Raw genomic sequence first — 50,600 nt, 5'->3', positions numbered from 1 at the left:
GGCGAGTTTGACGGCGGCGAGGCCGCGGACCAGGTGCATGTTGGTGGAGAGCGGCTGGCCGGTGATGGGGAAGTTCTCCACCGCACGGAGCGTGTGGACGCCCCAGTAAGCGCCCGCTGGGACATCGCGATCACCGAGCAGGTCATGCTCGGACCGGACACTCAGGTCTTGCGCCTCCGGCAGGGGCAGGGTTTCGGTCATGTGCAGTCCTTAGTTGGCGTCGTTGGCAGGGACGGAGTCGTTGCCGGGGAAAGGAGACAGGAAATCAACGGCCTGGAGCAGGCCCACGGGCCGGCCGCCGCCGAGGACAGCGCCGGTGGCGATCCGCGCGAGCGGCGCGGTGTCGACGTCGAGCGCTTCCAGTGCGCGGACGGTGACCGGCAGGCGGGCGCGGTCGCCGCCGTCGGAAATCTTGATGACGAAGGCACGGCCGTCCGGCAGCCCCACGGCCTGGATGCCCTCAAAGCCGTCCTTCGCCAGCAGGCCGGGCATGAGGCGCATGAGCTCGGTGACGTCGCGGCCTTCGCCCGCCACCATCTCCGGATGGTTCCGCATGGCGTGCGCGACGGCGGCTTCCGGACTTGCCGGGGCGGACGCACCGTCGCAGGACGTGCCGTTCGGCAGTCCTGCGGACGCCAGCCGGCCGAAGGCGCGGGCCATTCCGGCGAGGGTCAGGGCGAAGAGCGGGGTGCCGCAGCCGTCAGTGCTGAGGCCGGACGGCTCCTCCCCGGTCAGCTCGGCCACGGTTTTGGCCACGAGCTGCTGCAGCGGATGCCCGGGATCGAGGTAACCCTGGACCGGCCAGCCGTTGATGACGCAGGTGGCGGCCATGGCTGCGTGCTTTCCCGAGCAGTTCTGCGTGATCTGCGTGGCCCGGCCGCCGTCGCGCAGCCAGTCCTCGCGTTCACTGGCGCCGTAGGGGAGGTCGGTGGTGTTTTCGAGGGCAGCAGCCGTGAGGCCGTGCAGTTCGAGGATGCGGGCAGCGCCGTCGCGGTGCTCGGCCGCTCCGGAGTGGCTCGCGGCGGTGAGGGCCAGGAGGTCGGCCGGAAGGTCGAGCCCTGCGCGGACCAGGGCCACGGCCTGCAGCGGCTTGAGCGAGGAGCGCGGATAGAACGAAGCCTGCGGCTCACCGGCGGAGAACAGGACGCGGCCGTCCGGCGCGGTGGCGATGAGGGAGCCATAGTGGATGCTTTCCACGAGGCCGTCGCGGGTCTGGACGGCAACCGGTTCGTGGCGCGGCAGCACTGCTGCTGAGGCGCTGCTCTTGGCGGGCACGGCTGCGGCGGGCGCTGTGAAGGAGGGGCTTGCCGGCATGGCGGGGGAGGGCATGGAGTCCTTGTGGTGGTGGATAGCTGCTTGAGGTTACTGCTTGAGGATGGCGTCGAGGGCCTCGCCGACGGCACGGAGGTGGGCGCTCATGGCGGCGCTGGCGTCCGCTGCCGAACCTGCTTCGATGGCGTCGAGGATGGCCTGGTGTTCCACGTTTGAGGCGTGCTGGCGGTCTTCCGTGACCAGGTTCAGGGTTTCGGACTGGTGTGTCAGGGCGTCCCGGATGTCGGCGACGACGCTTTCGAAAACCTTGTTGCCGCTGGCGTGGGCGATGGCGGCGTGGAAGCCGGAATCCAGCACCACCCAGGCTTCGGGGTCGGTTTCCACGGCCATCGAGGCCACCATGGCGCGGAGGATATCCAGGTCCTCGGCAGTGCGGCGTTCGGCGGCGAGGCCGGCGGCGGGGACTTCGATGTGCGGCCGGGCCTCGGTGAGGTCGCGGGCGGAGAACTGGCCGAGGACCAGGTCGTTCGCCACGTGGTCGGCGACGACGAAGGTGCCCCGTCCGGTGCGCGTCACTGTCAGGCCCAGGGCGGTGCAGGAGCGGAGGGCCTCGCGGATCACGGAGCGACTGACACCGTACTGCTGCGCGAGGGCAACCTCGGAGTTGAGCTTGGCGCCGATGGCGAGACTGCCGCCTTCGATGTCGCTGCGGATGGCGTTGAAGACCGCCTCGGCGGCGCTGAGGCGGGCAAGAGGGGAGGCAAGTCCTCCGCTTTGCTGTCCGGCTGTCCGGCTGTCTGACAGGTTCACGGTTAAGAATATGGCACGGGTCACACGGGGGTGTCAACCCTGCAAAACTTCGGCACGCGACCTGGCGACCCTAAGCGCAGGATCGACCCTGCGGATCCAATACGAACGGCCAATCCCTCGCCATGTGATCGCCCCGGTACGTTCGTGCCGATTTGGCCCTATCCTTTCTCCACTAACGGGTTTAGGCTGGGAAATATCCACAATCGGTACGAACGTGCCTATGAGGGAGCCCCAATTGGCTGAAAGTTTTCCACGGATGCTTGCGGCGCAAGTCCGCACCCGCCGCGCTGCGCTCCGGCTGAGCCAGCAGGACCTCGCCGACATGGCCGGAGTCTCCGAGCGCTTTGTCCGGTTCGTGGAGCAGGGCAAGCCCAGCGTGCAGCTGGATTCCCTCCTCGCCGTGCTGGAGACGCTGGGCCTGGAGCTGCGGCTCGCCACCCGGGCGAGGGAAGCGGCCCGCGCGCTGGTGAGCCAGCCGCCGTCGGCCGTTCCGCCGTCGGACGTTGCGTCAGACGCGGCAGCCGCGGCCGACGCCCGGGGGGAGAGGCGGCCATGAGGCACCGGGTCGCCGACATCTACAAGCGGGGCGTCTTGGCCGCGCGGCTGGAACGGCACGACGGCGGCACCAGGTTCAGCTATCTGCCCGCGTACCTGCACAACGGCGGTCCCGCCGTCGCCAGCTCGCTGCCGCTCACGCCGGAACCGGTGCTGTCCGCGGCAGGGGCGGCCCCGCCCTACTTCACCGGGCTGCTGCCGGAGGGACGCCGGCTGAACGCCCTGCGCCGGTCCATCAAGACCAGCGCGGACGATGACCTCTCGCTGCTGATTGCCGCGGGCGGGAACCCGGTGGGCGACGTGCAGATCGTGGGGCACGGCGAGCCGCTGGATCCGGAGGAGCACGCCGTCGAGGTGGATCCGCGGAAGCCGGTGGACTTCGATGAGCTGCTGGGGGACTCGGGCCTGATCGATCCCGTGGCCCTCGCGGGTGTGCAGGACAAGCTATCCGCCGGGATGATCTCCATGCCGGTGGCCAGCGCCGGCCGGCGGTTCATCCTCAAGCTCAACGCGCCGGAATTCCCGCACGTGGTGGAGAACGAATTCATCATGTTCCGCTACGCGGCGAAGCTGCGGATTCCGCTGAGCCGGGTGCAGCTGATGCGGGACGTGGCGGGCCGGCCGGGGCTGCTCGTGGAGCGGTTCGACCGTGTGCCCGTGGCGGGCGGCGCCGACCAGGTGGCCCGCCTCGCCGTCGAGGACGGGGCGCAGGTGCTGAAGCTGTACCCGGCGGACAAGTACAACGTGGGGTTCGGAACGGTGTGCCGTGCCCTGGCCGAGTACTGCGCCGCGCCGCTGCCGGCTCTGCGGAACCTGGCCATCCAGGCCGCCTTCGCGTGGCTGAGCGGCAACGGGGACCTGCACGCGAAAAACGTGTCCATGGTGCAGCAGCCACACGGGGAGTGGTCCATCGCGCCCGTGTACGACATTCCCTCCACCGTCGTGTACGGCGACAAGACCCTCGCGCTGACGCTCGGCGGCAAGCGCAGCGGCATCTCGCGGAAGCATTTCCTGGGCTGGGCCACCAGCCTGGGCCTGACGGAACGCGCGGCGACGCAGGTGGTGGAGCTCGCGCTGAAGGCGGCGGGCCCGCTGCCCGCGGACCTGGACGCCGGCACGGCTTTTGCGTCAACGCACGACGGCGGCGGCTCGCCTTTTCCGGACATGGTCACCAGGGCGTGGGTGAAGGAGCTGAAGCACCGGCGGAGGCTGCTGGAAGGGTGAGGGCACTGACGAGGCGCCCCGGCGGCCTCCCGCCGTCGTGTTTTGGCTTTGTTGCTACAGGTGCTGAATGCCCGCCCGCTGCATGGCGTCCTTGTAGATGTCCACGCTCTTGGCGAGGAGCTCTTCCTGCTTGGCCTCGGAAACAGCAAAGGCCCGCCCGCCGAGCGCGCTGGCCTTGTAGATTTTGATGCCGTTGTTCTTCAGGGACGAGTGGTAGGTCTTCTCAAAGAGGGTCAGGAAAGTGGAGGCATCCGTGCCGTGGGCAATGATGGCCGAGACCCGTTTGTTGATTTTCAGGAACTGGCGGAAGGGGCGCAGTCCGTCGGTCTTTTCCTGGACGTTGAGCGCTGACGGCATGTCCGCGTCGCGCACCCAGGGGTAGGCGTTCCACGGCATGACGTAGCGGGGTTCAAGTTCCGCGAGCTCGTAGATCTGGGTGGCCCGGCGGGCGGCTTCATCGTCGTTGAGGTGCGAGACAAACCCTGATTCGGTGCCCTTACCCGGGCTGACGTGCAAGCTGACGATCCGGCACTCATCCTCGTCATGGATGGGATCGATGTAGGGAACGATGGATCCCGGCTTCTTTTCCATGAGTTCGTCGCACAGCTGCGTTACCGCCGCGATGTTCGGTTCCTGTAGCAGGGCCTTTTTTTCGTCCCAGTCAATCGTCACGATCTCTCCCTCAGCAGCAAGGCGTCCAGAATCAGGCGTCTTGTTCCACTGTACGCTTTTGCCGGATTGGGTGCGCGGCGAGATTCTGTGGCCGGGCCCACCGCGAGGGTGAAGCCCTCGGAATATCTGACGCCCCGTGAAAGGATGACGGGGTGAAGATCACCCGACAGATTGTCGTTTTCGATGCGGCGGATCTTACCGCCGAGAGCACCTTCTGGGCCGGACTCCTGGGTGGCACGGTGGAGACCGATGACGACTGGCACACTGTGTACGTCGGCGAGGAGCCGCGGCTGGGCTTTCAACTCGCGCCCAATCATGTTCCGCCCGACTGGCCCGACGGAACGCAACAGCAGATCCACCTCGACTTGTACGTCGATGACCTGGCAGCCGCCCATGATCACGCCATGTCACTGGGCGCCCGGCTGCTGAGGCCGGCAGATGACACCGAATCGGCTGAAGGCTTCCAGGTCTACTCGGATCCGGCAGGGCATCCGTTCTGCCTCTGCTGGGGCTGATTATTCAATCCCCGAGGAGGCGGCGTTCGTGGGCAAACGCCACCAGTTGGAGGCGGGTCCGGAGGCCCAGCTTGTCCAGCACGCTTCGCAGGTGAGTCTTAACCGTGGCTTCGGAGACGAACAGGCCCTCCGCCATTTCGCCATTGCTCAGGCCCTTGGCCGCGAGCAGGAAGACGTCCCGCTCACGCGCGGAGAGGACGTCGAGGACGGATAGGTCCGGGCCTGGAGCGGGAGCGTTGCGGGCGGCATGTTCGAAGAGGGAATGGATAGATCCCGGCGCGATAACCGAGTAGCCGGAGTGAACGGTGCGGATGGCTGCCAGCAGAAACTCAGGCTCCGCGCTCTTGAGCAGATACCCGCTGGCCCCGGCCTGCACAGCCTGAACCACGGCCTGATCCCGGTTAAAGGTGGTCAATGCGATGATCCTGGGCTTGTCGATACCGGCTGCATCGGCGTCCTCAACTATCTTCCGCGTGGCCTCGACGCCATCCATCACAGGCATGCGCAAGTCCATCAACATGACGTCCGGATGCCGTTCCGTTGCCAGGGTCATCGCCTGTTTTCCGTCCCCCGCTTCGCCCGAGAGCTGCATGTCATCCTGGCTCTCAATGAGCATCCGGATGCCGGCGCGGAACAAGGCCTGGTCGTCAACGAGCGCCACCGTGATGCGCAACCCGGCATCAGCCACGGCCGTCCGCTCCCTGTTCAGCCGCTTCCAGCCGCGGCAGCCCTGTTCCCGTCAGAAGCTGTTTCGCTGCCGAGGGAGCTGCATCGTCTTCCGGATTGGCCTCCCGGCTTCCGAAGGGAATGAAGACCGTCACCCGGAAGTGGTCGCCATCAGGTCCGGCTGTCAGCCAGCCTCCGGCCAGGTGGGCGCGTTCGCGCATGCCGGGAAGCCCCCGCCCGATCCGGGGCGCGGCCGTATTGCCAGGGCCCTCCTGATCGCCGGGTCCGGTGGCCGACGCCGCGTGCAGGGTCAGGCCGGGTCCGGTCCAGTCAAAGTGGATCCTCACATCCGTGCCGCGCCCGCCATGCTTGAGCGCATTCGTCAGGCATTCCTGAACGATTCGGAAAACAGCCACCTGCTGCCCGGTGGAAAGCTCCACAGGCGTCCCGGATTCGCTAAAGCGGATCTTCAGGCTGCCTCGCTGCATGCCGTCAATCAACGCCTTGATGTCGCTCAATCGAGGCTGGGGCGTCACCATCCCGTCGTCGCGGACGCCCTCGATGACACGTTGGGCATCCACCAGTGCGCTGCGGGCTGACCGGGCGATGGTGTCCAGGGCGTTGAGGACGGCCGGGGGCTGGTCCTTGCTGAGGTACCGGGTCCCGTCGGCTTGTGCCGCTATGACCGCAAGCGAATGGGCGAGGACGTCGTGAAGATCCCGGGCGATGCGTGTCCGCTCCTGCTCGACGACCAAATCAATCTCGGTTTCCTTCAGGCTGCTCTGCGCCAACTCGCGGGCGCGGAACAGGTTGCCGCGTTCCTGATAAAGGGCAAGCAGAAGCCCGACGGCGGCGCAGGCCGCAGCGATCAGCAGGAGGAAAGCGAACAACTGCCAGCCATAGGCCAAGAGCGTCGGCCTGTCACCGTAATACACTGGCGCGTACCAGCCGACACCGCCGCCGTATCTCCACGAGAGTATGAGGAAGGTCATGATGGCCGCGAACACCAGATTGGCTCCCGCAGCGATGTAGCGCATCCGGTGTGGGGCGGTCCACAGGGTGAAGCCGAGCGCGATGAACGAGCCGATATAGATGGCCCAGTGAGTGGACGCCATCATGGGGATGGAATGGCTCAGTTGCCCGGCGAGCAGTGCAGCCGTAAATCCCAGGGACACCGCCGGGTTCCATGCTGCCGAGGCAAGAGCCAATGCCATCAGGATCAATGCCCAGTTCCCGGGCCACGCCAGGAAGGACCCTCCCATTCTGCCGGCCTCGGCCACAGACCACAGGGAGAAGAAGATGACGGCCGCCACGGGGGCGCCCCAACGCCGTGCAAAATTCAGAACTGGTTCCATGCCTGCCACCATATCCGCGGAAATCAGGCCGAACCCTGCTGATCACGGCAATCTCAACCTATAAGCCAGATGATTCATTCATCGGGCCAGTTCGGCTGCCTGCCCACTGCCCGTCGGCTTAGAGGTCGAGGCTCCAGTGAACCCGGATTGCCTCTGCGACCGGGCCACTGGCGACGTCGACCCGGAATGCAACGGGCGCGGTGCCTGTCTCTTCGATGACCGTGTCACGGTACACGCGACCGCATGACGGGCAGAGGGTATAGAGGTCCTCGTCGTCGGGCCAGGCGGCCAATCCGCCGGGGAGATTGGAGTTACGGCCGATGTAAACGGGGATGCCCTCCGAGTTGGCCTGAATCAATCCCTCGTTGCTGACAGTGTTGCCGCAGACGCAGGTGATGGTGGTGACATCATGATCGATGACTTCGGCGAATTCACTGTCCATGACGAGCACTCCGGCGGTCTAGGGAACGTTCTGCTTGTAGCTTATGCCTGCGGGTCCGCCAGCGGGACTTTACTCCGGTGACGGATTTTGGGATGACGTAAGTGCTGCGCCGGATTTGCCGACCACTGCGGAACTGATCAGGCGCGTCAAGCCGGGGATCCGGGCGAGGCGGATCACCGCACGGCGCATCAGCACGGCGTGGCGGGTGGCGGGGACGAACCAGTGCGCGGCCGAAACGCCCGCCTTCTGGTGCTCCAGGACCAAAGGCCGGATGCGCGTTTCGAAGGAGTCCAACGCCCGTCCAAGGTCCGGTTGCTTCTTCAACTCATCTGCCAACACATAGGCGGCGGCCATTCCTAGCGAGGCTCCCTGGCCGGCGAGAAGGGACACTGCGGCTGCCGCATCACCGACCAGGACGGTGCATCCCGTATGCCAGCGGGGCATTCTGATCTGCGCGACCTGGTCGTAGTAGAGGTCCCTCGGGCAGTGGCGGAGGGCTGCCGGGCAGATCCACTCCAGCCTCCCGTACCTGGAGCGGAGCATGTCCTGCGGATCGTCGGGCCGGGCCGGGTCGTCCGTGCGGTGCACGGCCATCGCCGTGATTGTTCCGTCTCGCAGCCGGTAGAAAAACATGGCCTCGTTGCGGGTGTCGGTGACCGCGAACCTGTCACCCACCAGCGAGGCGACCTCCGGGTCCCGGAAGGAATAGGCGCCCACGTGGAAGCCAAGATAGTGGAGGAACTCAGGCTCCGGCCCGAAAACCAGCTCCCTGATCACTGAATGGATGCCATCCGCCCCGACGAGGAGATCCGCCTCAAGTGATGCCCCGTCGTCAAGCGTGGCGGTCACGGAAGCGCGGCTCTGCGTGACGGCCAACACCGTGCGGCCGTAGCGCAGATGCACGCCTGGCGGCACGGCTTCGCGGATGGCCAGTTCCAAATCAGGACGCAGCATGCTGACGAGTTCACCCCTGACGACCTGAGCGAACCTGGCAAAGGGCAGGCTTGCCCGGGCCCTGCCGCGGCCGTCCACATAATCCAGCCGTTCCACCGAATAGCCCAGCTCCCGAATCCGCGGGATGATGCCCAACGCCGTTGCAGCCTGCCAGCCCGGACCAAAGAAATCGACCATGTAGCCCTGCGGCCGCGGTCCGGCGGCCTGCTCCACCACGACCACGTCCCAGCCGTCGCCCGCCAGGAAAGCCGCAGCAGCGAGCCCGCTGATGCCGGCCCCGCAAATGATCGCCTTCATGGGAATCCCTTTCCCGGGTCATCCGGACCTTCGGCCGGGCCGGACTCTTCGCCTAGGGCAGTACCCACGGTACGCTCCGCCTTCCTCGGCGCCCACTCGTTTCCCTGCTCCGCTGGGGAACGCGTGGGGAACGGTCGCGGCCTACGGTGAAAGCGAGATTCTGAAAGGAGGTGAGACCGATGGCAGACCACTACGCCTCAGGAACCTGGCAGGTGAAGCAGGGCTGCGACCAGGAGTTCATCGAGCGGTGGACGGAGTTCCTTCAGTGGTCCCGGGTGAACTACCCGTCGATCGTGGTGGCGAACCTCATTCGTGACCGACGCGTCCCCGGTCACTATGTTTCGTTCGCGGAGTGGACCGACGAGGCGTCCCGGAATGCGTGGAAGCAGAATCCGGAGTTCATGGCCCATTTCGATGCCTGCGCTGCGTTGTGCGAGCACATGAACGGTGCCGATTTCGACCGGGTAGCGACCGTATGACGCACCGGCTCTGACGCCCGGCCCCTTGGCGCCCAGCCCCTTGGCGGGCGGCTTGGGCCGGCGATCAGGCTGTCCGGTGTGCGGCATCGAGCGTCCGTAGCGCGCCGAGTTGCTCGAACACTGTAGCCGCTTCGTCCAGCAGGTGCCGGTCAGCCGGGCCGCCCGTGCCGGCGAGTGCGGCCTGCAGCTTGGAGCGGGCGGACCAGAACGGCTGGTGGGCCCGTTCGTAGAGGCGCGCGGCCGAGAGGAACCGTTCGCGTGCCCCGCCCGCGTCCGCGTCGGCCAGCGCCAGCGAACCGCGGGCGGACTCGGCCATGGCAGTCCAGGCCGAACTTTGGAAGGAATGCGCAACCTTCTCTGCCGCCTGGGTGAATACGCTTGCGCCCGCCCGGTCACCCAGTGCCGCGAATGCTTCGGCCGCCATCGGATACAGCAGGGCGGTGCAGGTCGGACATTCGCCGTAGCGCGCCGCCGCCGATGCCGCGGACCGTACAACGCGGACCGCCTCGGCAGGAGTGCCGCGCTCCAGCGCGTCCAACGCCGCCGTCGCATACAGCCGGCCCCACGCGTGCTGGGCCAGGGGCGACACCACGGCGATCGCCATTCCGTGACGAAGGTACGCCGCGGCCGCGCTGCTGTCGCCACGCATGACCGCGAGCTCGCCAAGCCGCTGCCAGGGCAGCACGCCGGAGCGGGTATCGAGCTCGGCGTACAGTTCCGTGCTGCGCTCCAGGCATCCCGCCGCCTCATCCCAGCGCCCCTGCAACAGGAGCGATTCCCCGAGCAGGCACCACGCGAACGCCTGGGCGTGGCGCGCGCCCCGGTTGATGGCCAGAGCCAGCGTGCCGCGGGCATAGTCTTCGACCGTCTCGCACAGCCCGTCCCCGTAGAGGTGGTACTCACCGATGCAGCAATGGAATTCGAATATCCTTCCCAGCCGCGGATCCTGCTCGCCCGCATCACCCAGTCGCTCGATCTCGGCCTGAAGACCGGGCCGCCATGCTCCGCGCATATGACAGATGATGGCGAGTGTTTCCTGCACCGCGGCGACGTCCTCGCCGGTTCCGTGGGCCCCGGCCGCCGCCAGGCTGGCCTCCGCTGCTGATTGCGCCTCGTCGTAGCGCCCCACGGCCCACAGCCAGTTCGCGCGCGCCTCGAGAACCCGCGCCTTTTCGGCCTCGTCCTTCGTGCCTGCCAGCAGGCCCTCGGCCGCCCGAACGTGCCTCTCAGCGGAGGCCGTGTCCTGCGTCATGAGGCAGGCCTGCGCGGCTTTGCGGTGCAGCCGGGCCGAGCGGGCATTGGCGCCGGAACCGCGCAGGCGCGTTATCGCCCCGGCGAACGCTGTGACCGCACCCTGAAAATCGCCCGACATCAACCGCAGGCCACCGACCTGCTCGAGCAACTCTCCGGCCAGCTCAGGCTCCGCCGAGAGGCCTGAGCGGATCTGCTCGAACAGCCGTTCCGTGGCGGGGTCTGGTTCGACGCCCAGTTCCCGGTCCAGCGCTGCGCGCAGACGCTCGTGTTCCTGCATGGCCTCGTGCCGCCGGCCAGTCAGCGCCAGCACGCGCATCAATGCGGCGCCTGCCTCTTCGTGGACGGGATCGGCCGCGATGACCCGCCGGAGTGCCGACACGGCGCCGTCGAAGTTCGCACGGGCCTCCAGCAACCTCGCCTGTTCGACCAGCAGCGCGAGGAAATCTGACCGGAGTGACACTTCCTTGGCTGTTGCCCAGTCCTCATACCGGTCCTCCGGCAGCAGATCCCCCTCGTAGAGGCCGATCGCTGCCGCGTACGCGGCCGGGTCGCCGCTCCGGCGTGCCCGCAAAGCCGCAGCCTCGAACGCATCAACATCCACCCACGTCGACTCGCGGCGCAGCCGGAACTGCTCGCCCGAGATGAGGTACCGGTCCAGTGCCGACAGGCTCGGATCCAGGATGCGGCGGGCCTCATGGACCACCTTGCGAAGCTGACCGCCGGCCGCCTCCGGGTCCAAGCCCGGCCACAGGTAATCCAGCACCTGCTCCCGCTGCAGCCGGTGACCGGGCGCCAACGCCAGAAGCTTGAGCACGGCCTTGGCCTTCCGCAGGCGCCACTCGCCGTCCGGGATGTCCCGCGCGCCCACCGACACGCGGAAGCCGCCCAGCAGCCGGATACGCACCTCGCCGTCGACCGCCGCCGTCACCCCTCTAGAATCCCACTGCCGCGCCGCCAATGACAGAGACGACAGCTTCCTGATGGCCGTGTCCGGTGGGACGATTCCACTATGAGCGAGACAACAGACCCTCCGGATCACGGCCCCCACCAGCACGCCCACGCCGCGCCCACGACCCAGCAGATACGTACTGTGGGTCAGCGCCGCCGCGACGCTGAAGAGAAGCTGGAGCAGCACCTTCAGGAAGCACGCCACAAAGACCATCCGCACCACGGTGAGGCCGCGGAAGAGGATGGACCTGAAACCGGTGGCAAGCCCTGAGCTGCGGCATGGCCAGGTGTGCCATCGGTCGTTTGAGGACAGCGCGGGGCTATGAAACCTAAACTCCGGGGCCCCGGTGGGTGAACCGCCCCGCCACCAGCGTCGCGGCCACCGGCATTTCGGCGAAAACGGCATCAGGAACAGCCCACGGGTCGCCGTCGAGCACCGCAAGGTCGGCAGGGTCCCCGACGCGGATGCGGCTGCGCCCCCGTGTCGAGGCACGGAGCGCCTCTTCCCGCGTGAGAGCCTGCTCCGGATGCCACGGCCCGCGGCCGTCCAGCCGGGAGCGGGTGGTCGCCGCGGACATGGCCAGCCAAGGATCCAACGGGGCGACCGGAGCATCGGAGCCGAGCGCCAGCGTTGCGCCGGCATCCAGCAGCGACCGCAGCGGGAATGCCCGGTCCGTCCGGCCGCTCCAGTTGGCCTCGGCGGTGTCGCGATCGTCCAAGGCATGGGCGGGCTGCACGCTGGCGGTCAGCCCCAGTTCGCCAAACCGCGCGAAGTCCTCCCGCCGCACAAACTGGGCGTGCTCGATCCGCCCCGAAATGCCGGCCGCGGTGAAGGCGTCCAGCGCAACCCGGTTGGCGCCGTCGCCGATAGCGTGGACGGCCGGGACAAAGCCTGTGTCACGGGCACGCACCAGCAGCTCGTACAGCTCGGCTTCGCTCACGGTGAGCATCCCGTGGCCGCCGTGTGGATAAGGGTCCACGCAGTAGGCAGTGCGCGTGTTCAGCGAGCCGTCGATGAGCACCTTCAGCGGGCCCACCCGCACAAGTCCCGCTCCGCCGTCGAGCGCCTGGCCCGTGCGCATCCCGGCGTCGGCCGCCCGCTCCAGGTCTTGCGGGTAGACGCCCGCGTCCACCCGCAAGGCGGCAAAGCCGCCTGCCACGCGGCGTAGCCAGGCGTCGCGGTTCCAGGTCATTTCGAAGTCGACGATGCCCACAATCCCGCGGGCGGCGGCGTCCCGGCCGGCATCCTGGACCCACGGATCAACCACGTCGTCCGGCAACGTGCCAAGCTCCCGCGTCACGGCAAACGCCGCGTCCTCGCGCAGCAGGCCGCTGGCATCCACCCCCACGCCGTACTTTGAAGCGGCAGCTGAGTTCAGCCAGACGCAGTGAAGGTCGTGGCTGAGCAGGGCGGTGGGCACGTTGCGGGTGGCGGCGTCGAGCATTTCAAGGCTCGGCGCGTCTGCCCACACCGCATCCCGGAAACCGACACCCACCAAAGTGCGGTCCGGGGATGCGCCCGAAAGGCGGTCCCGGACCCCCTCGACGGCGTCCCGCGCGGATTCCGCCTGGGAAAGATCGACGCGGTTGGCGGCCAGGGCCCACTGCGTCATGTGCACGTGCTCGTCCCACAGGCCCGGGACGGCGAACCGGCCATCCAAGTCCACTACCGGTGCGTCGCGAGGCACCTCTCCTGCCGGTCCGAGGTGGGTGATGACTCCGCCGGCAACGCGGATATCCAGCAGCGCCGGCTCCCCGGGCTGTCTGACGGAAGCCAGCAGGAGGCCGGCCGGAGCGGGACCCGTGGCATGAGGAAGCATACGAACAGGCTAGGGGCGGACCGGCCGGGCAGCAATTCGGCGCGGCCCCGAAGACCCGCAGGGGCCGCCTCTTCACAGCAACGGTTGGAGGGTGCATTCTGGAGCTGAACGCGCGGTTCCGACAAGGACGTCGGGGGGAGGGGCCGCGGTCCGCTGACGTCAACGGTCTCGCCATATTTGGGGACTGGCATGGCTGCCCGGGCCGTCCCGCAAGAGCAGGAGATGGGGAACCTCAGCCGCATGCACAGCACCGACGACACCCAGCACATTCTTCCCCGCTTGCCGCAACCCGTCCGGGAGGTGTGATCGCCGTGGATCGCACCGTCACCCAGCACCGGCTCAAGGTCCACGTCCATATCGATGACCACCTGCAAACGGCCAGTATCGAGGTGCGCGGAACCGTTACCGTCGCCAACCTCCGCGCCCTGTACGTGATCGCCCGCAGGACCAGCGCGCTGCTGCCCGGCCGCGAAATCGTCATTGACCTCACGCATGCCCGGGCGGCCACGGACGCCGTCAGCGTCCTGCACGATCCGGTCCAGCTCAACAGCCTCGCCATCACGTCCGGCAACAAGGGTCTGCTGTGCCCGCTGCGGATCCTGGATCCGCCGCACATACACGGCAGCCACCCGGCGGAGGCCGCCGCTGCCCACCCGCTCCACGGCGAGCAGAAAAGAAGGCAGCCAAAGGGGCGGCCTTTCAAGAGGCAGGAGAAGGTATGAAACCCGGACGCATGGTGATGCTCGTGTTGGGCACGCTCTCGGCTTTGCTGGGCCTGGGGCTGGTCGCCGCTGCGGCGGGAACCGGATGGCTCAACATCCAGCAGCGGGACGAGGGCTTCTTCACGTCGTCAACCGAGCGCTTCGAAGCCAGCTCCAACGCCATCACATCCGTGGGGGTGGACATCATGGTGGGCCAGCGCCTCCCGGACGTCATACCGTCGGACACTGCGGGCAGCATCCTCATCCGCGGAGCGTCCGCCACTGCGGGCAAGGACATCTTCATTGGTGTCGCAGAGCAGCAGGATGTGGCGCGGTACCTCGACGGCGTTAGGCGGTCGGAAATCAGGGAGCTCGAACTGCGGCCCTTCAGGGTGGAATACCGGGACGTTCCCGGCACCAGAACTCCCGCCCGCCCCGGAGCACAGACCTTCTGGGCAGCCTCCGCCACGGGCGCCGGCACCCAGGAACTCCGGTGGGGCCTGCGGCCCGGCAGCTGGGCCATCGTGGTGATGAACGCTGACGCCACTGACCCCATCGCGGCGGACCTTCAGGGCGGCATCCGCTCCGATCTGCTGTGGCCTCTCTTCGTGGGACTGCTGATCGCCGGACTCGTGCTGCTCGCCATCGGCGTGCCGCTGATCGTCGCGGGTGCCATGGGTCTGGGTCGCCACGGTCCGCCGCCGCAACGTCCGACGGCGGGACCTCCCGCCGCTGTCCCCGCGGCCGGATCCCCATACACCACCAGCCCCGCCGGCAACGGCGCGGCCCCGCCACCCCCGCCGCCCGCCGCCGGGCTTTTCTCCAACGTGCCGTACCCCGCCCGCCTCACTGGCCGCCTCGACCTGGCACTGTCCCGCTGGATGTGGCTGGTCAAGTGGTTCCTGGCGATCCCGCACCTCATCGTGCTGTTCTTCCTGTGGTTCGCCCTGATCGTCACCTCCATCGTGGCGTGGTTCGCTATCCTGTTCACGGCCCGGTATCCGCGCTCGCTGTTCAACTTCAATGTGGGCGTGCTGCGGTGGAGCTGGCGGGTGTCCTTCTATGCCTTCACGGCCATCGGCACGGACCGCTACCCGCCCTTCACCCTGGCCCGCACCGACTATCCGGCCGACTTCGACGTCGACTACCCGGAGCGCCTCTCGCGCGGCCTGGTGCTGGTCAAGTCCTGGCTGCTCGCCATCCCGCATCTGCTGATAGTGGGGGTGCTCGCCGGGACGACCCGGGCTTGGGTGGCGTCCGACGACGACTGGTCCGGGTACGGGGCGCGCTACACGTCCGGCGGTGCGTTTTCGCTGATCGCACTGCTGACGTTCATCGCCGCCGTTATTTTGCTGTTCACCGGCCGCTATCTCCCGAGCCTGTTCGACCTGCTGCTCGGCCTGAACCGCTGGGTTTACCGCGTCACCGCGTACGTGGCACTCATGCGGGACGAGTATCCGCCGTTCCGCCTGGACCTGGGTCCGGCCGATCCGGGAGAAACGCTGCCGACCAATCCTCCGAAAGGCGCACCATGAAACTCACGGTCCACACATTCCTGACCCTCGACGGCGTGATGCAGGGCCCTGGCGGCAAGGAAGAGGATCCCAGCGGCGGTTTTGAGCTCGGAGGCTGGCTGGTCCCGCACGCGGACGATGACATGGGCAGACTCGTGGACGGCTGGTTCGCCGAAGCCGACGCCATCCTCCTTGGACGCACCACGTACCAGCTGTTCCAGCCCTACTGGGAGCAGGTTACGGACCCGGACAACGCCGTCGCCACCGCCCTCAATGGCCTGCCGAAGTACGTGGTCTCCAACACCATCAGCAACCCCACCTGGAACAACACCACTGTGCTCTCCGGCAACTTCCTGGAAGCCATCGACGACCTCAGGGCCGGCCCCGGCCGCGAACTCCAGGTGCACGGCAGCCACCAGCTTGCCCGCGCCCTGCACGACGCCGGGCTGGTGGACGAATACCGGCTCTTGGTGTTTCCCGTGGTGCTCGGCCAGGGCAAGCGCCTCTTCGAGGCCGGTGCCGTGCCGTCTACCTTCACGCTCGCAGGGCATAAGGCAACCGCCGCCGGGGCGGTCCACCTCACCCTGCTGCCCACCGCTTTCGGCGCCGGCGAGCTGGAAGTGGGCGAGTTCGAGGTGCGGGAAGGCCGGGAACAGGTGAGGGAGTAGGCCGCCTCTGCCGGAGGAGCCGCGCCGGGGCTTCCCGGTTTAGGCGCCGCCGCGCAACCGTTCCATTTCCCGCCGGTCCTTCTTGGTGGGCCGCCCTGTTCCGCGGTCACGCTGCGGCAGGCCGAGCGCCGGGGCGATCGGGCGCGGAGGGGTGTGATCGGTAAAGCAGTGCGAGGCAGCCTCCGCCCCGACGCGCTTGGCAATCAGGCGGCGCACCTCGAGGATGCGCTCGTATCCCGGCTGGCGGACCCGGACAGTGTCGCCGGGCACCAGCGACTGCGACGCCTTGGCCGGGTTTCCGTTGAGCCGGACATGCCCGGCCCGGCAGGCGGCGGTGGCCGCGGAGCGGGTCTTGTAGGCACGGATGGCCCACAGCCACGCATCAATGCGGACGGTTGCCGGGGCTGAAGGAAGGCTGCTCATGACTGCTGCCGAGTATATTCCCTGCCAGCGTCCCCGAGAGCCAGAGGTGTGCGGAAACCCGGACCTGCCGGAGCGGCGGCCCCAGGAGGGCAGGTTGCTCAGGAACCTGAGATGGCGGAGCTGACGGCCGTCGGGCTGTCGTATTCCTTGTCCGGAATGCTTTCCAGCGCAGTGAGGACATTCCCGTCCGCGCCTGACTCCTGGGCATGCGCGATGAGGGCGTCACGCGTGGCGGGGTAACCGATACCGCCAAGAAACTTGTGAACCTCAATCGGGTTCTCGCTCATGTCAGTTCCTTTCCTTGATCAGGGGGAGGGCATGTTCCTGCGGTGTGAGTCAGAGAGGACCAGGCCGAAGGCCTCCACGCGGCGGTCCGTAACCGTGGTGGGCGACTCGCCCAAGTGTGGCGATTCATGCCACCGCCTTCCCGGGGCCGATTAGTCTGAACGGTTGCACTGTCCAGATACCCCGGCGGCCTGGTTTCTAAACGCGCCACCGGCGAGTCGGGGGCGTCCGGCTGGAGACTGCATACGCTTGCTACCCGGCCGGAATGCCCTACGCCACCAGCACGGCCGCGGCGGAGTCCATGTGTTCGCGGATTGTGTTGCGGGCCAGGGTGGCGTCGCCGGTTTCAATGGCGGCCACGATGTCGTGGTGGCGGGCCACGCTCATGTTCCTCACGCCTTTTTCCAGGCCAGCGAACATGATGGACATCCGGATGGACCCCTCCAGCGATTCCCACGAGTGAAGCAGGGTTTCGTTGCCGGTGAGGCGGCACATGGTGCGGTGGAATTCGAGATCTGATTCGATCCGCTCTTCAAGCGTTCCCTTGGTCGCTTCCTCCATGGCGTGGATGGCGGCGCGGAGCGACTCGATGACGTGCTGGCGGTCCGGCAGCTCACACAGGGTGCGGGCCGCCAGGGATTCAAGGGCGGCCCGGACGGAGTAGATGTCGCGGATTTCCTTGGCATCGAGGTGGCGGACGGAGAGGCGGCCGCGGGGGCCTGCGGAAAGCAGGCCTTCCTGCTCAAGCTGGCGAAGGGCTTCGCGGAGGGTTCCGCGGCTGATCTGCAGCATGTCGGAGAGCTCCGTTTCCACCAGGTGGCGGCCGGGTTCCAGGGCGCCGCTGGTGATGGCGGTGCGCAACGCAGCCAGCGCCTGCTCGCGGAGGCTCTTCTTCTGCAGTCCCAGCAGGGACGCTGTTGGCGCGGCCATCGGTGGTTCTCCCCAAATGTTAGTGGTCGACTGTTTACAGTCGCTGTGTTAACAGTAGATGCTACGGCAGAAGCGCGGGTGACGGCAGGTGCCGTCCCCGCGCTTCTTTCGGCGGCGGGTGTCAGCCCAGTTCTGCGAGGACCTTGGCCACGATCCGCTGCACGGACAGGCCGTAGCGTTCGTGCAGGGTGGGCAGGGCTCCGGCGTCGAGGAATTCGTCCGGCAGCGCCACCGGCACCACCCGCTTGCCCAGGCCGGCGGTGACGACGGCGGAGGCGACGGTTTCGAACAGCCCGCCCACCACGCTGTGGTTCTCCAGCGTCACGGCGAGCCTGTCGGTGTTGAGTTCGGCCAGGACGGTGGCGGCGTCGAACGGTTTGATGGTGGGGGCGTGGACGACGGCGACATCGACGTTGTGTGCCGCCAGCGCCTTGGCCGCCTGCAGGGCGCGCATGGTCATGAGCCCGCTGGAGACGAAGACCACGTCGTTGCCTCCGCGCAGCACCTTGGCCTTGCCGAGTTCGAAGGTGTAGCCGTATTCGTCCAGCACCGTGGGAACGTTGCCGCGCAGCAGGCGCAGGTAGGTGGGTCCTTCGCTGGCCGCGAGCTGCGGCACCGCCTGCTCGATGTCCACCGAGTCGCAGGGGTCCACGATGGTCAGGTTGGGCATGCCGCGGAAGATCGCCATGTCCTCGGTGGCCTGGTGGCTGGGGCCGTAGCCTGTGGTCAGTCCGGGCAGCCCGCCGACGATGTTGACGTTCAGGTTCGGTTCGGCGCTGTCCAGGCAGAGGAAGTCGTACGCGCGGCGGGCGGCGAACACGGAATAGGTGGACGCGAACGGCACCAGGCCGGTTTCCGCCAGCCCGGCCGCAGCGCCGATGAGCAGCTGTTCGGCCATGCCCATCTGGAAGAAGCGCTCCGGGAAGGCATTCGCGAAGATGTGCATGTCGGTGTATTTGCCCAGGTCGGCGGTGAGGCCCACGATTTTGTCGTTTTCCTGCGCGGCCTTCACCAACGCGTGTCCGAAGGGGGCCGGGGCCGTCTTCTGGCCGGGATCGGCGAAGGACGCGATCATGGCGGAGGTCTTGAGCTTGGGGGCTGTGCCCTTGACTGCTGTGGTGGCGCTCATCGGGCGGCCTTTCCTTCGTATCCTGCGGTCAGCTGCTCGCGGCAGAGCTGCCATTCGTGTTCTTCAATGCGCATGAAGTGCGCCTTCTCCCGGTCTTCCAGCAGCGGGACTCCCCGGCCGACCTTGGTGTCGCAGAGGATCACGGAGGGGCGTCCGACGGCTGCCGCCTGGGCGGCCGCGTTGTCGAACGCTGCCAGCAGCGCGCCGACGTCGTTGCCGTCCACCCGCTGGGTGTACCAGCCGAAGGCTTCCCACTTTTCGGTGACCGGTTCGGTGCGGAGCACGGTGTCGGTCTTGCCGTCGGCCTGCAGGGCGTTGATGTCCACCATGGCGGTGAGGTTGCCGAGCTGGTGGTGGTGGGCGCCCATGGCGGCCTCCCAGGTGGAGCCTTCGTCCAGTTCCCCGTCGGAGAGGAAGTTGTAGACCCTGGCCTCGGAGCCCTGGTGCCGGAGGCCCAGGGCCATGCCTACGGCGATGGTCAGTCCGTGGCCCAGCGAACCGCCGGAGATTTCCATGCCGGGGGTGTAGGTGGACATGCCGGACATCGGGAGGCGGGAGTCATCCGAGCCGTAGGTCTCGAGTTCCTCGACGGGGACGACGCCCGCTTCGGCCAGGGCCGCGTAGTGGCCGATGGCGTAGTGCCCGGTGGAGAGCAGGAACCGGTCGCGTCCCTCCCACTCCGGGTCCTCGGCCCGGTAGCGGAGCTGGTCGGAGTACACGGCGGCAAGCATGTCCGCCGCACCGAGTGCCTGTCCCACATAGCCCTGGCCCTGGACCTCGCCCATGGTGAGGGCGTGGTGCCGGATCCGGTAGGCGGCGGCCCCTACCCGTTCGAGGCGTTCTGCGGCAGTTTCCTGTGTCATGCGTTCCTTCTTGGGGAGTTCTCGGGTGTGCAGCATCTGCGGGCCTACTTCGTGGACGGCGGTCATCAGACACTCACCGACTGCGGGGTGCTTTTCGTGACTTCATCGGCAAGCTCGCGCTCGCGCTTGCCCCAGGTTTCCCGGGTGACGAGTGCGGCCCAAAGCCCGATGGCGGCATAGAAGCTAAAGAGGAGGGCCGGGCCCATCCAGCCCAGGGAAACGAACAGCAGGGTGGTGATGAAGGGGGTGAATCCGGAGACCATGGCGGAGATCTGGTAGGCCAGTGAGGCTCCGGATGAGCGGGTCTTCGCCTGGAACAGCTCGGGGAACCACGGGCCCTGGGCGCCGGCGAGGGAGTTCTGGCAGACCGCGTAGGAGATGACGATGGTGGCGATGACGAAGATGAACATTCCGGTGTTCACGAGCAGGAACATGGGGATGCCGAACAGCGCGGCGAAGGCGCAGGACCAGACGTAAAGGGGCCGGCGGCCGACCCTGTCGGTCAGGCGTGCCCAGGCCATGGTGGCGAAGATGCCGATGGCCGAGGCGATGCAGAGGGCTACGAGGGTCTGGGTCTTGTCCGCCAGCTGCTGGGTGTGAAGGTAGGAAATCATGTACGTGATGGATACGGCGTACCCGGCAGTCTCCGCTATGCGCAGGCCGATGCCCCGAACAATGCTGCGCCAGTCCGTCTTGATGACCTCGACGATCGGGGACTTGACGATGGAGCCGCTTTCCTTGACCTCGTCGAACACGGGGGATTCGGGGACCTTGGAGCGGATGATCAGGCCGACAACCACCAGCACGATGCTGGCGAGGAAGGGGACGCGCCAGGCGAGCTCGCCGCCCAGGTTCACGCTGACGAGGAAGACCAGGTTTGCCAGGAGCAGGCCAACAGGGAAGCCGGCCTGCACGATGCCGGTGTATTTGCCCTTGGACTTCCAGGGTGCGTGCTCGTAGCTCATCAGGATCGCGCCGCCCCACTCGGCGCCGAAGGCCAGCCCCTGAACGATGCGGACGAAGACCAGCAGCGCCGGAGCCAGCAGCCCCACCTGCTCGTACGTGGGCAGGAGACCGATGAAAAAGGTGGCGATGCCCATGAGGATGAGCGAGGTGACCAGTACGGGCTTGCGGCCTACTTTGTCGCCCAGGTGGCCGCCGATGATGCCGCCGATCGGACGGGCCGCGAAACCGACACCCAGCGTGGCGAAGGCGGCCAACGTTCCGGTGACGGGGTCGCCGGTCGGGAAGAACGCCGTACCGAAGTACAGCGCGGCCGCGGTGCCGAAGCCGATGAAGTCGTAAGTCTCAATGACGGCGCCTACGCCAGAGCCGATGGCGACGCGCTTTGCATCCTTGGTGCCGTGGACGTGGCCCCGCATTTTCAGAGCTTCGTTGCTCATGGTGGTTCCCTTTCGAAGAGCTGCTGAAGAGGCATCAGCGCTGTCGACTGTTAACAAGATGCGTCCCAGTGTGACCCAGGTCATTTCCAATGTCAACAGTCAACTTAGGAGGTTGACTGTTAACAGTCAACCCGTCTACTGTGGGATCCATCACTATTGCCTGCCGGGCACGAACCAGAGGATCAACGACGATGTTCCATTCCCGACTCGGATGCTCATCCATCAGCTTTAGGCACCAGGACCTCCCGACCGCCCTGCGGACCATCGGGAGCCTAGGCTTCGAGGAGATCGACCTGGGTGCCCTTCCCGGCGTCTGCGACCACGTTCCCTATCAGCTGGACGAGGACGCGGTCACAGCAGTGGCCAAGCACGTGACCGAATCCGGGCTGCGGGTCCGTTCGGTCAATGGGGACATTGGGGATCTGAACGCAGTGCTCGACGGCGGCCGGCAGGCTGCGCGGGACCGTCACCTTGATGCCCTGCTCACCCTGACGGCCAAGTCCGGAGCCAAGGCCCTGGTCCTTCCCTGCGGTGCGCTGAGCCACGATCCGGTCCGGAGCCTCCAGGAGGACCTGGACGAAATAGCAGTCCAGCTGATCCGGGCCGGCCAGCGGGCGGCGGAGTTCGGCGTCGAACTCTGGACTGAATCGCTGCACTTCCTGCGGTTCTGCTGGAACCTGGAGCGGGCAGAACTGCTGGCACAGCGGCTGGCCGGTTCCGGCGTCGGGATCGTGATGGACTTCAGCCACATCGTCGCCGCCGGCGAGGATCCCCTGGAGTACCTCCGGCGCCACGAGGGCCGGATAGCCCATGTGCACCTGCGCGATGCCGTGCCGGGGAACATCAACCTCAGTATCGGCAACGGCCAGGCTGATTTCGCCGCTGGGCTGCGCTCGCTGGCTGAACAGGGCTACGCCGGCCACTTCAGCCTGGAACTCGAAACCCGCGACGTGACCCACGAGGAACGTCCGGCGGCCGCTGCCAAGGCAGCCAGCTTCATCACCGACCTCATCTGAACGTCGACTGCTCCCTAACTGCCGTTATGAGCCCTCAAAACGGCAGTAACGGAGCAATCGATCCACGACACGACACCAAAAACCCAAGGAGCCATCATGACCACCACCATCCAGCGCACCGCCGTCCTCACCGGGGCAACCTCCGAGCGGGGCATCGGCATCACCACAGCCCGCCGCTACGCCAGCCAGGGCTGGGGAGTGGTGATTTTGGACCTCGACGGCGAGAAGTCCGCGAAGGTCGCCGCCGAAATCGGCAACGAATTCAACGTCCCGGCGTTCGGCTACGAGATCGACGTCGCCAACGAAGACTCCGTCAACGCCGCCCACAAGGCAGTGGCGGCCGAAGTCGGTGCCGGCACCCTTCCCCCGGTGGGCGCCCTCGCCAACATCGCCGGAATCACCTCGCCCGTTCCGTTCCTGGAAACCACGCTGGACCTTTGGAACAAGGTCATGGCCGTGAACTCCACCGGCACGTACCTTGTCACCAAGGCCTTCCTGCCGGGCATGATCGACAACGGCTGGGGCCGGATCGTGAACATGTCCTCCGTCTCCGCCCAGCGCGGCGGCGGCGTCTTCGGCAAAGTCCCCTACTCCGCGGCCAAGGCCGCCATCCTCGGCTTCACCAAGGCCCTCGCCCGCGAACTCGGCGACGCCGGCGTGACAGTCAACGCCATCACCCCCGGCGCCGTGGACACCAACATCCGCGTCGGCAGCACCGAGGAGCAGGAGGCTGCCATCAACGCCGGCATCCCCCTGGGCCGCAACGCCACCACCGAAGAAGTCGCAGCTGTCATCACCTTCCTGTCCTCCGAGGAATCCGCCTACCTGACCGGCACCACGATCGACATCAACGGCGGAAGCCACATGCACTGACAGGACACGCAGCGCCTAGTCGACGGTGACGGCCTATTCGACGGTGACCCGGACGCACTGGGCCACGTTGTTGCCCATGCCCTGGTAGTTCCAATGCTGTTCGAGCGGCTGGATGGCGCCCGTGGCATCCCTTGCGCGGCATACCAGCTCGTGGTCGCCCGGGTCTGCCACCCAGGGCAGGCTCCAGCCGCGCCACGCAAAGGGGCCGGCCGGTTTATCCAGCTGTGCGGGTGCCCAGTGGCCGTCAATGCCGACCTCAACGCCCGTCACTGGGCCCTCGCCGGACCAGGCGCGGCCGCGCAGCAGCACCGGGCCCCGCGGCAAGTGCCGCCGGCGCGTGAAGAAGTCCGGGATGCCCGGCGGAACCATCAGGGAACGGACCCTGATCCGCGTCACCGGAGTGCCGGCGTCCTCCGCGGTGTGCTGGTAGCGGTACGCGACCGACTGCTGGAAGCCCTGGAACGGCGAAGCCACCACCTGGATGGACTGCAGCCACTTGACGCTGGCCATGCCGTACCAGCCGGGAACCACCAGCCGCAGCGGGTAGCCGTGCTGCGGGGGCAGGTCCGCGCCGTTCATCTTGTAGGCCAGCACTACGTCGGCGCGCAGGGCCTCCGCGATGGGCAGGCTGCGTGCGTAGTGGTGGCGGACGCCGCCCTGGATTCCTTCATCCAGACCGGTGAACACTACCTCGGTGGCCTCCGGATCAATCCCCGCCTGTCCCAGCAGGTAGGCCAGCGGAACACCCGTCCACACGGCCGTGCCCACCCCTTCGAGGGTCCAGGGCTGGCTCAGCGGCCTCGGCCTCAGGAGCGATCGGCCGTTGCCGGCACATTCGAGCGTGACCGGCACGCTGATCGCCGGATCCCTCTTCAGGGCGGCAAGCCCCAGTTCCATGGCCCGCTCCACCGCACCGCCGATCCGCACGTGCCACGCCGCCGTATCCACGTGCGGGATGTCGAAGTGCGTCAGGACATAGTGCAGTCCGGGCGGGGTGACATCCTCACGGAGCACCTCCAGCGGCATCGAGTGGTTCCGAACAGCGAGTTGCAACTCCTGGCTGGTCAGCGGACCGTAGGTGGGTTCCTCCGGATGTGGCGCGGGCCGGACGGACTTGCGGCGCCTGTAGATCACCTTGGACATGGCATTTGCGATTCTGCTCGGTTCTGCGGGCGGGCGGATCCCCTTTTGACAGGTTTACGCCGAGCCCGCAAAGTCGTCAATGCATTTTCTGCCCGCCTGTTCTTACGCCTCGCGTCTACGCCTCGCGCGTTGCCGGGGACTTGGTCTGGGCAGGGTCACGCTCGGCGAGGGAGCCCACCGCGCCGTCGATCCTCTTCATGATCTCCGGCTCGAGTGTGACTCCGGACGCCGCCGCAGCGTCGGCGATCTGCTCCGGACGCGAGGCCCCGACAATGGCCGACGCCACGTTGGGGTTTTGCAGCACCCATGCCACGGCGAGCTGCGGCATGGTCAGGCCGGCTTCCTCGGCGACCGGCCGCAGTTCCTGCACGGCGGCCAGCACGTCGTCGCGCATCCAGCGCTGGATCATCCTGGCGCCGCCCTTGTCATCGGTCGCACGGCTGCCTTCCGGCAGCGGCTGGCCGGGCAGGTACTTGCCGCTCAGCACCCCCTGCGCCATGGGGGACCACACGATCTGGGAGACACCCAGCTCCTCCGACGCCGGGACCACCTCTTCTTCGATAACGCGCCACAGCATCGAGTACTGGGGCTGGTTGGAGATCAGCTGGAATCCCAGGTCCTTCGCCAGCGCGTGCCCGTTCCGCAGCTGCTCCGCAGTCCATTCGCTGACACCGATGTACAGCGCCTTGCCCTGCCGCACGATGTCCGCGAACGCCTGCATGGTCTCTTCCAGCGGCGTTTCATAGTCGTAGCGGTGCGCCTGGTACAGGTCCACATAGTCCGTCTGCAGCCTGCTGAGCGAGCCGTCGATGGATTCCAAGATGTGTTTGCGGGACAGTCCGACGTCGTTCTTGCCCTTGGGGCCCGTGGGGCCGAAGACCTTCGTGAAGATCTCGATCGACTGGCGCCGTTCGCCCTTCAGCGCTTCACCCAGGAGCGTCTCGGCGGCCGTGTTGGCGTAGACATCGGCGGTGTCGAAGGTGCTGATGCCGGCATCAAGCGCTGCCCGCACGCACTGGGTGGCGACGTCGTTCTCCACTTGGGAGCCGTGTGTCAGCCAGTTGCCAAACGTGATTTCCGAAATCTTGAAGCCGCTGTTTCCGAGGTATCTGAAGTCCATGGGTTTCACGCTAGCGGAGATGGTTGCTCAGGGTAAGGGATGCCCGGGCAGGATCTGCAGAGTCTTCCGCTTAGGACCGGACGCGGTTTTCCGTGTGCTGCGCGAGCGAGACCATGGACCCTGTGTCCAGAACGGCCATATGGCCGGCGCTGCCGGGCTTCTTGGCCGGGCGCGGCGGCTGGGCAGATGTGGCGAGCGATGACTGGACCGCCTGGACCGGCTGGACCGGCTGTGGACTCCCGGCTCCCTTGGCCGTGCCAGCTCCGGGGGCGCGCGACGGCCGGGGCGGAACCTTCGTGAGGGGGCCGCGTTCGCCGCCGTGCAGCGCTGATTCCACGAGCGGTGCCACCTTCACCACTTCTCCGACGTCGGTGATGGGGGAGTCCGGGACCGGGATTTCGAGCACCGGATGAGTCGCCCGTGCCCGGGCCACGGCCCGTGCATCCGCAGCGGCAACCGCCTCCGCCCAATCCTTTGCCAGCACAGGCGGCACCGGGCGTGCCGCTGTCAGCAGCGGGTGATGGTCGACGGCGGCGCGGAGCGCCCTTTGCATGCCGGCGCGGGTCATCAGTGTCTTCCAGTCCACAGGAGGACGCGGCGCCCGTACCGGGCGCGGGGCGCGGGGTTCCTTCGCTGGTCGTTCCTTCGCCGTCTTCGCGGGCAGCGGTTTCGCCGCTTTCGTGGGGCGCGACTTGGCAGCGCGGTCCTGGCCGGGAGGTGCTGTGCCGGGGCGGGCTGCTGCCGACGGGGCAGCCTCCTGCTGGGGGCCGACCGACAGCCGCACAACTTCGACGGTGTCGTTCTTGGGGAACCAGCCGAACAGGGCCATCACGATCAGCACGAGCAGGCGGCCCACGCCGGCGATGACCAGCATCGCGATGAAGGCAATGGACAGCCCCAGCGACATGAGAAAGGCCACGAACACCGTGCCGAAAAAGGTCAGGTTCAGTGCAACCGTTGTCGGATCTTCCACGTCACCCTCCTACCAACTCGCCGCTGCCGCATTCCGCGGCATTGCCTACGTGCAACAGCCCTTACCACCTTACGGACTATTTACTGCCGACGTGCCCGCATGGCAAGGCCCGGCGGGTGTCGTTTCGAACCTGTTACCGGACGGGCCGGCCGACTAGGGCATATAGTCGGAAACAGCAATTTACCTCCACAATTTCAGGGAATTCCGTGAGCCAGTCCCAGACCTATTCCGGCAACTGTCCGTGCCTCTCGGGCGAGCAGTACGCAGACTGCTGCGGCCGCTTCCACAGCGGAGCCGCGGACGCCGCGACGGCTGAACAGCTCATGCGGTCCCGGTACAGCGCCTTCGTCCTCCTGGATGCAGGCTACCTGCTGAAAACGTGGCACCCGGACACCAGGCCCTCCGAGCTGGACCTTGATCCCGGGCTCGAGTGGCGGCGGCTGGACATCGTGTCCACGAGCCGCGGCGGCCCCTTGGACAACCAGGGGACCGTGGAGTTCAGGGCACACTTCAGGCAGGACGGCGAGCGGGGCGTCCATCACGAAACCAGCCGTTTCCTCAGGGTGGACCGCCGCTGGTACTACCTTGACGCCGTCGTCCTTCACCAGGCGTAGCGGGGCCCGCCGCGGCCCTGGAAGGCGCGGCGCGCGGGACACCGCCCCGGCGGCGGCTCCTAGCGCTCCTCGTAGTCGGCCGTCGGCGTGAACCCAGCGCGGTCCACCTTGCGGTGGAACCGCATGCCCGCCATGCCGCCGACGACGGCGCCCACCAGGGCCACCGCCGCGACCACGACGGCGGCGATGATGCTGGTGGTGGTCAGCTGGCCTTCGTTCACGGGAATCCGGGGGAAACTGTTCAGCTGGGCCAGGATATTGAACCGTTCACCGGCGATCATCCCCAGGACAGCGATGATAATGGCGGCGATGAGCGCCCAGATCCACACCATCATGCCCTGCTTGGCGCCGTTAAACCGGGCCATGCGCCCGGCCACGTAGCCGCCGCTGTAATACGAAACGAAGAGGATCACGAGCAGCACGATGATGCCCACAAGGCCCACCGTCTCGTTCGACGCCGCCTGGCCGATGGCGGCGTTGACGTCGGGATTGGTGGCGAGGCCCACGGCCGTTCCGGCTGCCGCCACGAGGGCAGTCAGCAATACGGCCATGCCTGTGGCGGCCAGCCAGCCGAAGAACGCCGAGCCTACTTTGACCCCGCCGAAGGCCTCCTTCTCACGGGCGATAGCCGTCTCCCTTGAGGCGAGGTTGGGGTCGGAGTGCTGCCGCGCGTCGTCGTCCTCCGGGGTCGGAGCATACTCCCGCTCGGCGTAGGGGGCCTGAGTGGTCATGGCCCTGGTGCTTGTGTCAGTGTCCCGTGCGCCGGCGTCCATGTTCCGCGTATCCCCTTCACGCGACTGGGTGGCGTCGTAGACCGGAGTGTCGTCGGGCCTGCGCCCGGACTGGGTATGCCGGGGGCGTCTGTCCTCGGAACCGATTGGGCTGCTCATCGAACGTCTCACTTTCATTGAACGGACCAGGCTCAGGGTCTAAGCCGGGCATCGCAATGCCGAGGCCAAGGCGCTGGCCTCACTTCTAGCTAACTCCGTTCAATCCCCCGTAGCAAGAATGCTTACTATTTAGGTTTTCGTGCCGCTCTCCCCGCGGCCGGCCCTACTCCTTCGCTGGTCAGCGGTATTTCCGGTGCAGGTCTTCCTTGACGGACGCTTGGGGCGAGGCGTCGGCAATCCATGGCCCGGTGCCTTCGGACTGGTCCAGCACGCCGGCCTCAAGCCACACGTAATCCCCGGCGAGGACCTTGCGCGAAAGGTCGCGGTCGCCGTCGTCGGTGTTCCGCCACAACTGGTCAAAGTATTCGTCCACCCGGACGCGGGCCTGCTCGCAATAGGCTTCGGCGAGCTCGAACGCCGTGGCGCCCCGCTCGGGAGCCGTGCGAAGCAGCATCTCCGCCCGGGAGCAGCACGCGGCCATGGCGAAGAGCTCGGCGCCGATGTCCACGATCCGTCCCAGGAAGGCCTGCTTGTGCTCGAGCCCTGCCTGCCAGCGCCCCATGCCGTAGAACGTCTGGCGGGCCAGCCGCCGTGAGGACCGTTCCACGAAGCGCAGCTGCTTGGCGAGCCGGCCGAACTCGCCGTAGGACCGGGGGTCCATGCCGGCGCCCGCCACCAGTTTGGGCAGCCACTTCGCATAGAAGCCGGAGGCCCCGACGGCGGCCCTCGCTTTGTCCGACAGACTGGCGTCCGCGGACGCGAGGGCCCCGGCGGCGGCCAAATGGGCGTCCACGGCCTCGCGGGCGATCAGCAGCTTCATGATCTCCGATGACCCCTCGAAGATCCTGTTGATGCGCAGGTCACGCAGTTGCTGCTCCGCGGGCACGGCCCGCTCGCCGCGGGCCTCCAGCGAATCGGCGGTTTCGAAACCCCGGCCGCCGCGGATCTGCACCAGCTCGTCGGCTATCCGGTAGCTGATTTCCGTGGACCACAGCTTGGCGAGGGCGGCCTCGATGCGGATGTCCTTCTGCCCGGCGTCGGCCATCTCGGCGGACAGTTCAAAGACAGCATCCAGGGCGAACGCCGTGGCGGCAATGAAGGCGATCTTCTTGCCCACGGCCTCATGTTTGCCCACCGGCCGCCCCCACTGGGTTCGCGCGTTGGACCATTCGCGGGCGATCTTCAAACTCCAGCGCCCCGTGGCGACGCACAGGGCCGGAAGGGACAGCCGTCCGGTATTGAGCGTGGTGAGCGCGATCTTCAGGCCCTGGCCCTCGCGGCCCAGCCTGTTGGCCGCCGGAACCCTGACCTGGTGGAAGCGGGTGACGCCGTTTTCGATGCCGCGCAGGCCCATGAAGGCATTCCTGTTTTCCACGGTGATGCCCGGCGAGTCCATCTCGACCACAAAGGCGGTGATGCCGCCCTTGTGGACGGTGCCGTCGGAACCGGTGTGCCGCGGCACCACGGCCATCACCACCACAAGCTCGGCGATCACGCCGTTGGTGGTCCAGAGTTTCACGCCGTCCAGAATGTACGCCTCGCCGTCGTCCGTGGGGACAGCGGTGCTGCCCATCCGGGCGGGGTCACTGCCGACGTCGGGTTCGGTGAGGAGGAAGGCGGTAATGGCGCCGGCGGCACAGCGCGGCAGGTACTCCCGTTTCTGTTCAGCAGTGCCAAACACCTTCACCGGCTCGGGCACGCCGATGGACTGGTGGGCGGAGAGCAGCGCGCCCAGGCTGGGGTGCACCGAGCCCAGCAGTCCCAGCGCCCGGCCGTAGTACACCAGCGACAGCCCCAGTCCGCCGTACTCCTGCGGGATTTTCATGCCGAACACGCCGAGGTCAGCCAGCGCCTTGAGGTACTCGTCCGGTATTTTGGCGTCGCGCTCAATCACCCGGCCGGACATGGTCCGGCACAGCGCCGTGAGTTGCTCCATGAAGGCCTCGCCGCGCTCCACGTCATCGGCTTTGGCTGCCGGCCACGGATGGATGAGGCTGAGGTCGAAGCTGCCAAGGTACAGGCCTTTGGCGAAGCTCGGCTGCTCCCACGCGGTTTCGCGGGCCGCCTCGGCGACGGCCCTGGCATCCTCGGCGGATGCGCCGGCTCCGATTTTCTCGGCCGCTATCGGGGTTTCGGACTCCAGGCTGTCGATGGGCGGGACTGCGCCGGCCTGCGGCAGGTCGCCCTGACTTTCCGTTGCTGAACTGTCAGTGGCGGGACTCTCAGTGGCGGAGCTCACGGGGCATCTCCTCTAACCGGTGACCGGCTCAAGCCCTGGGTCCGCCGTGGGTGGGGGACCCTTCAGCTGTCCCTCAATGCTACCCGCGGGTAAGTACCCGTGCTAGGGGAGGGCTGTCCTGCAAAATCACCCGGTAGCTCGACCGTTGACGCGTGGTGGACCAGCCGATCCCACAGGTGGTTGAGGCCGTGCACCAGGCCCAGCAGCGTGCCCGCGACGACCAGCCACGCCAGCCGTCCGACGCCCACCAGGACGAGGGCGGCCATCGCCGCCACCGCCACGAACAGAACCAGTGCCAAGGCAAAAACCAGCGTTCCGATGAACACCAGGGTGGCGTTCTCCACTGCACTTAGGTCAAACTGCATGCTTCCCCCTGCGCCGTTGCTGCGGTTGGATCAGTAGCACGAGCCTAGGGTGCGGAGCCGGGTCCATCCACAGCTTTTCAGCGGGTCGGGCCGGTTGATACGGGATCGAAATCATACTGCTCCGTAGGTCACGGCCGTGTCTCAATAACCACACCAGTCACACAGGTTCCGTTGTCCGGCAGGCAACCCTTGGGCAACGCGGAGCCGGCGCCGCCGGAAAGAGGGCGCTGCGTTAACCTTGTACTTGGCAGTTTTCGGGTTTCCCGCTGCCCAAACCATTCCCGTCGCAACTAAGGAGAGTGTGTGCCCCGGTCCGCCGCGTCCTCCGCTGACGCCATCAGCGCACGGCTTCGGGACCTCGAGCTCCTGACCAAGGGGCCCGCCTGGGCGCTCACGCGCTCCGCCCCCTGGGTGATTGCGGTGCTGCAGGCGTCCTTCACCCGCACCCGGCCGCAGCTTCCGCTTGAAGAGTTCCATGCCGACGTCGACTCTTTCCTTGAACAGCTCCGCCGCCAGGAGCCGGGGCTGGGGGGTTCGGCCAACGGAAAGTCCTTTGGCGATGAATGGACGCGCAAGCAGTTCCTGACGCGACGGAACCAGTCCGGCCAGATCGTCTACGAAGTCACCGAACCGGCCGCCCGCGTGCTGGCGTTCCTGGACAGTCTTTCCAGCGAACGCTCCACGCTGAACGGTTCCCGGCTTGGCACGCTGCTGGGCGACGTCGAGAAACTCGCCAACGAAACCAACCCGGACCAGAGCGCACGGCTGGAGTCGTTGGAAGAGGAGATCGAGGAGCGCCAACAGCTCATCCACGACATCAGTTCCGGGGACTTTGACGGACTGCTCGATGACGATGAAGCCGTGGAAGCCGCCGGGAACATCCTGGACCTCGCGGCCAGCCTTCCGGCCGACTACAAGAAGATGCGTGACCGCATTGAAGAGCTTGTGGGTGAGCTGCGCAACCAGATCATCGAGGAATCGCTGACCAAGGGCGCCACCATGGCCCAGGTGCTGGAAGCGGACAAACGGCTGCGGCAAAGCCCGGAGGGCAGGACCTTCCGTTCCTTCACGGCCTTCCTCGAAGACCCGCAGCAGCAGCTTCGCTTCCGCTCGGCGATCGGCGAGGTGCTCAGCCGGCAGTTCGCGGACGACCTTTCAGCGGAGGACCGCGAAACGCTGAAGAACCTCGTGGCCGAGCTCCGCCAGCAGCACAGCGAGATCCAGCGCATCTACGGCAAGCTCAGCGAGAGCCTGAACACCTACGTCCAGAGCGATGACTTCCGCCAGTCCGTCCGGCTCCGCAAGGTGCTGCGCGAGGCCGAACAGGCCATCCGGTCCCTGCCGTACGAACGGGAGCGGCCAGGCCTTGTCCCCGGCCCGGAGCTCTTCAACGCAGGCTTCGAATCCCTGGCCATGGTAAAGCTGTTCGATCCCGACGAATTCGCGGCCCCGCCGAAGCTTGCGGACCCGATCGCGTTCAGCGACTCCGACCGCGTGCGCTCGCCGCGCACCGGCAAGGCACGCCCGGAGGCCATCCGCGCAGCCATGGCGGGTGCCGCTTCCCTTACCGAAGCCTGGGAGCAGCTGCCTCCCGGGGAACGGCACATCAACTCCATCCGCGCACTGCTGTCCCATGCCCTCCACGACGGCGCCGGCTTCGACCGGGCAGCCTGGGACGCCGTCGAGTTTGAACAGATTGACGGCACCACACGCAAGGCCTACCTGCCGGTGGTCACCCTCACGAAGGATTCCGATGACTGAAAAAACCCCGCTGGTCGAGCCTGCCCCCGTGGTCGAGCCCGCCCCCGTGGTCGAGCCTGTCGAGACCCCGCTGGAACAGCCAGTCGAAACCCGGACGGACCCCTTTTCAGTCCGCCCGCGGGACACCTTCGTCGACGGCGCGGCACTGTTCCCCGGCGACACCGGCGTGCTCGCCATGAGGGTGCGCCAGGCGCTCGTGAAGCTGCTGAAAGGCCCATACGTCGACGGCGGCCGCGACGAAAAGCTGTGGACCACACTGCTGGACAACCAGATCATCCTCCGCAGCAGGCTCTCCGAACTGTTCCTCACCCTGGAGCTGGACCACGAGCGCAAGATCGCCGTCCTGCGGCCTGTCGACCCCGAGGCCATCGGCGGCAGCACCCGCTCCAGCATCCTGCGCCAGCAGCGTGCCCTCAGCCGGGTGGAAACCATCGTGCTGCTCCGCCTCCGGCTGCTCCTGGACCGCCACGTCACCGCCCAGACCGACCCCACGATCACGCGTGAAGAAATCGCCGAACTCGTGGCGCACTACCAGCCGGCGGGCCAGCAGGACGCCCTCCGCGACTCGGACGTCGTTAACCGGGCGATCACCAAGCTCCTCGCGCGCCAACTCCTGCTCACCACCGGCCTGGACGACGTCTACACGATCTCCAACGCCCTCCCGCTGGCCCTCCCGTTCGAAAACATCGGCGACATCCCGGCCCAGATCGAAGCCCTGATGGCGGCGACAGCAGACCCGACGGGCACCGAAGCACTGATAGAGCTCGACGGCGACAGTTCCGCGGAGGAGGACGACGACGCCGAAGGTGACGTTCCCAACGACGCAGCATCGGCTGCGGAGTCAAAGGTGACCACAGCTGAAGCACCTCGGGTCTCGACAGGCTTGACCAGCGAGATGGAGGAAGCCAAGTGAGCATCGCAACCATGCTGCCGATGGGCGAACTCACCAACCCGGGCCAGATGCGCCTGGCCATGGTGCAGGTGGTCAACTGGGGCACGTTCCACGGCGCCCACACGATGCACGTGGACCGCAACGGCACGCTGCTGACCGGCAACTCGGGGGTCGGCAAGTCGACGCTGTTCGATGCCATGCTGCGGGTATTTGATGCCCGTCCGCGCTCCAACGAAGCCGCTGCCCAGCGCTCCGGCGGGTCGGTGGAGGACAAGAGGACCACGTTCACGTACATGCGCGGCAAGGTCGGCGACAAGGCCGTGGGCGAGGGCTCTGCCAGTGCCTTCCAGCGCCCCGGTGCCACGTGGTCCGCCGTCGCCCTGACGTTCGACAACGCGGCGGGCACCAAAGTGACGGTGTCCGCGCTGTTCGACCTGCCGAAGAACGGCACGGAGTCCAGCGTCGGGCGGTACTACCTGATCGACAACGAGCCCCTGGACCTTGCCGCGATCGAGGGCATCGCCGAGAAGCGTTTCACCAAGGCAGCCCTTGAAGGCATCTTCCCGGACGCGCAGGTCTTCGATGTCCACAAGGCCTTCGCCGAGCGGTTCCGCCGCCTGCTGGGCATCAACTCGGACCAGGCATTGCCGCTGCTCCGCGTGATCCAGGCCGGCAAGGGCCTGGGCGGCAGCGTCAACACGTTCTTCCGGGACCAGGTGCTGGATGCGCCGGCGACGCTGGCCGCTGCGGACGGCGTCGTGGAGGAATTCAGCAACCTGATGTCCATCCGGCAGCGCCTTGAGGACGTGCGGCAGCAACGCGACCAGCTGGCCCCGGTGCCGGAGCTGAACCGCGACTATGCACAGTCCCTGCTGGACGCGAACCGGCTCCGGGAGCTCGCCGGCGAGGAGTTCGAGGCCTACCGGCAGCGGCTCGCCGTCACGATCCACGAGAAGACCCTCGCCCGGTTCAAGGCGCTGGCGCAGGCCAAGGCCAAGGAACTCGGCGCCGAGCGGGCTGTCCGTGACGGCCTTGCCAAGGAACTGCGCCAGCTCGAGGCTGAGTACAACAACCAGGGCGGCAACGCCATCTCCTCCATCGAGCAGTCGCTGGAGAACGCCCGGGTCGGCCTCAAACTCCGCCAGCAGGTGGAGGAGGCGGCCCGCCAGTCGCTCGCCGACGCCGGCCTGGAGCTGGACTGGACGGCCGAGGGATGGGAGCAGGCGCACGAGCAGGCCGCCGCGCGCGCCGCGGAACTCAGGGACGATTCGGAGGCGTTGAAGGAGCTCCGCTTCGAGGCCTTTGACGGGCACGCGACCAAGAAGCGTGAACTCGCCGCGGCCGAACAGGAGCTCGTCTCCCTGAAGACGCGCAAGTCGCTGCTGCCGCCGTCGAGCATTGAGAACCGCGCTGCCATCGCGGCCGCCACAGGCGTCCCCGAGGAACTCATGCCGTTCGGGGGCGAGCTCATTGACCTTGCCGAGGGGGAGGAACAGTGGCGGCCCGCCGCGGAGCGGGCGCTGCGCAACCTTGCCACCACGCTGCTGGTCCCGGGCGAGCACTTCGCCGCCGTCACGCGCTATTTGAACGACCACTCCGTCCGCGGTGCCCTCCGCGCCGTGGATGTCTCGAAGCCGCTCGCCGGCGGGGCGCTGGCTGTGGAGGACGTGTCCGACGGCGATCTGCTGACCAAGCTGGATATCCTCACCACCGGGAACAACGGCGGCTCCGCGCAGGCAGGCGAATGGATCCGTGAACGCATCGCCCTGGACTTCGCCTACCCGTGTGTGGAAAATCCGGACGACCTTGCCACGCTCGACAAGGGCCTGAGCCTGGGCGGCGTGGTCAAGCGCAACAGGCACACCGTGGAGAAGGACGACCGCTTCGCCGGCCGCCAGGACTACATCCTCGGCTTCGACAACGCCTCCAAGACGGAACTCGTCGCGGCACAGGTGGCCGACCTGCAGCAGGAGCTGGCCAAGGCGGCCGAGCTCGCCCAGAGCAGGGAGGAATCCCACCAGGGCATGTCCCGGCAGCTCGAGGCGCTGCGCCGGGTGGCCGAGGACCACCGCCCCTGGGAGCAGGTCTCCGCGGTGGTCGCCGCGGACGAACTTGCCCGGATTGAGCAGCGCCTCAAGGGCGCCCTTGCGGCGCAGGCGGACCTCGAACCTCTGCGTGCCAACGTCGAGGCGGCCCGCCAGAAGCACCAGTCCAGCACCGAAGCGGCCGCCGTGCTGCAGAGCGAGTACAAGGCGCTGGATCACCAGCTCACCGCTGCCGATTCGCTGCTGGAAGCGGCGCGGACCCGCCTGAACCAGGCGCCGCCGTCGGACTCCGCTGCCGCCGCGCTGGAGCCGTACTTCGAGGGCTTCGGCGACGTGACGGAAATGCATGAGCTGGACAACCTGGCCGCCCGGGTCAAAACCCGGCTGCTGGGGGAACTGCACGCCGCGGAATCCCGCGGCCAGGCGACGTCCGAGCGGCTTACCCGGATCTTCGAGGGTTTCGTGCGCGAATGGGGCACGGCGATCTCGGCCGACCACGGCACCTCGATCGGCGCCGCCAGTGAGTTCGAGGCCCGCTACCACGCGATTGTCAGCGACGGACTGCCCGCGCAGGAGGCCGAGTTCCGGCAGTTCTTCAACCAGCGCACGCACGAATCGTTCAGCACGCTGCTGCACCTGCTGGACGAGGAACGCCGCTCCATCACGAGCCGCATCCTGCCGCTCAACGGCATTCTTTCCGAGGTCAATTTCCATGAAGGCAGCTTCCTGGAACTGGACATCAAGCAGACTCTCCCGGCCACCGCCAAGCAGTTCAAGGACGCCATCCAGAACGCGCTGAAGACCCGGCATTCGCGCCACGGCAAGTCCGCCCCCGGAGCGGAAACCGACGACGACGCCGAGCTCACCAACCGCTACAAGTCCTTGGAAACGCTCGTGAAGCGGCTGGGTTCGCAGGCGCCGGAGGACCGGCGCTGGCGGGCGGAGGTGCTCGATGTGCGCGGCCACCTGTTCATCCAGTGCAAGGAGCACCGCGAAGTGGATGTGCCGGCCGGAAGGTCGGGCGGCGGCAAGCGGACCGACGTGTTCATGCACGCCGACACCGGCTCCATGTCCGGCGGTGAGCGGCAGCGCTTCACGGCATTCATCATGGCGGCGGCGCTGAGCTACCAGCTGGGCATCGCGGAACAGGGCTTCACCACCTACGGCACCGTGATGATGGACGAAGCGTTCGTCCTGGCGTCCGAGGAATTCGCCGGCGCAGGCATCAAGGCGCTGCACGAATTCGGCTTCCAGCTGCTCCTGGCCGCCCCGGAGAACGTGATCGACCTGTCCCGGCACCTCGGCTCCGTGACGGAGATCCTGCGGGACAAGCGCACCAACCGCTCGGGCGTTTTGACCGCCCCCGTGATTGGGGCCAGGCCCGGATCCGGAGGCCAATGGAGGTCCGAGGCCAACCCCGTGGACATCGTGCTGCGCTGAGCCGAGGTTGGCTTCGGCTCCACACCCCCGTGACCTTGCCGGCGCCTTTATAACAAATCGATGGATTTATTGACGGTTCCCTAGTGGGAGCCCACTTTTGCGTGCGAATCTGTGGGCACCAAACTTCGCCACAGCTCCTCCAGGGTCATCAACACTCCCACGCGGCGGGCCAGAGCCACCCTCTGCCGAGCTTGACGGCGTCCTCACGAAAGGCACCATCATGCGTTCTGCTCACCACGCCACCGTCGTGGCCGCCCTGGCCGCCGCCGCCCTCAGCCTGGCCGGCTGCGGGGCAGTCGCCCAGTCGGCGTCCAACAATGCGACACCGTCCGCTGCGGCCGCGGGTGCCACGGCGCCGGCAACGACCGCCACGGCTGCCGCAACCGCCACGCCTGCACCCGCCTCGCCCAGCGCGGAGCCGTCAGGGGCTGCCGCGCCCAGTCCTACAACGTCGGGTGCTGCCGGGGCCGGCACTGCCGCGCCGGGTTCCACCGACCTGGCCACCTTTACGTTCCCGGGAGACAAGGTGTCGTTCAAATACCCGTCAACCTGGAAGGTGGAACTCTTCACCGGGTCGAGCACGCCCCCCGTATCGGGCACCGCGACTGTCTACGACGCCGACGGCAACAGGCAGGCCACCATCTACTCGGGGCACATTGCCGACGGCGTGACCCACCCGGTCACCAGGGACGTCTTCGAAACCCAGCCGGTGCCGGGCCTGCAGAAGCAGCCGGCTCCCGTCGCCCACTACTCCTTCTATGCGGACCGGATGGAAAACAACTCGGTCTACCGCATGCACCTGACTGCCGGGGCGCCGCCGTCGGGCGCCGACCTGGCCCAGGACGGCATCATCCGCGTCGGAAAGGATGTGCTCGTGGCGGAGGTCCAGTTCATCGAGAAGCCCTTCGCCAGCGATGCGGCTGCCAAAGCCTGGCTGGCGGGTGCGGAGGGACAGGCGCTGAAGGCGTTGCTGCTGAGCATCTCCTACCGGTAAGTCGTCCGCTGGTTGCCGCCCGCTGAAGGCCCTCGTTCAGATGATTCTGAACGAGGGCCTTTGTTTGTTCCGATGATCAAATCGGCTGCGGACTTTCTCAGACTTCTTCGAAAATTATTCATGCGAATGCATCCATGCATGCCTCGTCGCCGGTAGTAGGGGTGTAAGCAAAACTCGCCCGCACCGCGGGCCTTTGAAGGAGAAGACCATGCACACCAGCATTTTCGCAACAGGCGCACTGGCAATGGCCGCAGCGCTCGCTTTCGCCGGCCCTGCCCACGCCGCTGAAGGGGACGCCCAGCTTTCCGTGCTGCACGGAGTTCCGGGCCTGACGGTTGACGTCTGGGTCAATGGCGAGCGCACCCTGGACGATTTCGCGCCCAGCACCCTGGCCGGCCCGCTGGCTCTTCCGGCTGGCAGCTATGACATCGCCATCACTGCGGCTGACGCCGCAGATGCCTCGGCCCCCGTGATCGGGCCGGTCACGGTCAAGCTGGCCGCTAGAGGAAACTACACCGCGGTGGCCAACCTTGGAGCGGACGGCAAACCTACTGCCAATCTCTTCACCAATGATGTCTCCCAGATAGCAGCAGGCAAGGGCAAACTGACTGTCCGTCACACGGCTGCAGCGCCCGCCGTGGACGTCCTGGCCGGCGGCTCGGCCGTGATCTCCAACCTCTCGAACCCCAAGGAGAAGACCCTCACCCTGGATCCCGGCACCGTCCCGGCCGCCGTGGCAGCAGCCGGAACAACCCAGCCTGTGATCGGCCCGGCCGATGTCACCGTCAAGGAAGGCACCCACACCATCGTCTACGCCTGGGGCAGCCTGGCGGACAAGAACCTGCAGCTCGCTGTGCAGACCATTGACGGCCTGCATTCAGCTCCGGGTTCTGTTCCGGGCGGACGCTCGGGCGCCGCTGACGACGGCACAGGCCAGGCCGCAGCCACCATCGGCTTCGGTGCCGCCGGCCTGGCACTCCTTCTGGGCGGCATTGCTGCCCCCCGCAAGGTGGCGTTCCGCAGGGCCAAGTAACTCCCGTCTCAACGGACAGGAAGACTCCGGGCGCCGGCCGTCCTCAAGCCGGGGCGCCCGGCCTTCCTGTCCCACCTCAACGAAACCCGAAACCTGACCACGGACGGAGGGACATGAAAAGCGCGACGACGGCGAACGGGCCCCGGGAGCCCCTGGTGCTTCCGCCACGTCTGGGAAGTGCCGGACTGCGGGCACTGACTGCCGCAGTCGCCCTCCTTATGGGAGCCTCTTTCCTGGCGGGCTGCGCGTCATCCTCCGCAGTGCCGGAAACCCCAGCCGTGCCGGCATCGACGCTTGCCACGGGAACCACGCAAGCCGCTAAGGCCGACGCAGCAGCACCTCGCTTGGCTTCACCTTCTCCTGCGCGCACGAGCGCCCCCGTTCCCCCGCCTAGGACAGAGATTCCGCTTCGGCAGGCGTCGCTGCCCAAAGCGGTCCCGGCGGACCCCGCCCCGCGCTTCCTGAGAGTCGCAGGCACAACCATCAGCATGGACATTGTGGAAGTGAGCGTGACGCCGAACGGCGCCATGGAGATCCCGGAAGCCTTCGATGAGGCGGGCTGGTACCGCCACGGAGCGGCCCCCGGCGCCACGGCAGGAACAGCGGTAGTGGCGGCACACGTGGACACAACATCCGATCTGGCCCCTTTTTCGCAGCTGAAGTCTCTTTCCGCGGGTACCCGGATCACTGTGGGACGCGAGGGCGCCCCGCCGCTTCACTTCCGGGTTGTCTCGGTGGACCTGATGGCCAAGGACAAATTCGATGGTGCTGCCCTGTTCCGGCGTGACGGTCCGCACGAGCTAAAGCTGGTCACCTGCGGCGGCCGATGGCTGGACGAGAAACTCGACTACAGCGACAATGTGATAGTCACAGCGGTACTTGCGTGAGCCGCAACGTAGCTTTCATCCTTGCCGACGAGGGCGGGAAGGAGTCCAATTTGGCACTTCCTGACCCGTCTTCCGCGGGAGCTGCGCAACCAGCTGAAGAGGGCCCCGGAGCCCCTTCTCCCCGCAGAGCGGAGGCCGCACCGCCTGTCTGGGACGCGGCGCTCAATGAATCCTTCGCCGCCGGAAATGAAAAGGCCCTGGCTGAGGCCTACCGGCAGTTTTCGCCTCTGGTGCACACTCTTGCGCTCCGCTCCCTGCGGGACCGCGCCGCGGCAGACGACGTTACCCAGGAAGTGTTTATCCGTGTCTGGCGGTCACGGTCCACCTTCGATCCGCACAAGGCAAGGCTGCCGGCGTGGATTGTGGGAATAACCAGGAACGCCATCACCGACGCGCTGGCGGCCTCCGCCAGAGAAACCCGCAAAGTCATGGCCGCCGCCGAGGTCCGGCCGGACGGTGAGCAGGATACGGGCGCGGGTCAGGCCGAAGTCTTGGCGGACCGGCTGCTGCTCGACGGCGAGCTTGAGCGGCTGGGGGAGCCGCAGGGGTCCATCATGAGGCTCGCCTTCTATGAGGACCTGACCCACCACCAGATTTCGCAAAAACTGAACCTGCCTCTTGGTACCGTCAAGAGCCACATTCGTCGAAGCCTGTCCCACCTGAGAAGCAGATTGGAGGTAGACCATGCAGCATCCTGACCCGGAAATTCTGAGCCTGCTCGCCCTGAACGAGCCCCTGGGCGACGAACAGACCATGGAACACCTCCGTTCCTGCCCCGAATGCGCAGCGGAATACGCGGCCCTTCGCCGGGCGGTCAGCGCCGTCAGGACTACGCCGGACAGCAGCGTGCTGGAACCGCCTGGCGCGAACGTCTGGACAGCCATCCACCGCGAACTGGGCCTTTCCGAGGCAGTGGCGCGAGATCCGTTGACGTCAGCTCCCGCCGTAACCGGGACTGCCGAGCCCGCCGAGACCGCGAAGCCTGCTGCCCCTGTCCCGTCCCGGACACGTTCGAGCAACGTGACGTGGCTCCGTCGGCCCATGGTCTGGCTTGCAGCCGCCGCCGCACTCGTGGTCGCCGCCGGAATCGCCTTGTCTGTTGGCCGGCCGGCTCCTCCGCTGGCCGAGGCTGAACTCGCACCGCTGGCTCAGTACTCGGCCACAGGATCCGCCAAGGTCACCGAATCAAGGGACGGCTCGCGCACTATCGAGGTGGAACTCAACAAGACCGAGGCAAAGGGCTACCAGGAAGTGTGGCTGATTGCCCCGGACCTCTCCCGGCTTGTCAGCCTGGGCATCATGAACTCATCCTCGGGACGTTTTGAGGTTCCGGCCGGGCTGGATCTGTCCGCTTATCCCATCGTGGACGTGTCCGACGAACCCCTCGACGGCGATCCCGCGCATTCGAGCGTGAGCATCGTCCGGGGCACCCTCAAACTGTGACGGGCTAACGGGCGGAAGCGGACCCCCTGCGTTTGCGTCACGCAGGTAATTACGTGACACGAAGCTTTCTTAATTGGAGCGAGGATAGGCTAGCCTTACTCACGTTCGCTTCATTGATCTAAGGAGTTCCGTGACTTCCCCCCTCTTCTCCGGCTCCGGCCGTCTGCCCGGCGCAGGAACCACCCGCCGCGCCCTGCTCAAGACCGCCGGCAAGGCAACCGCAGTGGCGGCTGCCGCAGCCCTTGCGCTGACCGGCTGCTCCACCGGCCCGGCCGCTTCAACCTCGGCCTCGTCCGCCGCCGAGTCCTCCAGCACGCAGTTCCCGGTCACCATCAAGCACGCCTTCGGTGAGACCACCATCAAGGAGCAGCCCAAGCGCGTCGCCACCGTGTCCTGGGTCAATGACGATGTGGCCATTGCCCTGGACGTGGTCCCCGTCGGTATCCCGAAGAACGAGTGGGGCGGCAACGACAAGGGCTCCACTCCCTGGAAGGACGCCGCTCTCGAGAAGCTCGGCGCCGGCTTCGGCTCAGACAAGGCCCCCGCCCAGTACTCCGAGGCGGACGGCATCAACTTCACGGAGATCGCCAAGCTCAACCCCGATGTCATTCTCGGTGCCTACTCAGGCCTGACCGCAGAGGACTACAAGAAGCTCAGCGAGATCGCCCCCGTCGTGGCCCACCCCGATGTCGCCTATGGCACCTCCTGGCAGGACTCCACCAGCATCATCGGCAAGGCACTCGGCAAGGAAGCCGAGGCAGCGAAGCTGATCTCCGACACCGAGGCCACCATCAAGGAGAAGGCTGCCAAGTACCCGCAGCTCGCGGGCAAGACCTTTATCTACGGCAACCTGGAGCCCGCAAAGGGCGACGGCGTCAACGTCTACACCGCCAACGACAACCGCCCGCGGTTCCTGTCCTCCATTGGCATGCAGCTGGCGCCGGTTGTGGAGGAGAAGTCAAAGGGTTCCAAGGAGTTCTTCCTGGAGTGGTCGGCTGAGAAGGCCAACGAGCTGGATTCCGACATCTTCGTGACCTGGGTCCCGGATGCCAAAACCACCGACGCCATCAAGAAGGACCCGCTGCTCGGCCAGATCCCTGCCATCAAGGACGGGGCCCTCGTAGCCGATTCGGACAACACGCTGACCCTCTCGATCTCGGCCGCCTCCCCGCTGAGCCTGCCGTGGTCGCTGGACACGTTCCTCCCGCAGCTGGGCAAAGCTGCCGACGCGGTCCAGTAACCAGCCATGACACCACGTACGACGACGGTGCCCCCCGCCCAGCGCGAACGGACACTTGGGGCCCCTGCGGCCGAGACGGAAGGGCCACAAGTGCCCGTTCGCGCTCCGTGGCGGGGGAGCGCGCCGGCCGGGCGGATCGCCTGGCTGGCCGCCGCCGTCGTCGTACTTGTCCTTGCCTGTGCCGTGTCGCTGGCCGTGGGCGCGCGGGGCCTTTCCCTGGCCACGGTCTGGCAGGCGCTCACGCAGTTCGATCCGGCCGACGGCGATCACGCCGTTATCCACGCCCGCATCCCGCGCACCGTCATGGGTCTGCTGGCCGGCGGGGCGCTGGGCATGGCGGGCGCCGCCATGCAGGGTGTGACCCGCAACCCGCTGGCTGATCCCGGCATCATCGGCGTGAACGCCGGCGCCGCCCTGGCCGTGGTCACGGGAATCTACCTCTTCGGCGTCTCCTCCCTGAGCGGGTACATCTGGTTCGCATTCGGCGGCGCCGCGGCCGCCGCCGTCGTGGTGTACCTGATTGCGTCCATGGGCAGGGACGGTGCGACGCCGGTCAAGCTCGCCCTGGCGGGCGCCGCCCTGAGCGCGGGCCTGTACTCGCTGATGAACGTCATCCTGGTATCCAGCCAGGACACCCTGGACCGCTTCCGGTTCTGGCAGGTGGGCGGGATCGCCGGGCGCGACTGGTCCGTGATCCTCCCCGGCCTGCCGTTCCTCGCCGCGGGGGCGCTGATCGTGCTCTGCACCGGGCGCATCCTGAACAGCCTGGCCCTCGGCGACGACCTTGCCCGGGGACTCGGCCAGCGGGTGGGCCTGTCACGTTCGGTGACGGCGCTGGGCATCGTGCTGCTCTGCGGATCCGCCACAGCACTCGCCGGTCCGATCGCGTTCGTCGGGCTCGTCATTCCGCACGCGGTCCGTTTGCTGACCGGGCCGGACTACCGCTGGATCCTTCCTTTCTCCCTGGTGCTCGCCCCGGCCCTGCTGCTTGTGTCCGATGTCATCGGGCGTGTGGTGCTGCTCCCGGGCGAGGTTCCCGCAGGCATCATGACGGCCCTCGTGGGCGCCCCGGTCTTCGTGTGGCTGGTCCGCCGCGGCAAGGGGGCCGGACTGTGAGCACGAACCCCGCACCAACAGGCCAGCGCGAACGGACACTTGAGGCCCCTCACCCCCAGCGCGAACGGGCAGATAATGCCCTCAAAACCGCGAAAACAGGGCATTATCTGCCCGCTCGCGCATCGTTCCTGCGCCGGACGCTGCTGAACCGGACAGCGATCTTGGGCGCCGCCGTCGTGATCCTCTTCGCCGCGGGCATCCTGCTCGGCAGCTACACGGTCACCATCCCGGACTTCTTCCGGATCCTCACCGCGCACTTCGCCGGTGGCGAGAAGATTCCGGGTGCCAGCTTCATCGTGATGGAGAGCAAACTGCCGCGGGCGGTCATCGGCACCATGATCGGGCTCGCCTTTGGACTGTCCGGCGGCCTGTTCCAGACCATGCTCCGCAACCCGCTGGCCAGCCCCGACGTCATCGGCATCAGCTACGGTGCCAGCGCCGCCGCCGTCACGGCCATCGTCGTATTCGGGGCCTCCGGTGCCGCCGTTTCGGGCGCGGCCCTGGGCGGTGCCCTGGGCGTGGCGGCAGTGGTCTACGGCATCTCCCGCAGCGGCACGCTGCGTGCGGGAGCCGGCGCGGGAACCGGCAGCGCCGCCGGCAACCGGCTCATCCTCGCGGGCGTCGGGATTGCCTCGGCACTCGGCGCGCTGGTGAACTTCCTGCTGACCCGCACGGACATCCGCACCGCGGCCGATGCCCTCGTCTGGCTCAACGGCTCACTCAACGCCGCGAGCTGGGACCGTGCCGGCGTGCTGGCGGCGGCCCTCCTGATCCTCGTGCCCGCGGTCGCGGTCCTGGCCGGACCGCTGCGCATCATCGAACTCGGCGATGACACCGCCGCCGGACTCGGCATCCGCGTGCACCGCACCCGGCTGGGCGTGGTGCTCACCGCCGTCGCGCTGGCAGCGGTGGCGACGGCGGCAGCAGGGCCGGTGGCCTTCGTCGCCTTCCTGGCCGGCCCCATTGCCCGCCGCTTCGCCGGCAAAGCCAGCCTCCCGGCGTCGGCCCTGGTGGGTGCGCTGATCGTCCTGGCCGCCGACTACTTCGCCGCCAACATCGCCCCGCTGCTGCTGGACGGCACGGTGCTGCCGGTCGGTGTGGTCACCGGCGCCCTGGGCGCCCCCTTCCTGCTCTGGCTTCTCGTCACCGCCAACCGAAAGGATGCCTGACATGGCTGTTCTCAAAGCGAAGGACCTGACGCTGCAGTACGACCAGCGGCGCGTCGTGGAGGGGCTCACCGCAGAGATCCCGGAGGGCCGGGTGACCATGATCGTGGGCGCCAACGCCTGCGGCAAGTCCACGCTCCTTCGGGGGCTGTCCCGGCTGCTCAAACCCGCCGGCGGAACGGTCACCCTCGACGGCAAGGACATCCATTCCGTCCCCGCACGCGAACTGGCGCGCACCCTGGGTCTGCTGCCGCAGCACCCCACCGCCCCCGACGGCATCACCGTCCGGGACCTGGTGGGCCGTGGCCGGTACCCGCACCAGGGCCTCTTCCGCAGCTGGTCAGAGAAGGACGACGCCGCGGTGCAGCGCGCGCTGGAAATCACCGAAACGCTGGACCTCGCCGGGCGGAACGTCGACGAGCTGTCCGGCGGGCAGCGCCAGCGCGTGTGGATCGCCATGGCATTGGCGCAGGAAACGGACGTGCTTCTGCTCGATGAGCCCACCACGTACCTGGACCTCGCGCACCAGGTGGAGGTGCTGGACCTTGTGACCGACCTCAACCGGCAGCGCGGCACCACGGTGGCCATCGTGCTGCACGACCTCAACCTCGCGGCCCGGTACGCGGACCACGTCATTGCCCTCAAGGGCGGCCGGATCGTCGCCGAGGGAGGAGCTGCCGATGTGATCACCGAGGAGCTCGTCCTGGACGTTTTCGGGCTGGAATCCCGCGTGCTGCCGGACCCCGTGTCCGGCACTCCGCTGATCATCCCGATCGGCCGCCACCACGCTGCCCCAAAAGCCGCAACCACAACCCTGGAGTTGGTCTCATGAGCTCAGTCAACGGCCCGGCAGGAACAGCCACGAAGGCCACGCCGCGAGAAAGGTCCGGGGCCATGCCGCAGTTCGCCACCGAGCCGATGACGCTCGCCTTCGACGTCACGGTCAGCGCCGTCCAGGAGCTCGGCGCCAACTTCCGCCGCATCACATTCGGTGGCTACTCGCTGCGGGACTTTGGCGTGCACGGCAGGACCATGGACCTGCGCATCAAGCTCGTGATCCCTTCCCTGGCCGACGACGGCACTCAGCTTGAGCTGCCGCCTTTCCACATGGAAAACACCGGCTGGTACAAGGAGTGGCTCGCCATGGATCCGGCGATCCGTGGCTCCATGCGCACCTACACCGTGCGGCAGGCCCGGCTCGACGCCGTGTACCCCGAGATCGACGTCGACTTCGTGATGCACTTCGATGCTGCCGGTCATGGCGGCCCAGCGGCCAACTGGGCGCTCAATGCCCGCCCGGGCGATGCCCTGACCATCATCGGGCCGAACAACCGGGCCGCGCACTGCGTGACGGCGGAGATCTACTCGGGCATTGAGTGGCGTCCTGGCCTGGCACAGCGCGTCCTCTTGGCGGGTGACGAGACGGCCGTTCCGGCCATCAGCGCCATCCTGGAAAGCCTTCCGGAGTACATGACCGGGCACGCGTTCCTGGAAGTCCCGGAGGCCGGTGACTTCCTCGATCTCCAGACAAAAGCCGACGTCGACATCACCTGGCTCGCCCGCGGTGCCGCGATCGGACGCTCGCGTCCGCACGGCCAACTGCTCCAGGAAGCTGTCCGCGCCGCCGTCCCGGTGCCGGGCTGGGTGGGCATCAAGTCCACCGACGCGGCGGCAGGCCCGGAGCCGGAGGACGTCAACGTCGACCAGGACATCCTGTGGGAGACGCCGGCGCGCATGGATACGGCAGCGATCGGAGCCACCAAGAACCCGGCCGTTCCCGCGGGTGCCATGCCCTTCTATGCCTGGATGGCGGGCGAAGCCGGCGTCATCAAGGACCTGCGGCGCTACCTGGTCCGGGACGTTGGCATCGACCGGAAGCAGGTTGCCTTCATGGGGTACTGGCGGCAGGGGAAGGCCGAACTCTAACCCCGACGCTCCCTCACTTTTGGTGGGTGTGTTGCCTGACGCTCCCTCACTTTTGGTGGGTGTGAGTGAGGGAGCGTTGGGTGAGGTGCTGCGGGATCTGAGGGAGCGTTGGCGTTCACCTGCGGTTTCCCTCCGCGTTTCTCCGGGCGGGTACCTTGTGCGGATGGGTTCTTATCCTTTGCTTCCGGATCGGCATGGGCGACGGCGATATGTGGCCTTGGGTGATTCGTTCACCGAGGGGGTGGGGGATCGGAGCAAGCATCTGCCCAACGGTGTGCGGGGCTGGGCCGACCGCGTGGCGGAGAGGCTCGCCAAGGCGGAGGCGGGCTGGGAGTACGCCAACCTGGCGATCAGGAGCAAACGGCTGCGCCACGTCATCGCCGAACAGCTGGAACCGGCGCTGGCCCTGGAACCGACACTCATTACGCTGTATGCCGGCGGCAACGACATCCTGGACTTCGGGACGGACATGGACGTGCTCATGGCCCAGTACGAGGCGCTCGTGGCGACGCTTGCCGGAACCGGTGCCACCCTGGTGCTGTTCACCGGATTCGACATCAGGGTGTCCGCACTGCTGGAGCCGCTGAAAAAGAGAAACGCCGCTTATAACGAACGGGTGCGGGAACTTGCTGCCAAATACGGGGCCGTGTTGGTGGACTATTGGTGCTTCGATGCCCTGCAGGACCGCCGGATGTGGGACGCGGACCGCCTGCACATGTCCAAGGCCGGCCACAAATATGTGGCCGCCCAGGTCCTGGACCACCTCGGCGTGCCGCACAAGATCAGCCTCAAGGAGTGGGAACCCCCGTCGAGAATGACGCTCCGCGACTGGGAGAGACGGCAACGACGCTGGGTGAACGACTGGGTGCTCCCGCTGTTCGGACGGAAACTCCGTGGTGTGACGCTGGGAGACAACCTCAGTCCGCGCTGGCCCGATCCTGTGAAAGTGCCCCGCAAGGGCGGCCTGAAGAAGCTGATCGAACAGGCCGAGCGCTGAGTCGGCTAGTTCGGCGGCCCAGGCTGGTCCAGCAGGTTCTCAAAACCCGGAGCCACGCGGGTCGCAGCGAATTCCATGACTTCGAACTCGGCCACACCGTTGACGTAGAACGGGTCTTGCGCGAGGGAAGCGTCCAGCGTATGCCGGTCGGCTTTCGACAGCAGCAGGCCGCCGGTGCGGGGGACCTTCCTGCCGGCGGCCATGAATACGCCCTCGTCGAAGGCGTCCTTGAGCCAGGCGACGTGGGCGTCCAGGTGGTAATCCACGATATCTTGGGCGACCTTGTATGTCAGGGAAACTACGTACATGCCCGCCAGCCTACCGTTTCTCCCGGATTCCCTACCCGGGAAGGTGCGCCGCTTGAACCGTCAATCTTCTTTTCTCCTAGGATGGAGCCATGACCGAACCGCGCTGGCTCAACGCCGATGAACGCCGGGCCTGGCTCGCCCAGCTGAGCATTAACACCATGCTGCCGGCGGCCCTGGATACCCAGTTGCACACGGCCGGCAAGTTGTCGCTGTTCGACTACAACGTTCTGGCGATGCTCTCCGAGGCCGAGGGGCGCTTCCTGCCCATGAGTGAATTGGCCGCCCGGACCAGTTCGTCACTCTCCAGGCTTTCGCACGTGGTCACCAAACTCCAAAGCCGCGGATGGGTGGAACGCCGGCCGCACCCGGGCGATGCACGTGTGACCACCGCGCACCTGACGGAGCGGGGCATGAAGACGATTGTGGGCCTGGCTCCGGGTCACGTGGAATCAGTCCGCTCCCTGTTCCTTGACGCCCTGACCGAGCAAGACGTCACGGACCTTGCGCGCATCGGGGAAAAGATCGTGGCTCGCTTGGACAGTAACCACTGGATCCTCCGCGAACAGCCACCCAGGAAGTAGCCGCCGGCGGTAGCCCCCGGAGCGGCCACCACGATCAGGCGCGCCTTGGTTGCTCGCGGCAACTGCTGGCAGACTGGACCCATGGATTTCATGTCCCGCTTCGTAGCCTTGGGAGACTCCTTCACGGAAGGCGTCGGTGACGACGACCCCGCCCGCCCCAATGGCGTCCGCGGCTGGGCAGACCGGGTTGCCGAGCAACTGGGTGCAGCCGATCCGGGGTTTGGCTACGCGAACCTCGCCATCCGTGGCAAGAAGCTACGCCAGATTCTGGCAGAGCAGGTGGATGCCGCCGTCGAACTGCAACCCACGTTGGTGAGCATCTACGCCGGCGCCAATGACATCCTCCGGCCCAAGGTCGACATCGACAACCTGCTCGAGGAGTACGACGCCGGGATCCGCAAACTCAGGGCGACCGGCGCCACGGTGGTGATGTTCACCGGTTTCGACGCCCGCGGCTCAAAGGTGTTCGGCACCATGCGCGGCCGCACTGCCATCTACAACGAACTCGTGCGCGGCATCGCCGGAGACCACGGAGCGCTGCTGGTGGACTATTGGCGCTTCAACGAGTATTACGACTGGGGCATGTGGGCTAAGGACCGCATGCACATGTCTTCAGCCGGGCACGCCAACATGGCCAAGCGCGTCCTCACCGTGCTTGAGCATGACCACTCCATCGACGTTCCGCCCATGACTCCGGTGCCCGAGCTCAGAGGGGTCGAAGCCCTTCGCGCGAATGCGCAATGGTTCCGCGAGTTCGCCGCGCCCTGGGTTGTCCGGCGCGTCACCGGAAAATCCTCAGGCGACGGACTCCAGCCGAAGTACCCGCAACTCACCCGCCTCTGAGGTTTGCGCCGCCGGATTAGCCTTTAATTCGCACGTCTCGTAGACTTGGTAGGCGCTAGGTGGCGCGGAGCGTGTGCAATTGCTCCGGTTGGCGGCGGCTGTATGCAGTAATAACAGTCCCGCAGGCCGGTAGTTAGGGGCTCAAGTTGCGTGCATTCCTGTATTCGCCCAGCATCCCGGCACTTCGCAGTGGCTTCCATTGCCCGGTGCCCGCGGCCCATCGTATTTCGCCGCAGCACGGATTCCCGGACTTGCCGAAGAATTTATGCCTGCGGAAAGACGAAAAGCATGGGGACTGGATGCGGACGCCGCCTGCCGCACGGTGACGCAGAACGCTGCCAGCCGTTTCAATCATTTTTCAGAGGAGAGTCGTCATGGCAGCACACTGCCAGGTGACCGGAGCCGAGCCGGGCTTTGGACACAGCATTTCGCACTCGCACCGCCGCAACAAGCGCCGGTTCGACCCGAACATTCAGAAGAAGCGCTACTGGGTTCCGTCCCTGCGCCGCAATGTCACCCTGCAGGTCTCTGCAAAGGGCATTAAGACCATCGACGTACGCGGTATCGACGCAGTCGTTGCCAGCATTCTTGCACGAGGGGTGAAGCTCTAGTGGCTAAGGACAAGGACGTACGTCCGATCATCAAGCTCAAGTCGACCGCGGGCACGGGTTACACCTACGTCACCCGGAAGAACCGTCGTAACGACCCGGACCGCCTGGTCCTGAAGAAGTACGACCCCAAGATCCGCCAGCACGTCGAATTCCGAGAGGAGCGCTAAACATGGCTAAGAAGTCCAAGATTGCTCGTAACGAGCAGCGCAAGGTCATCGTTGAGCGTTACGCCGCAAAGCGCCTCGAGCTGAAGAAGACCCTGGTTGACCCCAACGCGACGGATGAAGCACGCGAAGCTGCACGCCTCGGCCTGCAGAAGCTGCCCCGCAACGCCTCCCCGATCCGTCTGCGTAACCGCGACATCATCGACGGCCGTCCCCGCGGTACCTTCCAGAAGTTTGGTATCTCCCGTGTTCGTTTCCGCGACATGGCTCACCGTGGTGAGCTCCCGGGCATCACCAAGTCTTCCTGGTAATTCAGCACCGCTGATTCCAGCTGCTTGAAAAGGGCCGGCAACCGTTTGGTTGCCGGCCCTTTTTTGCGTTTCCGCACGGCGCATCCCGCGCTAGGTTGCGCGTGACGCACCACACAGAACGGAATTACGACGCCGACCCCCGGTTTTGTCATCAGATCCCCCTGCGGTTCCGCGGAATCACGCGGTTTTTAGCCGCACCACAGGCCAGTTCGGGGTGGGTTTGCGGTGGGGGTTGGGTGGGTGTATTGTTTTCTAAGTCGCCGAGAGGGGGCCGGCGGGAAGCTGGTTACCGGAGGCGGCCAAATCCCCTTCTGAACAGCCTGTGAATGGTTCGCTTGTTTGGCGTGCCGGTTGCGGGTGGGGCTGGTTTTGATGGCGGGGCGGGTCGCGGAAACGTTGATTTGCTTTGGGTCTTGGAACCGGGTAAGTT

General features: G+C 66.8%; 52 protein-coding genes and 1 pseudogene. 30 read left to right on the top strand and 23 right to left on the bottom strand.

Annotated features, from left to right (window positions below):
• The 3 genes and pseudogenes from aspA to JYA52_RS02980 form a co-directional block, all read right to left on the bottom strand.
• A pseudogene (gene aspA, locus JYA52_RS02990) lies at nucleotides 1-201 on the bottom strand (aspartate ammonia-lyase); the annotation flags it as partial.
• 9 nt (nucleotides 202-210) lie between these two features.
• Nucleotides 211-1,329: an asparaginase gene (locus tag JYA52_RS02985; RefSeq protein ID WP_205651663.1), complete on the bottom strand. Its 1,119-nt coding sequence runs from the start codon at nucleotides 1,327-1,329 to the stop codon at nucleotides 211-213.
• A 33-nt stretch (nucleotides 1,330-1,362) separates the two neighbouring features.
• Complete coding sequence (locus JYA52_RS02980) at nucleotides 1,363-2,082, bottom strand: FadR/GntR family transcriptional regulator (protein ID WP_205651662.1); 720 nt, start codon at nucleotides 2,080-2,082, stop codon at nucleotides 1,363-1,365.
• A 235-nt stretch (nucleotides 2,083-2,317) separates the two neighbouring features.
• On the opposite strand from JYA52_RS02980, the gene JYA52_RS02975 reads away from it, so the two are divergent.
• Nucleotides 2,318-2,638 (top strand): helix-turn-helix transcriptional regulator, encoded by a 321-nt coding sequence (locus JYA52_RS02975; protein WP_240459889.1) that lies wholly within the window; start codon nucleotides 2,318-2,320, stop codon nucleotides 2,636-2,638.
• Nucleotides 2,635-3,861, top strand: a complete 1,227-nt coding sequence (locus JYA52_RS02970; protein ID WP_205651660.1) for a type II toxin-antitoxin system HipA family toxin — start codon at nucleotides 2,635-2,637, stop codon at nucleotides 3,859-3,861. Before JYA52_RS02975 ends, JYA52_RS02970 begins: the two co-directional genes overlap by 4 nt.
• Nucleotides 3,862-3,915: 54 nt before the next feature.
• Here JYA52_RS02970 and JYA52_RS02965 read toward each other — a convergent pair whose 3' ends face one another.
• Nucleotides 3,916-4,533 carry a uracil-DNA glycosylase family protein gene (locus tag JYA52_RS02965; RefSeq protein WP_205651659.1) on the bottom strand — a complete coding sequence of 206 codons (618 nt, stop codon included), beginning with the start codon at nucleotides 4,531-4,533 and terminating at the stop codon, nucleotides 3,916-3,918.
• 152 nt (nucleotides 4,534-4,685) lie between these two features.
• Between JYA52_RS02965 and JYA52_RS02960 the strand changes: the two genes are divergently transcribed.
• The gene (locus JYA52_RS02960) at nucleotides 4,686-5,048 is read left to right on the top strand and encodes a VOC family protein (RefSeq protein ID WP_205651658.1); all 363 of its coding nucleotides are present in this window, start codon (nucleotides 4,686-4,688) and stop codon (nucleotides 5,046-5,048) included.
• Nucleotides 5,049-5,052: 4 nt separating this feature from the next.
• Here JYA52_RS02960 and JYA52_RS02955 read toward each other — a convergent pair whose 3' ends face one another.
• From JYA52_RS02955 to JYA52_RS02940, 4 genes are all read right to left on the bottom strand, one after another.
• Complete coding sequence (locus JYA52_RS02955) at nucleotides 5,053-5,736, bottom strand: response regulator (RefSeq protein WP_307869289.1); 684 nt, start codon at nucleotides 5,734-5,736, stop codon at nucleotides 5,053-5,055.
• Nucleotides 5,729-7,069: a sensor histidine kinase gene (locus tag JYA52_RS02950; RefSeq protein ID WP_205651657.1), complete on the bottom strand. Its 1,341-nt coding sequence runs from the start codon at nucleotides 7,067-7,069 to the stop codon at nucleotides 5,729-5,731. Before JYA52_RS02950 ends, JYA52_RS02955 begins: the two co-directional genes overlap by 8 nt.
• 118 nt (nucleotides 7,070-7,187) lie before the next feature.
• Nucleotides 7,188-7,511: a hypothetical protein gene (locus tag JYA52_RS02945; RefSeq protein WP_205651656.1), complete on the bottom strand. Its 324-nt coding sequence runs from the start codon at nucleotides 7,509-7,511 to the stop codon at nucleotides 7,188-7,190.
• Between the two features lie 69 nt (nucleotides 7,512-7,580).
• On the bottom strand, nucleotides 7,581-8,762 hold the full coding sequence (locus JYA52_RS02940) for an FAD-dependent monooxygenase (RefSeq protein WP_205651655.1): 1,182 nt from the start codon (nucleotides 8,760-8,762) through the stop codon (nucleotides 7,581-7,583).
• A gap of 179 nt (nucleotides 8,763-8,941) precedes the next feature.
• Here JYA52_RS02940 and JYA52_RS02935 point away from each other — a divergent pair, with 179 nt between their 5' ends.
• On the top strand, nucleotides 8,942-9,241 hold the full coding sequence (locus tag JYA52_RS02935; RefSeq protein WP_205651654.1) for an antibiotic biosynthesis monooxygenase family protein: 300 nt from the start codon (nucleotides 8,942-8,944) through the stop codon (nucleotides 9,239-9,241).
• Between the two features lie 64 nt (nucleotides 9,242-9,305).
• Here JYA52_RS02935 and JYA52_RS02930 read toward each other — a convergent pair whose 3' ends face one another.
• Nucleotides 9,306-11,423 (bottom strand): BTAD domain-containing putative transcriptional regulator, encoded by a 2,118-nt coding sequence (locus tag JYA52_RS02930; RefSeq protein ID WP_205651653.1) that lies wholly within the window; start codon nucleotides 11,421-11,423, stop codon nucleotides 9,306-9,308.
• A gap of 81 nt (nucleotides 11,424-11,504) precedes the next feature.
• Between JYA52_RS02930 and JYA52_RS02925 the strand changes: the two genes are divergently transcribed.
• Entirely contained in the window at nucleotides 11,505-11,714 is a 210-nt protein-coding gene (locus JYA52_RS02925) for a hypothetical protein (protein ID WP_205651652.1), read from the top strand.
• Nucleotides 11,715-11,772: 58 nt separating this feature from the next.
• Here JYA52_RS02925 and JYA52_RS02920 read toward each other — a convergent pair whose 3' ends face one another.
• Nucleotides 11,773-13,263: an amidohydrolase gene (locus JYA52_RS02920; RefSeq protein ID WP_205651651.1), complete on the bottom strand. Its 1,491-nt coding sequence runs from the start codon at nucleotides 13,261-13,263 to the stop codon at nucleotides 11,773-11,775.
• Nucleotides 13,264-13,574: 311 nt separating this feature from the next.
• On the opposite strand from JYA52_RS02920, the gene JYA52_RS02915 reads away from it, so the two are divergent.
• Genes JYA52_RS02915 through JYA52_RS02905 form a run of 3 tightly spaced genes read left to right on the top strand, consistent with a single transcriptional unit; the run spans nucleotide 13,575 to nucleotide 16,146 of the window.
• The gene (locus JYA52_RS02915; RefSeq protein ID WP_205651650.1) at nucleotides 13,575-13,985 is read left to right on the top strand and encodes a hypothetical protein; all 411 of its coding nucleotides are present in this window, start codon (nucleotides 13,575-13,577) and stop codon (nucleotides 13,983-13,985) included.
• Nucleotides 13,982-15,499, top strand: coding sequence for a DUF4389 domain-containing protein (locus JYA52_RS02910; protein WP_205651649.1), 1,518 nt, complete (start codon nucleotides 13,982-13,984; stop codon nucleotides 15,497-15,499). The genes JYA52_RS02915 and JYA52_RS02910 overlap by 4 nt, the downstream gene beginning before the upstream one ends.
• Entirely contained in the window at nucleotides 15,496-16,146 is a 651-nt protein-coding gene (locus JYA52_RS02905; RefSeq protein WP_205651648.1) for a dihydrofolate reductase family protein, read from the top strand. The genes JYA52_RS02910 and JYA52_RS02905 overlap by 4 nt, the downstream gene beginning before the upstream one ends.
• A 39-nt stretch (nucleotides 16,147-16,185) precedes the next feature.
• Here the strand turns inward: JYA52_RS02905 and JYA52_RS02900 are convergent, their stop codons facing one another.
• The 6 genes from JYA52_RS02900 to JYA52_RS02875 form a co-directional block, all read right to left on the bottom strand.
• The gene (locus JYA52_RS02900; protein WP_205651647.1) at nucleotides 16,186-16,569 is read right to left on the bottom strand and encodes an RNA-binding S4 domain-containing protein; all 384 of its coding nucleotides are present in this window, start codon (nucleotides 16,567-16,569) and stop codon (nucleotides 16,186-16,188) included.
• Between the two features lie 98 nt (nucleotides 16,570-16,667).
• Entirely contained in the window at nucleotides 16,668-16,856 is a 189-nt protein-coding gene (locus JYA52_RS02895) for a DUF2795 domain-containing protein (RefSeq protein ID WP_205651646.1), read from the bottom strand.
• A gap of 268 nt (nucleotides 16,857-17,124) precedes the next feature.
• Nucleotides 17,125-17,784 carry a GntR family transcriptional regulator gene (locus JYA52_RS02890; RefSeq protein ID WP_205651645.1) on the bottom strand — a complete coding sequence of 220 codons (660 nt, stop codon included), beginning with the start codon at nucleotides 17,782-17,784 and terminating at the stop codon, nucleotides 17,125-17,127.
• Between the two features lie 121 nt (nucleotides 17,785-17,905).
• Nucleotides 17,906-18,913, bottom strand: a complete 1,008-nt coding sequence (locus tag JYA52_RS02885; protein ID WP_205651644.1) for a transketolase family protein — start codon at nucleotides 18,911-18,913, stop codon at nucleotides 17,906-17,908.
• Nucleotides 18,910-19,776: a transketolase gene (locus JYA52_RS02880; protein WP_240459888.1), complete on the bottom strand. Its 867-nt coding sequence runs from the start codon at nucleotides 19,774-19,776 to the stop codon at nucleotides 18,910-18,912. The genes JYA52_RS02885 and JYA52_RS02880 overlap by 4 nt, the downstream gene beginning before the upstream one ends.
• A 65-nt stretch (nucleotides 19,777-19,841) precedes the next feature.
• Nucleotides 19,842-21,179, bottom strand: a complete 1,338-nt coding sequence (locus tag JYA52_RS02875; RefSeq protein ID WP_205651643.1) for an MFS transporter — start codon at nucleotides 21,177-21,179, stop codon at nucleotides 19,842-19,844.
• Nucleotides 21,180-21,370: 191 nt separating this feature from the next.
• Here JYA52_RS02875 and JYA52_RS02870 point away from each other — a divergent pair, with 191 nt between their 5' ends.
• Both JYA52_RS02870 and JYA52_RS02865 read left to right on the top strand, forming a co-directional pair.
• Nucleotides 21,371-22,195, top strand: a complete 825-nt coding sequence (locus JYA52_RS02870) for a sugar phosphate isomerase/epimerase family protein (RefSeq protein ID WP_205651642.1) — start codon at nucleotides 21,371-21,373, stop codon at nucleotides 22,193-22,195.
• 96 nt (nucleotides 22,196-22,291) lie between these two features.
• Nucleotides 22,292-23,068: an SDR family NAD(P)-dependent oxidoreductase gene (locus tag JYA52_RS02865; protein WP_205651641.1), complete on the top strand. Its 777-nt coding sequence runs from the start codon at nucleotides 22,292-22,294 to the stop codon at nucleotides 23,066-23,068.
• A 33-nt stretch (nucleotides 23,069-23,101) separates the two neighbouring features.
• On the opposite strand, the gene JYA52_RS02860 is transcribed toward JYA52_RS02865, so the two are convergent.
• From JYA52_RS02860 to JYA52_RS02850, 3 genes are all read right to left on the bottom strand, one after another.
• Nucleotides 23,102-24,211 carry a sulfite oxidase gene (locus tag JYA52_RS02860; RefSeq protein ID WP_205651640.1) on the bottom strand — a complete coding sequence of 370 codons (1,110 nt, stop codon included), beginning with the start codon at nucleotides 24,209-24,211 and terminating at the stop codon, nucleotides 23,102-23,104.
• A 115-nt stretch (nucleotides 24,212-24,326) separates the two neighbouring features.
• Nucleotides 24,327-25,331, bottom strand: coding sequence for an aldo/keto reductase family protein (locus JYA52_RS02855; RefSeq protein ID WP_205651639.1), 1,005 nt, complete (start codon nucleotides 25,329-25,331; stop codon nucleotides 24,327-24,329).
• A 70-nt stretch (nucleotides 25,332-25,401) separates the two neighbouring features.
• Nucleotides 25,402-26,304: a hypothetical protein gene (locus JYA52_RS02850; protein ID WP_205651638.1), complete on the bottom strand. Its 903-nt coding sequence runs from the start codon at nucleotides 26,302-26,304 to the stop codon at nucleotides 25,402-25,404.
• 206 nt (nucleotides 26,305-26,510) lie between these two features.
• Between JYA52_RS02850 and JYA52_RS02845 the strand changes: the two genes are divergently transcribed.
• Entirely contained in the window at nucleotides 26,511-26,918 is a 408-nt protein-coding gene (locus JYA52_RS02845) for a YchJ family protein (RefSeq protein WP_205651637.1), read from the top strand.
• 59 nt (nucleotides 26,919-26,977) lie between these two features.
• Here JYA52_RS02845 and JYA52_RS02840 read toward each other — a convergent pair whose 3' ends face one another.
• The 3 genes from JYA52_RS02840 to JYA52_RS02830 all read right to left on the bottom strand — a co-directional run bounded on the left by JYA52_RS02840 (nucleotide 26,978) and on the right by JYA52_RS02830 (nucleotide 30,412).
• Nucleotides 26,978-27,808 carry a hypothetical protein gene (locus tag JYA52_RS02840; protein WP_205651636.1) on the bottom strand — a complete coding sequence of 277 codons (831 nt, stop codon included), beginning with the start codon at nucleotides 27,806-27,808 and terminating at the stop codon, nucleotides 26,978-26,980.
• A 178-nt stretch (nucleotides 27,809-27,986) separates the two neighbouring features.
• A complete protein-coding gene (locus tag JYA52_RS02835) occupies nucleotides 27,987-30,047 on the bottom strand; it encodes an acyl-CoA dehydrogenase family protein (RefSeq protein WP_205651635.1) in 2,061 nt (686 codons plus the stop codon).
• A 62-nt stretch (nucleotides 30,048-30,109) separates the two neighbouring features.
• Nucleotides 30,110-30,412, bottom strand: a complete 303-nt coding sequence (locus JYA52_RS02830; RefSeq protein ID WP_205651634.1) for a hypothetical protein — start codon at nucleotides 30,410-30,412, stop codon at nucleotides 30,110-30,112.
• A gap of 303 nt (nucleotides 30,413-30,715) precedes the next feature.
• Here JYA52_RS02830 and JYA52_RS02825 point away from each other — a divergent pair, with 303 nt between their 5' ends.
• From JYA52_RS02825 to JYA52_RS02760, 14 genes are all read left to right on the top strand, one after another.
• Nucleotides 30,716-32,173, top strand: coding sequence for a DUF3375 family protein (locus JYA52_RS02825; protein WP_205651633.1), 1,458 nt, complete (start codon nucleotides 30,716-30,718; stop codon nucleotides 32,171-32,173).
• Entirely contained in the window at nucleotides 32,166-33,086 is a 921-nt protein-coding gene (locus JYA52_RS02820) for a DUF4194 domain-containing protein (RefSeq protein ID WP_205651632.1), read from the top strand. The genes JYA52_RS02825 and JYA52_RS02820 overlap by 8 nt, the downstream gene beginning before the upstream one ends.
• Nucleotides 33,083-36,550 carry an ATP-binding protein gene (locus JYA52_RS02815; RefSeq protein ID WP_205651631.1) on the top strand — a complete coding sequence of 1,156 codons (3,468 nt, stop codon included), beginning with the start codon at nucleotides 33,083-33,085 and terminating at the stop codon, nucleotides 36,548-36,550. Before JYA52_RS02820 ends, JYA52_RS02815 begins: the two co-directional genes overlap by 4 nt.
• Nucleotides 36,551-36,770: 220 nt before the next feature.
• The gene (locus JYA52_RS02810) at nucleotides 36,771-37,544 is read left to right on the top strand and encodes a hypothetical protein (RefSeq protein WP_205651630.1); all 774 of its coding nucleotides are present in this window, start codon (nucleotides 36,771-36,773) and stop codon (nucleotides 37,542-37,544) included.
• Between the two features lie 208 nt (nucleotides 37,545-37,752).
• Nucleotides 37,753-38,577 (top strand): DUF4397 domain-containing protein, encoded by an 825-nt coding sequence (locus JYA52_RS02805; protein WP_205651629.1) that lies wholly within the window; start codon nucleotides 37,753-37,755, stop codon nucleotides 38,575-38,577.
• A 488-nt stretch (nucleotides 38,578-39,065) separates the two neighbouring features.
• Nucleotides 39,066-39,464 carry a class F sortase gene (locus JYA52_RS22350; RefSeq protein ID WP_240459887.1) on the top strand — a complete coding sequence of 133 codons (399 nt, stop codon included), beginning with the start codon at nucleotides 39,066-39,068 and terminating at the stop codon, nucleotides 39,462-39,464.
• Nucleotides 39,461-40,162, top strand: a complete 702-nt coding sequence (locus JYA52_RS02795; protein ID WP_307869288.1) for an RNA polymerase sigma factor — start codon at nucleotides 39,461-39,463, stop codon at nucleotides 40,160-40,162. The genes JYA52_RS22350 and JYA52_RS02795 overlap by 4 nt, the downstream gene beginning before the upstream one ends.
• Nucleotides 40,149-40,907, top strand: coding sequence for an anti-sigma factor (locus tag JYA52_RS02790; protein WP_205651627.1), 759 nt, complete (start codon nucleotides 40,149-40,151; stop codon nucleotides 40,905-40,907). The genes JYA52_RS02795 and JYA52_RS02790 overlap by 14 nt, the downstream gene beginning before the upstream one ends.
• Before the next feature lie 130 nt (nucleotides 40,908-41,037).
• Nucleotides 41,038-42,147, top strand: coding sequence for an iron-siderophore ABC transporter substrate-binding protein (locus JYA52_RS02785; RefSeq protein WP_205651626.1), 1,110 nt, complete (start codon nucleotides 41,038-41,040; stop codon nucleotides 42,145-42,147).
• Between the two features lie 6 nt (nucleotides 42,148-42,153).
• Nucleotides 42,154-43,263, top strand: coding sequence for a FecCD family ABC transporter permease (locus JYA52_RS02780; RefSeq protein ID WP_205651625.1), 1,110 nt, complete (start codon nucleotides 42,154-42,156; stop codon nucleotides 43,261-43,263).
• A gap of 107 nt (nucleotides 43,264-43,370) precedes the next feature.
• Entirely contained in the window at nucleotides 43,371-44,432 is a 1,062-nt protein-coding gene (locus tag JYA52_RS02775) for a FecCD family ABC transporter permease (protein ID WP_372433711.1), read from the top strand.
• A 1-nt stretch (nucleotide 44,433) separates the two neighbouring features.
• Nucleotides 44,434-45,261 (top strand): ABC transporter ATP-binding protein, encoded by an 828-nt coding sequence (locus tag JYA52_RS02770; protein ID WP_205651623.1) that lies wholly within the window; start codon nucleotides 44,434-44,436, stop codon nucleotides 45,259-45,261.
• 86 nt (nucleotides 45,262-45,347) lie between these two features.
• The gene (locus JYA52_RS02765; protein ID WP_205651664.1) at nucleotides 45,348-46,355 is read left to right on the top strand and encodes a siderophore-interacting protein; all 1,008 of its coding nucleotides are present in this window, start codon (nucleotides 45,348-45,350) and stop codon (nucleotides 46,353-46,355) included.
• Nucleotides 46,356-46,518: 163 nt separating this feature from the next.
• Nucleotides 46,519-47,352, top strand: a complete 834-nt coding sequence (locus JYA52_RS02760) for an SGNH/GDSL hydrolase family protein (RefSeq protein ID WP_205651622.1) — start codon at nucleotides 46,519-46,521, stop codon at nucleotides 47,350-47,352.
• Between the two features lie 5 nt (nucleotides 47,353-47,357).
• Here the strand turns inward: JYA52_RS02760 and JYA52_RS02755 are convergent, their stop codons facing one another.
• On the bottom strand, nucleotides 47,358-47,660 hold the full coding sequence (locus JYA52_RS02755; RefSeq protein WP_205651621.1) for a YciI family protein: 303 nt from the start codon (nucleotides 47,658-47,660) through the stop codon (nucleotides 47,358-47,360).
• A gap of 89 nt (nucleotides 47,661-47,749) precedes the next feature.
• Between JYA52_RS02755 and JYA52_RS02750 the strand changes: the two genes are divergently transcribed.
• The 5 genes from JYA52_RS02750 to rpsN all read left to right on the top strand — a co-directional run bounded on the left by JYA52_RS02750 (nucleotide 47,750) and on the right by rpsN (nucleotide 50,170).
• A complete protein-coding gene (locus tag JYA52_RS02750) occupies nucleotides 47,750-48,241 on the top strand; it encodes a MarR family winged helix-turn-helix transcriptional regulator (protein ID WP_205651620.1) in 492 nt (163 codons plus the stop codon).
• 81 nt (nucleotides 48,242-48,322) lie between these two features.
• Entirely contained in the window at nucleotides 48,323-49,084 is a 762-nt protein-coding gene (locus tag JYA52_RS02745) for an SGNH/GDSL hydrolase family protein (protein ID WP_205651619.1), read from the top strand.
• A gap of 374 nt (nucleotides 49,085-49,458) precedes the next feature.
• The gene (gene rpmB / locus JYA52_RS02740) at nucleotides 49,459-49,695 is read left to right on the top strand and encodes a 50S ribosomal protein L28 (RefSeq protein ID WP_124090838.1); all 237 of its coding nucleotides are present in this window, start codon (nucleotides 49,459-49,461) and stop codon (nucleotides 49,693-49,695) included.
• Nucleotides 49,695-49,862, top strand: coding sequence for a 50S ribosomal protein L33 (rpmG, locus tag JYA52_RS02735; protein WP_003798558.1), 168 nt, complete (start codon nucleotides 49,695-49,697; stop codon nucleotides 49,860-49,862). Before rpmB ends, rpmG begins: the two co-directional genes overlap by 1 nt.
• A gap of 2 nt (nucleotides 49,863-49,864) precedes the next feature.
• Entirely contained in the window at nucleotides 49,865-50,170 is a 306-nt protein-coding gene (gene rpsN, locus JYA52_RS02730; RefSeq protein ID WP_003798555.1) for a 30S ribosomal protein S14, read from the top strand.
• The last annotated feature ends 430 nt before the right edge of the window (nucleotides 50,171-50,600 follow it).

Source organism: Arthrobacter pascens (genome assembly GCF_017052465.1).
Taxonomy (GTDB): Bacteria; Actinomycetota; Actinomycetes; order Actinomycetales; family Micrococcaceae; genus Arthrobacter; species Arthrobacter pascens.
The sequence above is the reverse complement of the archived record's forward strand: the minus strand, read 5'-3'. Positions and strand labels throughout refer to the sequence as shown.

Bases quoted from the DNA above. Each gene is read 5' to 3' on its own strand.
- JYA52_RS02985 (WP_205651663.1), bottom strand. From the start codon at position 1,329: ATGCCCTCCCCCGCCATGCCGGCAAGCCCCTCCTTCACAGCGCCCGCC.
- JYA52_RS02970 (WP_205651660.1), top strand. From the start codon at position 2,635: ATGAGGCACCGGGTCGCCGACATCTACAAGCGGGGCGTCTTGGCCGCG.
- JYA52_RS02950 (WP_205651657.1), bottom strand. From the start codon at position 7,069: ATGGAACCAGTTCTGAATTTTGCACGGCGTTGGGGCGCCCCCGTGGCG.
- JYA52_RS02945 (WP_205651656.1), bottom strand. From the start codon at position 7,511: ATGGACAGTGAATTCGCCGAAGTCATCGATCATGATGTCACCACCATC.
- JYA52_RS02940 (WP_205651655.1), bottom strand. From the start codon at position 8,762: ATGAAGGCGATCATTTGCGGGGCCGGCATCAGCGGGCTCGCTGCTGCG.
- JYA52_RS02935 (WP_205651654.1), top strand. From the start codon at position 8,942: ATGGCAGACCACTACGCCTCAGGAACCTGGCAGGTGAAGCAGGGCTGC.
- JYA52_RS02925 (WP_205651652.1), top strand. From the start codon at position 11,505: ATGAGCGAGACAACAGACCCTCCGGATCACGGCCCCCACCAGCACGCC.
- JYA52_RS02920 (WP_205651651.1), bottom strand. From the start codon at position 13,263: ATGCTTCCTCATGCCACGGGTCCCGCTCCGGCCGGCCTCCTGCTGGCT.
- JYA52_RS02910 (WP_205651649.1), top strand. From the start codon at position 13,982: ATGAAACCCGGACGCATGGTGATGCTCGTGTTGGGCACGCTCTCGGCT.
- JYA52_RS02905 (WP_205651648.1), top strand. From the start codon at position 15,496: ATGAAACTCACGGTCCACACATTCCTGACCCTCGACGGCGTGATGCAG.
- JYA52_RS02900 (WP_205651647.1), bottom strand. From the start codon at position 16,569: ATGAGCAGCCTTCCTTCAGCCCCGGCAACCGTCCGCATTGATGCGTGG.
- JYA52_RS02895 (WP_205651646.1), bottom strand. From the start codon at position 16,856: ATGAGCGAGAACCCGATTGAGGTTCACAAGTTTCTTGGCGGTATCGGT.
- JYA52_RS02890 (WP_205651645.1), bottom strand. From the start codon at position 17,784: ATGGCCGCGCCAACAGCGTCCCTGCTGGGACTGCAGAAGAAGAGCCTC.
- JYA52_RS02885 (WP_205651644.1), bottom strand. From the start codon at position 18,913: ATGAGCGCCACCACAGCAGTCAAGGGCACAGCCCCCAAGCTCAAGACC.
- JYA52_RS02880 (WP_240459888.1), bottom strand. From the start codon at position 19,776: ATGACACAGGAAACTGCCGCAGAACGCCTCGAACGGGTAGGGGCCGCC.
- JYA52_RS02875 (WP_205651643.1), bottom strand. From the start codon at position 21,179: ATGAGCAACGAAGCTCTGAAAATGCGGGGCCACGTCCACGGCACCAAG.
- JYA52_RS02870 (WP_205651642.1), top strand. From the start codon at position 21,371: ATGTTCCATTCCCGACTCGGATGCTCATCCATCAGCTTTAGGCACCAG.
- JYA52_RS02865 (WP_205651641.1), top strand. From the start codon at position 22,292: ATGACCACCACCATCCAGCGCACCGCCGTCCTCACCGGGGCAACCTCC.
- JYA52_RS02860 (WP_205651640.1), bottom strand. From the start codon at position 24,211: ATGTCCAAGGTGATCTACAGGCGCCGCAAGTCCGTCCGGCCCGCGCCA.
- JYA52_RS02855 (WP_205651639.1), bottom strand. From the start codon at position 25,331: ATGGACTTCAGATACCTCGGAAACAGCGGCTTCAAGATTTCGGAAATC.
- JYA52_RS02840 (WP_205651636.1), bottom strand. From the start codon at position 27,808: ATGAGCAGCCCAATCGGTTCCGAGGACAGACGCCCCCGGCATACCCAG.
- JYA52_RS02830 (WP_205651634.1), bottom strand. From the start codon at position 30,412: ATGCAGTTTGACCTAAGTGCAGTGGAGAACGCCACCCTGGTGTTCATC.
- JYA52_RS02820 (WP_205651632.1), top strand. From the start codon at position 32,166: ATGACTGAAAAAACCCCGCTGGTCGAGCCTGCCCCCGTGGTCGAGCCC.
- JYA52_RS02810 (WP_205651630.1), top strand. From the start codon at position 36,771: ATGCGTTCTGCTCACCACGCCACCGTCGTGGCCGCCCTGGCCGCCGCC.
- JYA52_RS02805 (WP_205651629.1), top strand. From the start codon at position 37,753: ATGCACACCAGCATTTTCGCAACAGGCGCACTGGCAATGGCCGCAGCG.
- JYA52_RS22350 (WP_240459887.1), top strand. From the start codon at position 39,066: ATGGACATTGTGGAAGTGAGCGTGACGCCGAACGGCGCCATGGAGATC.
- JYA52_RS02790 (WP_205651627.1), top strand. From the start codon at position 40,149: ATGCAGCATCCTGACCCGGAAATTCTGAGCCTGCTCGCCCTGAACGAG.
- JYA52_RS02780 (WP_205651625.1), top strand. From the start codon at position 42,154: ATGACACCACGTACGACGACGGTGCCCCCCGCCCAGCGCGAACGGACA.
- JYA52_RS02770 (WP_205651623.1), top strand. From the start codon at position 44,434: ATGGCTGTTCTCAAAGCGAAGGACCTGACGCTGCAGTACGACCAGCGG.
- JYA52_RS02765 (WP_205651664.1), top strand. From the start codon at position 45,348: ATGACGCTCGCCTTCGACGTCACGGTCAGCGCCGTCCAGGAGCTCGGC.
- JYA52_RS02760 (WP_205651622.1), top strand. From the start codon at position 46,519: ATGGGTTCTTATCCTTTGCTTCCGGATCGGCATGGGCGACGGCGATAT.
- JYA52_RS02755 (WP_205651621.1), bottom strand. From the start codon at position 47,660: ATGTACGTAGTTTCCCTGACATACAAGGTCGCCCAAGATATCGTGGAT.
- JYA52_RS02750 (WP_205651620.1), top strand. From the start codon at position 47,750: ATGACCGAACCGCGCTGGCTCAACGCCGATGAACGCCGGGCCTGGCTC.
- JYA52_RS02745 (WP_205651619.1), top strand. From the start codon at position 48,323: ATGGATTTCATGTCCCGCTTCGTAGCCTTGGGAGACTCCTTCACGGAA.
- rpmB (WP_124090838.1), top strand. From the start codon at position 49,459: ATGGCAGCACACTGCCAGGTGACCGGAGCCGAGCCGGGCTTTGGACAC.
- rpsN (WP_003798555.1), top strand. From the start codon at position 49,865: ATGGCTAAGAAGTCCAAGATTGCTCGTAACGAGCAGCGCAAGGTCATC.